Raw genomic sequence first — 57,671 nt, forward strand, 5'->3', positions numbered from 1 at the left:
ACGCCCGCCGGACACAGCGCACCATGCAATGATAAAAAGACGTCTCTTCCAGAGAGACTTGTTCGTTACGGGATTTGGTCATGGTGGCGAATGTTAGTCAATCTGAAAATGAATTTCAAGTTTATGGATGTCCTTTTTTACTTGTTTCAAATTTATGGATGTCCTTTTTTACTTGTTCTTTTTTACCTTGTGAGTTTGGTTGGTGTCGGATATAAAAGAGCCTATCAAAAGGCTCTTTGGAAGGGAACGGGGTTACAAAAATAAATGCGTCCCCCGTTATCCTTGGCTTCGGTCGAATAATGCTTGAGTTAGGCTTCTGCTAAAAATAGATAATGGTCTGTATCATTTTCAGAATTTACCAGTGAGCTAAACATGAACTCAGGGCCTCCACGATAAAATATGAAGAGATATTGATCGCTTGTGCTAATTGCTACCTGTTTTCCGATAAACTTACTAAATACGGCATCCCAACCCCATTTAAATTTCTCACCATTTGGAAAAATAAAAGTATAGTTTTGATCCAGTCGACTAGCCTCCAGGTTAATCGTTTTTTCTACATCCCATTTAATAAGCTTATCGGCAATAGACACTCGTAGTGTAAATTGACTGTCGAAATATAATTTCAAAGTGATTCCATCAAAACCATACTCAATCGCAGTCTTACCATTAATATGATCTAGCTTTTTTTGCAAATTAGAGACTTGTTTTGAACCTACAATTGCTTCTTCAAAAGAGCGATAAATTGTAGGCTCAATAAGACTTTTCACAGGTATGTCTTGGTACATATATTTTTCCTAAAATTACCAGTATTTATCATTCATCGAGCAAAAAAACGAACACTTGTTGCAGATTCGACTATAGTTTCACCTCTCGCTGCAGCTTGGTTATTTATAACATTTGCCGTAGCTGTTGCCTCTGCAACAGTCCTCCTAGAAGGTGGGCCTTCACCATATACAGTTGCTCCAACTGCATGGAAATCTTCAGCGGAAATGTTCAAAGATGTGTTTCTTCCTCCTGATCTGACATACACATTATGATCTTCAGGGTTAGATGCTTCTATGAATACTCTTTCTAAGTACAACCAAGACCGGAATAACAGGAATAATTTAGGCTTATAAAAGTGATCATGCCTACAAGAAAAACTGCCTCAATGATCAATCGAAGAACTAGACTGGTCAATTTAAATTGTTGTTTTCCAGCGTATGAGATATAGATGGACACTATAAGAATCACGCATATAAATATTAGAAGCAAAGTATCATCTATACCATTCTTTAAGACATCCAAACCGGTCCTTCTCGCGATAAAATCAGAGAGTAATAACAATCCAGTCAGGCAAAGGCATACAATCAAACCATAAATGCTACTTTTCATAAATAAGACTCGATTAATTTGATTTAAAGCTTGGCTCAAGGTTTTCATCTGCACACATCAAAGAATCAACGAATTCAACTCTATGTGCAACAGATGCACCTGGTTCAATTTTCCCTCCCGGTACTAAGGAGAAACCCTGATCAGCACGGTTTACAATAGCTCCCGCTGTAGAATTACTATTCACCGAGTCTAATGCTATTAGCAATGGACAGAACATTGGCATCAACAGCATTAATTATGCCTGTATGTAGTTGCACTTGAGTCACTGGATAAAGCAATTTTATGGATGTCCTTTTTATAAATTTTCGTATGGCAGTGTCTCCCAGTTGTTTCAAGACATCTGTGGGGCAATCGCATTTGTCGAGTTCAACAATCGACGAATACCATTTGCCTATATCCCCATGAGCAAGACTACTTGTCCAATTATCATAGTCAGAATATATAAACAGATCATGTATATACTCAGTAATAAGGGCTCCAGCGTCAGCCCTTTCCGTATTCATTAGTCCATTAGCTCCCATTTTCCGGTCCCAACCTTTATTTGAGGTTTCCTCGTCTGTTTGATCATTCCATTGCGTCATTTTACCATTAACACCATCGATCACCACTTTATTACCATCCACATAAACGGTCCCACCAGTCTCTGTGTCTATAAATCTTTCCCCATTGCGTCTCACTTCATCTGGATCATCCACATTTCAAGATGAGTCGGCTTCACGGGTACCTCCATGCCAAGTTGTATAATCTCCGTTTCCATACAACCAATCCTCATCATTTGCAGCCGCAAGATGATAAGGTGAAGGCGGTCAGGATCTGTCGGTATCGGGTTTGGCCGCAACAAAACAGCCCCGTTCGGGGCTATTGGCGGACAGGAGGCTGACCTATGTAAATTGTAAGACCTGACCCCATGATGCTCTACAACAACAAAAGGCAAGATCCCTATGGTTCCGGTTTCATCTTGTATAGTTTAATAGATATATTACCTAACTCTAATCGAAGACACTTTTCAATCAAAAGACCTTTTGACAAAGACGCTAGTTTTTTTTCGTGAGAAACCAAAATACTCGATTTAAAGAACCCGATTTCCTTATCCCATGCTATGAACTTTCCCTCCATTACAACTGAAGGTTTACCTAATTGCTCCTCAATTTGAGAATAATTTAAATTATCTATTTTTTCTGTACTAGGAAAAGCATACCAAGCATTAAAGGCGGAGAATAATGCCCATATACAAAACAGAAGTAATATACTAATGACTGTCAACATAATTTTATTCTGATTTATCTTCATCATTTTCATCACCTATATATGTTCTATAAACAATAGATGAACTATGCTCCGAGAAGGTGTCCAAGATATTGCCAGTATTCACAGTATATTCTCCCGCCCATACCCCTGTACCATCACCGACATATATTCCAACATGTCCAGTTGCATCACTATGATCTTGAGAGTTTATGGATATCCTTTTTATATTAACTGACACAGAATTTTGAACACCCTTAAACTTTAATCAACGACTCTAACCTCTGTGGTTTCGAGTTTATTAACAAGATCATGGGCCAATAACTCAATATTTTCGTAATTATTCAACTTCAAATATGACTTTAACGAAACCAATAGTTCCTTTTTTAAAATACTTAATTCGTCAGTATACGAACCATCATAATCCGTTAAAAGGGTAGTTGGCAGACTTGCCACCCAATCATCAAAAGCTTTTGGGTGCTTATCAAACCATAAAAAAGTAAGATGCGGACAACTTATAAAGGACTGAGCAATCATAGGAGAAATTTCAGTACCTATAGCACCATCCCTAAATTGCCAAATTTCACCCAAAGTATTAACAAAAGGCACAGCCTCAGAACACTTACGATTTAACAACAAATTCTTCACATCCAAGACATTTGATTTATACCAGTCTAAGTTAGCATTTGTAAGAGATTTATACTTTTTAATATTTGCCTGCTCAGCGTATGAAAATAACGCAAAGAAACACAAATAAATAAACAATATTTTTTTCATTTCCACATCCCATTATTGATAGAGGCTATTTGTGATACCAATTGATATCAAACTAGATTTATCCAAAATTTCAAATATTTCGTCCCTTGCTACACGGCGTGTTTTAACTTCAAAATTGCCCGCGCCATCGTGAAGGTCACAGGCAAAAAGAAAGCGGCTAAAGCCGAAGCCTTACCGCTTGCATTCTGATCGTTGTGAAGGGCCTTATGAAGGCATTCACAACTTTTTAATTGGGGTCTGCCCCCGATTGTTTGTTAGTTTTTTTGGAACAAGACAAACATTTTCCTGTACGAAGATCGAAATTCTGAAGAAAAATTCCGTAACCTTCTCCACATTCTTTGCATCTACACTGACTTAATAGCAAAACAAATACGGGAATCGCAAAAACAATAAGAACCATTATGCTCGGCATCTGAGTGGCCAAAACGGACAAAAGAAAAAATGCCCCGATAAAGTCGAGCACTACTTTTTTAACTGTCATAACAATTCCAAAAAATCAAAACGGCCAAGCTTGCAAGTTTATGGATGTCCTTTTTTAAGGATTGATTAAAATCATGAAATCTGATAACCCTATTGATTTATCCAATATCAATTACTTCAATTTTTTTTCTTTCAAAATCAATATGAGATACCTGAACGTTGACCTGATCATTCTTCATATACTGTTTGTTTTTATTTCCACTCTTCATTGTTGCGACTAACTTATTTTCTAATTTAATTAAGTAGCCAAATTCAGCAACCAACACTACATTTCCTGTAGTAATCAGACCTAATTTAAAGCTGCTTTCTTTCCAAGGATCTTTCAGTTCTTTAGCTCTTTTCAATGAAGCATAAAACCTAACATCTGTAACAGACAGAATCTTAACATTAAGAACATCACCAACCTTACAGATCTCGAAAATCCTATCATGTAGCCATCACTATTTTCATAACTGACGCTGATTCCATGTGAAGCAACTTCGGTCACTAGCACTGGATAAACTTTCCCCTCTTCTAAACTATCCATACGTGTTATTAATCCATATTTGATAAGAAATCTTCTTAAAATTTTATAATTATCGGTATCCGCACGAATAGGACTGCTATCTATGAAAGAACAGAATGGTCTACCCTTTGCCTCATCATAATCTCCCAACAAGTGTATGGATGTCCTTTTTTATTCCTCACCAATCTCTTAGGGAACATAAACTGACTGAACTTCAAAGTTGAAGCCATCCTCACTTTCATAGATACGCACGGATAAAACTAGATCACTAATGCCTTCTTCAGTGCATAAATCTATCAGAACATCCCAATACTCTCTCATCCATTGACATGCAGAAGATTGCCAAGTTTTATCCAACAAACTGCTTAAACGACAACCATAGCTAGCAATATTGGTTCTTATGATATCAGCATCTGACTCGGATATGGGTTTAACCCCTTTAACACCGCTTAACTGTTCAAAGGTGTCTGCCTTTATCGCTTCTACAATACTAACTAAGGTTTCGCGCCATATTGAAGGTACTAGTGTTTGGTTTTCTTCGTCTTTTTCTACCAATATTTCTGACATATTATTAATCCGGAGAATGAAGTTCTTTATGGCAATCCACACACACTTCGGCATGGTTCTCTGGCACTGTTTGTCCACCATCCGCGTGTCTCTCAATATGGTGACCTGCAGAATTTGAAGCATCAATTTCAGTACCACAGCCATTTGCGCATTGGCTGTCTTGTTCAGCGCGTTTTTTCTCTCGTGCTGATGGAGTAAAAAACCGCTGTGGATCTCTTTCGTCTTTCGGCACACTCCCTGGTTCGGTAGGTGGTTTAGGTAATTTCCCACCATCGGCTTGATCTGCCCATCTTCAGATAGAGCTTCTTCATCCTCACCCTTTTTTGTCATCCAAACTAAACCAGAAAGGGCGCCAGTTGCTACTGCATATCCTGCCCATTTAGGCCGAGTAAAATCTGTGGGCTCTGGTGCAGCTGTGTCGAATACTATGAATGCTGTCAGGCCTTTTAAGACCGACTCCCCCATTTGACCATCAGGATCCACATACCTATACGGATTATTATTCGCATAAGCATACCGATTAAAACTGAGCGGATTGCTTTCCACGAACCCCACCGGATCCACGGCATAAAACCTTCCTAAACCGGATCATAATAACGGGCCTGCATGTACGTCAAACCTGTATCCGGGTCATGCACATGACCAGTATAGCCAATGCGGTTGTTTGTTTTCAGGTCCTGATTTTCGACCTTACTGCCATAAGACATGTAGTTTTCTTTCCAGATCATCTTGCCCAGCTCATTAGTAGCTGCAACCGGTGACCCCAAGGCGTCAGTATGGTAGTGGGTGGTGGTGATTTCGGCTTGAGAGTTGAGATTCACCAAACCCAAACTTAGCATGACAATAGATGTTAAAAGGTAAGCCACCAACTTCCGAACGATATCATTCATATACTTCATTCCCTGCCCTCCTAATTCAAAATCAAGCCGATAATGGCCACCATGGCCCCAGCGTTATAGAGCGTCAATTCATCCTCAGGATCTGACATACCATCACCATCAGTATCTGCACTGGTTGGTGAGGTATGATATTTGTTTACTTCTTCACCATCTGACCAGCCATCATCATCGTAATCAGCATAGCCAACTTCAACATGCAGGTGTTTTTAGGTGACACACTCTTCATAATCATTCAATTGATCGCCATCGGTATCAAATAACGCCGGATCAGTCCCTTGACACCATAAGTTGTCATATTGGCTCGGGCATCTTTGTCCTGCTACCGAATCACCTTCCTGGCAATCAATCAGGCCATCACCATCTGTATCGATATTTAATGGATTCAGTTTTAAGTCGATTTCCGTACCATCTTCAATCCCGTCGCCGTCGGTATCACGGGATAAGGGGTCGGTATGGTATTTATGAATTTCATCGTAATCATTCACAAAATCGCAATCAGAATCCCCGTCACACACATTGGTATGGTAAAGGCAATATTCGTCACCATCGTAAATACCGTCGTGATCAGTATCTTCATCATCTGACCTGGCTGCATCAAAGTATTTCTTGCCACAGCCTTCGGAAACATAAACAAGTTTATGGATGTCCTTTTTATCACGGTTTTTTTATCAAGTTAATCGGTGGGGTGATTGGGTCCATCGAACAGCAACTGAACCGGGTGTATGGCGAGGTGAAGGCGGTCAGGCTCTGGCGGTAACGGGTTTGGCCCTAAACAGAACGGCCCCAGGCGGGCTGTTGGTGGGCAGGAGGCTAACCTATATAAATTGTAAGGTCTGATTCCATGATCCTTCATGATCCTTTTCAAGGCTTCGTCCCCTTCATCTAAAAATCAAGTAAAGCACAAGATCTTCTATAACAGATTGTTCCACGATTACTGCAATTTTTCCCATAATATTAGTCGAATTTTTATAGGCTTCACTGTACAGATGGTTTTGGATAGAGTTTTGAATTGTATGTAATAGCTTTAACTTAACATCCATTTCCCATACCCACGTTTCCTCTCCTGCACATAAAATGGCATCTGCAATGTAACTAGCTTGATCTAAGAAACCGTTATGAGTGATCTCCAAAAACTCTTCTACAGAGAGCGTTAACATATACTGAGAGCCATCATGATCTTGAGCCCACTTGAGCATCTCAGAATAATCAGGTTGTTCAACACTCAAATCACTGGTAGTAAAAATATAGTATGTCATTTCTGATCAGTATTATTGAAATGGGTTTGTTGCTGCGCAGCATCTTTAGCCTCTTGTCCGTTTAAATATCCGTTCTTTGGCAATTTCCCATCTATATCTACAGACTGATTTTTCTTTAAATCAAAAATACGAAAATAGCCATCTGCTAAATCGTATTTAATCTCATAATTATCGCGTCTGAACCCTAGTTTTACGCTATCAGGCGATAACTTACCTTTCACGCCTGGCGCAAATTTCTCTAATGCTCCAGTTAAACTTCCGCTTGCACATATTCCTCTGAATTTGGCCACTTTGGCACTTGCAGCGGCGGCTTTGCTGCCTCTGTAGCTTTTAATAATGGAGCAGGAATATATGGAATAGCGGCACCGGCAGCTGATACCCCAAAGTCGATTGTTGCCTCACTTGCAGCCGTAAGATGATTATGCTTCTTAGAGAACAGGATCGTAAATAATTGCGCCTCTTTTTATCTTAGGGTCGACTATTTATCCGTACTGGTGTGAGGTTGGGGATTGTTGTTTGTGTCAGGTCCTAAAGTCTTATCAATATAATAAACCACACAGTCAGCCGCTTCTTCTGACGCCTCTCTTCTTAAGGTATATCCATCCTCAAATACCCGGCTTAAATCGAGGCCATGTTTGACCATCACTTTCAGTAAATCTACTGATTCGATCTCGCGATACGCCTACTATACAGGACCTCTTCATCTGGTTTTCTTGTTCTTAATTTACTCAACCAGATAGCTTCAAATATTTCTGGTGGGCAAGAAGAATTAATTGCCAACTCCACTATATCGTAACTCCCGTCTACGGAATCATCTGGTTATTCCCAGTCAATACCGTTGTTCTCTGAAGAGCTTGAATTAATAATTGCATCTGCACAGGCATAATGATCTAACCTAGGCGCCCCCGTTAAAGGGATTCCATCTACTTCGTTTAACATATCAAATCTGGCTCCCTGCTGAAAGCGAGTCAGTAATAATTCAAAGCTAGGCAACTCTACAGCAGTGTCATTTGGCTGCGAACAAGACAGAACTATTAAAATCAGCGCCCCACTGAACAGTCTTTTTTGTCTTTTCAATATATGAAGCAAATTTATCATTCGTCTTCTTCCTGATTACCTGAACCATTATTGTCTCGTGCCTTTTTAAGCATTTCGTCAATATTACTCCCGAACACCATTGCTTCTGCATAATACACCGCATATTTCTGTCAATCGATATCACGGCTAGCTATAAGATGAGCACAACCCCAACGACAAAGCTGATCTCGAAGCCAAATCCGCAAAAACTCTAGCCCGGAAAATAGCTTGCTGACTCTGAGTAAAATCTATCCCAAAAGATCTAAAAGCTATGCATTCAGAGAATTTCAATAGGCCTTTGATATTCGTACGTTTTGTCTCAGAAGAGCAATCATGCTGTTGTTCATCTGACTCAGTTTTGTTCCACTTAGCATGCTTTGGATCATGAATTTATTTCGGTTATGTGATAGGTGTCTCTGTTAAGGAAAAATCCTTTTTTCCACACGTTGTCAGTTCGGGGCTGAACACATCACACCAGCTGTAGGTTTTCGTGGCAATGCTTGGTCATTGATGCCCAGATATAACTGTATTGACTGTACATTCGCATAAAACCACCCCTGTTTACTGTTTTTTAACCTATCATCCTTGGCAGTGATCCCCATCCATTAACAGGCAATCTCCTGCTGGGATATATCCTGTCGATGGTTATTTTTTGGAACATATCTGTACATACCTCTATTTCCCTGAAAAACCTGAAAAATCCTCATAAAGGAGGAGGAAATCAATCCAGTAAATCCACTAACATTTTTTCGCTGAATTTTCTGAAGCAAGACAAATTCGCTACTCAATTTACGAATGTACTTAAATTTTCGTCCTCAGGCTGAAGCCTGGTGTCGTCAGGATAAGTCTGTAAAAACAACAATACTTGGAGCCCACAGCAATGATTAAGACCTTTACCAGCTCAATTGGTATACCCATTTTACTGGCCGCTGTATCCATACCTGCCTTTGCTGAGCTTGGAAACCCCAGAGTCAATCAACTGGGTTATATTCCCAATGGCCCGAAAGTGGCGACCTATGCCAACAACTCCAGTTCGCCGCTGAACTGGCAGTTGTGGAAGGGCAATCAATTAGTTAAATCCGGTACTACCGTCCCTTTCGGCAATGATGAAGCCTCCGGAGAATACGTACACCAGATAGACTTTTCTTCCGTCACCACTACCGGGGATGAGTTTAAATTACGTATAGGCAATGACAGCAGCTATCCATTTGAAATCAATGCAGATACATTCATGGCTGCCACATTTGATTCAATCCGCTATTTTTATCACAACCGTAGCGGTATCGAGATTGAAACCCAATACACCGGTGGTGGACATGGCAGTTATGCCCCTGACAGCAAATGGGCACGCCCGGCCGGACACCTCAACGTCACCCCCAACAAAGGTGACAACAATGTCGCCTGCTGGCCAGGTACTTGTGACTACAGCCTGAATGTCACCAAAGGCTGGTATGATGCTGGCGACCATGGCAAGTACGTTGTTAACGGCGGCATTTCTGCCTGGAAACTGCTCAATGCCTACGAACGTTATAGATATTGGGGAGACAATACCGACTTTCCTGCCCCCGGCAGCGCAAACCGGATAACCCCGTTTGCCGATGACATGCTGAATATTCCGGAAAGTGGCAATAATGTTCCAGATGTTCTTGATGAGGCTCGCTGGCAGTTAGAGTTCTTGCTGGCGATGCAGGTTCCAGATGGCAAGCCGCTGGCAGGAATGGTGCATCATAAAATGCATGATGAGGCCTGGACCGGACTGCCATTGGCACCGCACGAAGATCCCAATACCCGATTCCTGGTTCCTCCTACAACGGCAGCAACGTTGAATGTTGCCGCAGTGGGGGCCCAGTGTGCACGGATTTGGAGCCGCTTTGATCAGGCATTTGCCAATCGCTGCCTGAGCGTTGCCGAAAAAGCCTGGAATGCCGCTAAAGCACACCCCGATATGATTTATGGCAATGACTACAACGATGGCGGTGGCGGATATGATGACCTGAATGTGGCCGACGAGTTCAGCTGGGCTGCCTCTGAGTTATATATTACGACCGGCCAATCCAAATACCTGTCTGACATCAATACGAACCTGGCTGCCAGCGAATGGGGTTGGCAAGGTACTCAGGCAGCCGGCGTCATGTCTCTGGCAACGGTTACCAGTTATTCCAATTCCGGCCTCCGGTCGCAGGCTCAACAGAGCATCATTGCACGTGCTAATGACCTTCTGGAGATCAGCCGGGGAGAGGGTTATCAAATACCCCTCAATTTTGACAGCTTTTATTGGGGTTCCAACAGCGTCATTGGTAATTTCATGATACTGCTGGGTCTGGCTTATGAGTTTACAGATAACCAGGATTACCTGAATGAGGTAGGCCGGGGATTGGATTATCTGTTTGGTCGTAACGCCCTTTCAAAATCTTACGTAACCGGTTACGGGCAAAATGCCACTAAACAACCACACCACCGTTTCTGGGCCGGCGCTCTGAATAATAATTACCCCTGGGCTCCTCCAGGTGCGCTGGCTGGCGGACCGAACTCCGGTCTTGAAGACGACGTCTCAAAAGATGCGGTAGATGGCTGCCAGTCCAGGCCACAAACCTGTTATGTCGATGACATTGGTGCTTGGTCCACGAATGAAATCACCATCAACTGGAACAGTGCATTATTCTGGGTACTGGCGTTCTACGACGAATATGCCCGTCAGGATACTGCTTTGAATCATGTCCCGGTCGCGAATGTAACCGTTACTCCTAAAACAGGCACAGCGCCTTTACGGGTCACCTTCGATGCCAGTGCGTCCACTGATGCCGATGGTGATGAACTGACCGCAACCTGGGATTTTGGAGATGGTACCAGTGGTGAAGGACTGGTCGTTGATCACCTTTATACCCAAACAGGCCGCTTTGGCTCAATTGGCGAAATCAGCGATGGCAATGGCGGCAAAGTTGGGGTTATTACCTTTATCGATATAACAGGTAGCCAGGGTAATACACTGCCTGTTGCTAAGTTTTCAGCGTCCACCAAAACCGGTCCGGCACCTTTGACGGTTCAATTTGACGGCAGCGAATCCTATGATAACGATGGTGATCCACTCACCTATCGCTGGCTGGTTAAAAACCAACAGGTCGGTACCTCGCCACAATTAAGCTATACCTTTACCGATGAGGGGCTATATTTTGTCGAACTGATTGTGAATGACGGCAAAGCTGACTCTGTCACCGCGATGACTACAATCAACGTCACTCCACCCGTGACAAGTGGTGATCTCAGCTGCACCTTAACGGCTAATAGCTGGAATAACGGTTACACTGCATCGGTTAAAGTGACTAACCAGGGAAGCACCACGTTAAACAGCTGGCAGGTTAATCTGCTGCTTCCTGCCGGGCATACCATCAGCAACACTTGGTCTGCCTCATTTGACACGACCCAATCCCCGATCGTCGTCAGCAATAATAACTGGAATGGCACACTGGCCCCAGGGGCTAGTGTAGAGTTTGGTTTTCAGGCCGGATTCACTGGCAGCTATACCGCTCCAAGCTGTCAATAACACGCATACCCAGCGGCAAGGACGCCGCTATTCAATCAGGGCCAAGGCTTTACTCGTTTGATCAACAATACTCTCCGCCCCCACCTCAGCACCACCTGTCTCTCAGTTATAACCACTACAACTCACAGCATAAACACGCAAACACTGGTTATTTGACCATATAGTCATCATCTGATTGAACCAATACACTGACGCGAGGTTTCCAAAAGATTTTCATCATAACGAAATCTGAATGGTGCAAGCTGTAACCTGCATATGGCGAACATTAAAGGATAATCCCATGAGTAGCCCGATAAACAAGACACTACAAAAAACGGCTCTGATGCTGGCAATCAGCATGATTGCAGCCGGATCTCAGGCAGACCTGATCATCAGTGAATACATCGAAGGATCGAGCTATAACAAAGCAATTGAACTGCAGAACACCGGTACCGAGGAGATCAATCTCAGTACATACAACCTGGAACTGTACAGTAACGGCAAAACCAGCCGGACGGCTTCGGTGAACCTGAATGGTTCACTCGCCGCCGGAGGCGTTTATGTACTCGCTAATGGCAGTGCCAGCAATGATATCCTGGCGGTAGCTGATCAAATCAGCAGTTCCGTCATCAATTTTAATGGCGATGACACTTTGATCCTGAAACAAGGTGAGGCCGTCATCGATTCATTTGGCCAATACGGCTATGACCCTGGCAGCCAATGGAACGTCAACGGCGTCTCAACCGCTAACGCCACCCTGCGCCGACACAGCAATATCACCAGTGGCGACACCAATCCTAACGACGAATTCGACCCTTCCCTGCAATGGGATGCTTATCCTCAGGATACCTTTGATGACTTGGGAGGCGGTTCTGATAATGGCGGTGGTAATAGCGGAACGGCAACGGAAGCACTTATCTCCGAAATTCAGGGTAGTGGCGCCAGTTCTCCCATGGTGGACGAACAGGTCATTGTAACTGCGGTGGTTGTGGCCGTTTACCAGGATGAACATTCATTCAATGGTTTCTTTATTCAGGAAGAAGATGCCGATCAGGATGGTGACGCGAGCACCTCAGAAGGTATTTTCGTATATTCCTCACAACCTGTTCAGGTAGGCGATCAAGTAAAAGTCACGGCCAAAGTGACCGAATATTTTGACCTGACTGAACTCACCGATGTCAGTGCTATCGAGGTACTGTCCAGCAATCAACCACTGCCAGCTACAACTATTATCAACCTGCCTCTCAGTTCGACTGATCAGCTGGAAGCGGTCGAAGGTATGCTGGTGGAATTTCCACAAACCCTGACCGTCAACGAAGTCTATCAGCTGGGCCGCTATGGCCAGATGCTGTTGTCACAGGGCCGTCGTTATCAGGGTACCGAAGTTGCCCTGCCGGGCGAGGATGCACTGGATGTGATTGCCAACAATGCACTGAACGTCATCAAACTGGACGATGGTTACTCCAACCAGAATCCGGTACCGGTCATTTATCCGGCTCCAGGCCTGTCAGCATTGAACACGGTCCGAATCGGCGACAGTGTCCCTGGCATTACCGGCGTTATCAATTACAGCTTCGGTGAATACCTGCTTGAACCCGTTGGCGAAGTCACATTTGACCCAACCAATCAAAGAACGTTGTCACCACAAATCGATTCTATGGCGAACCTTAAAATCGCCAGCTTCAACGTACTGAACTTTTTCAACGGTGATGGTCAGGGCGGTGGCTTCCCCACTTCCCGAGGTGCCGATAACGCAGAAGAGTTTCAGCGTCAGCTCGATAAATTGGTGCCCGCTCTGGTGGCCCTTGACAGTGACATCGTCGGCCTGATGGAAATTGAAAACGATGGTTATGACGAATACAGCGCCATCGCCACCCTGGTAGACGCATTGAACGCCGAGCTGCCAACCAATAAAGCCTACGCCTATGTTGACCCTGGTCTCAGCAATCTTGGCTCTGATGAAATAGCCGTCGGCATGATTTATCGCCCATCCAGTGTACAGCTGTTGTCCAGCGCAAAGCTGGATTCCAGCAACTCCGCTCTGGATCCAGATACGGGTGAACCGCTGTTTAACGACGGTAAAAACCGCACAGCATTAGCAGTCAGCTTCAAACATCTGGAAACCGATCAACTGCTTACAGTTTCGGTCAACCACCTGAAGTCCAAAGGTAGCGACTGCGTTAGCCTTGGCGACCCGGACCTGGGCGACGGTCAGGGTAATTGCAACCTGACCCGGACTATGGCCGCCGAAGCCCTGGCACAATGGTTAGAAGACAGCCCGACGGGTACCGACACTCCCATCACGCTCATCATTGGTGACCTCAACTCCTATGCCATGGAAGATCCGATTCGTACTTTGGAAAGTGCTGGCTTTAACAACCTCAAAAAAGCCAAGGGATTGCCGGGAGACTACTCTTATGTATTCAATGGTCAGTCAGGCTCTCTTGATCATGCCCTGGGCAATCAGGCAGCACTTGACGCAACTTTGTTAGTCACTGATTGGCACATCAATACCGATGAACCTGCGGTGCTGGACTACAACACCGATTACAAATATGACGGCCAGGCAGAAACACTCTACAACGCTGACCCCTATCGTTCTTCAGATCACGATCCAGTGATCATCAGCATGTCTTTAACGCCAGCCAATGAGCCGCCCATTGCACTGATCAGCCATTTTCGCATTTGGAACTGGCATATCTTTATCGCGGACAGCTTTGATCCCGATGGCCGGGTGGTGAAAAATCATTGGAACTTTGTGAACTGGGATGAATTTGACAGCTGGTTCGCCTTTGTTCCGGAGTCAGTGCTGAAGCGTAATCACGTCAACCAGATTATATTGACCGCAACTGATAACAACGGTGCCAGCAGCGAAGACACCCTAATGCTCAGCAATACTCACTCCGGGCACTATCACAAAAGAGATCATTCCCACCATTGATGACTGTCATTTGAACGGTATTGGTTAAGGGATTTTATCTTCGGGATGGCAACCAGCCATCCCACTACTCCCCTGGCGCAACAGACACCCAACCATCTTTTAGCAATCACAAATAATAACCAGTGTCATTTTTTTTTAATCAGTCTGACACACTACTTTCATTGCCCTTATCGAGAATGGGAAAAACCCATGACCATAGGGCCTGATCATGTCAAAACAATATTTCCGGACCATCTGGATCTCTGATACTCACCTCGGGAACAAAAATACTCAGGCAGGCTTGCTGGCCGACTTTCTCGATTCAACTGAATCCGAAAAACTATTCCTGCTCGGCGACATTGTCGATCTGTGGAAGATGAGCCAAAAAGGACATTGGCCCCAAGCGCACCAGGAAGTACTGAAAAAAATCTTCGATAAAGCCCGTTCAGGTACCGAAGTCATATATATTCCGGGAAATCATGACCCCTTCTTTCGCGAATTTAACGGCCTGGGAATCGGTCATATTTCCATCCATGAAGAATATATTCATCACACCGCAAATGGTCAGAAACTGCTGTTACTGCATGGTGACCGGTTCGACGAGGAAATCACCTGCGCGCGCTGGTTATTCCATTTTGCTGACTTTCTTTATGAATCTATCATCACGGTTAACCGCCACCTTAATCGCATCAGAGCCAGACTTAACAAGCCTTACTGGTCACTCTCGGGCGCATTGAAAATCCGTAGCAAAAAAGTTCGTTCATACATCACCGAATTTGAAAAGAAAGTCATTGCCTACGGCAAAGAACAAGGCGTTGATGGTGTCGTTTGCGGCCATATCCATCAACCCAAACTGGATCGGATCAATGGGCTGATCTACGCCAACGATGGTGACTGGCTGGAAAGCTGCTCAGCATTAGTGGAAACCACTGATGGAAAACTGCAACTGATGGACTGGAGCATCAATACGGTCCATCAACCACAACCGGCAACCGCATAGCACAGTACTATAGAAACCACATCGGACCTGAGCAATCAGGTCCGCCAACACCCGTTGCCCCCAGCAGCACACTCAGTACCAACGAAAGCCTATACCGCTCCCTACTACTCTCTCAGATAGCAACTCGACTCAGCCTTGAAAACAGGGTGAACAATAGATAGACCGATCACCAGCAAATACAGAAGAACCAGCCAAACATGACCACTAAGGGACAGGAAATAGGTGCTGCGGAGGTTTGCAGAAGCGTCTCAGAACATTGGGATTGGCTTCCAGATCGACCGACCTGGAAGCCAGACAGCAGGTTAAAAATTAATGGTGATACTGCGCTTTTCTTTCTCAGATTCAGGGCGCTCATGGTATTCGCCCGTCACCACCGGCTCCGCCAGAGGTAAAGACTGCTTGCGACTGGAATACTGCTCGATGATGGGTTCAACCAGCGTTGAGGTCAGGCCCGTCCAGCTAGGATCAGTTTTTTCGATACCGTCCTCACGATAACGATGCAATACCAATACTTGGTTGAATATACTGGCTTTTCCTTCCTGCAGAGTCACCTGCATATCAAACACATGCTTACTCTTGGAAAAGTGGAAATATTTCGGTGAGCTGGGAGTTTCACGCATCGCCCAGTCGGTAATGGTATAAGTACCAGCGTTCAGCTGTTTGACTTCTATCCACGGCTTGGAGGCATAAGGGTAAAGATCTACCGTAAACTCCTCTCCCTGACTGTCGCGCATAAATAGCAGGTAATTGATGTTCTGGGCGCCGCCCACTTCGTCATCAATTTGCAGCGGCACCAGCAGCCTGGCATCTCCAGTGGGAGTTTTGCCTGGCAAACCAGCGCATCCGGCCAGCGTTAATACGGCTGTCAGCAACAGACAGATGCGGTTCATATGAGTCATAGCATATCCTTGGTGTTATTGTTCTACGATGTTTTTTCTGTTTTGGTGGAGGATACAGCATCCTCCGACTGATCGGGATTGTCACTACCGGCTATTTCGACAACTTCGAAGTCTTCACCCTTCAACTCGGGTATATCAATTTTTTCAAAGTTTTTATCAAGCTTACCAAGCGTACTGCACATGTTATCCAGACGGGCATCCTGAGCATGCATGTGGTCCAGCATAGCTTTGATCGCGTGAGCAATTGGATCCGGCATTTCAGAGACACCATACGCATCAAACCCAAGGGCCTTGGCAATCTGAGCGCGCTTGGCATCAGCTTGTTCCTGTTCGGGTATTGGCGTTGGTGCTTTGATGATTCTGCCTGGAACACCCACAACCGTAGCGCCAGCCGGAACAGGTTTGGTGACCACCGCATTCGAGCCGACTCTCGCTCCTTCGCCAACGGTGAAAGGTCCAAGAATTTTGGCTCCAGCCCCAACAATCACATTGTTTTCCAGAGTCGGATGGCGTTTTCCAGGCTCCAGACTGGTACCTCCGAGAGTGACACCCTGGTAAATAGTGACATCATCACCAATTTCGGCAGTGCCGCCGATAACCACTCCCATCCCATGATCAATAAAGAAGCGACGACCAATTTTGGCTCCGGGATGAATTTCAATGCCAGTGAGCCAGCGTGCAAAAGTGGAAATCATCCGTGCCAGCCATTTGAAATCCCAACACCATAACTTATGACTCAACCGATGGAACAGAACTGCATGCAGGCCTGGATAGGTGGTCAATACTTCAAAAAAATTCCTGGCTGCTGGATCACGATGAAAGACGCTGCTTACATCTTCTTTGAGTCTGGAAAACATAATAGTTCCTTATTTTGGCTTGAGCTTCCCGGAGGCCGCTTTAATAGTCTGCTTCAAGATTCCACGTAAAATATTGACTTCCGTTGTGTCTGGTTCCGCCCGCAAATACAACCTGCGCAGGCGATTCATCAGAAGCTTGGGATTATTGGGATCAAGGTATTCGATATCAACCAGCGCCTGCTCAAGATGACTGAAGAAACCTTCCATCTGGGCATGGCTGGCAGGAGGCTCTTCCCTGACGGCAGACCACTGATAATCAACCTCTTCGGCCAGATACGCCATCCGCAACTCATAACTCAGTACCTGTACGGCTGACGCCACATTCAATGAACTGTAGTCCGGGTTCGCCGGTATGTGCAGGTGAGCATGACACTGAGCCAATTCATCATTGGTCAACCCGCTACGCTCGCGACCGAAAACCAGAGCGACAGTCTGCTGCTGTGACGCCACCGCCAGCGCCTTCTCAGCGGCCTGACGGGGATTCAGTAACGGCCATGGAAAACTACGGCTACGGGCACTGGCACCCAATACCAGAGTACAGTCACTGACTGCCTCAGCGAGGTTAGGCGCGGTACGGCATTGCTGCAACAGATCATCTGCCCCTGATGCCCGCGCCATAGAGACATCAGAAACCACTTCACATTGCGGATTGGCTAATACCAGATCGTTCAACCCCATGGTTTTCATGGCTCTGCAGGCAGACCCGATATTGGCACTCAGAGAAGTTTCAACCAGAACGATTCGAATATGAGCTAAGGCGTGCAACATGGTTCCCCAAAAACGATAAGTAGGCCTATTGTGCCTGTAGCGCTCAATCGAATACACCCCTACTATTTCAACCCACTTTTATGTAAACTCCGCCGCCACTTCATTAGTAGCTGTTTAACAACCAAAGTACCTTACCATGCAACCGACTTTAAACATCGCGATGCGTGCAGCCCGTGCTGCCGCCGAAAAAATGAAATACACCTATCAGCAGATCCCTGCTCTGTTGGACGAGGGATACAGTCTCGAGAAAATTTTTACTGAAGCAATGGAAGGTGCTGCCGCCAGAGTTGTCAAAAACCTTTGGGCGGCCCATCCCACTCATAACATCATTTTTAAACAGCTTGGCGAGCATCCTGCCAAAAATCCGGAAAAAAGCCATAAGTGGTATGTGAACCTGCTTGACGGCGACCTTAATTTTCAAACCGGCTATCCTGCAGCTACCGTTTGTGTAGCCCATGCTTTTAGAGATAAATTCGAGCAGATTGCCATCATCAATATTTTCAATGACGAAGAGTTTGGTTGCGTACGCGGCCGGGGCATGACCCGTAATGAACAGCGCATGCGCGTCACCAACGTCCGTCGTCTGGATGGCATAAGCTGTGGCGTGCATGGCTTTGATACCGATCCATCCTGGGTCAGCTGCTGCGGTACGCATAACGTCAGCCAACGGATTATTGGTTCTAGTCTGCTAACTCTCAGTTATTTTTGCTGCGGCTTTACCGATGCCTGCATGGTCAATGGTCTGAGTGAACATGATATGTCCATTGCTGCATTGCTACTGCAAGAGTCCGGAGCCATTGCCGGGGACCGTAAAGGCAAACCATTGTTCGCCAATAGCGCAGAAATCATTGCCGCCAACCCCAAACTGTTTAAGGTACTGTTACAGGCTCTGTAACTCGGTCGGTATTTATTTCATTGTCAGGCGTTAAAACTCTATGGCTCGATCACTGCAGATACTCGCCGGTAAACGCGCATTCCAGCACCTGAAGGAACACGGTCTTCGGGCTCAGGATGTCAAAATGATTCTCGGAGCCTCTGGTGGGCCCAAATGGTTTGTTTTATCGCGGCTGGATCAATACCTGAACTCAAAATTCCTGAGCCAGGCCAATCAGCCCATCCAGTTAGTTGGATCATCTATCGGTGCCTGGAGAATGGCCTGCTATGCCGAAAGTGATCCCAAATCCGCAATACTACGACTGGAACAGAGCTATCTGCATCAACGCTACCCGCGAAAGGCCTCCGGCGCAGTGGTTTCTGCGAATGCCCAAACCATGCTGGAGGAGTTTCTGCCTGACAGTGAAATCGATTTTGTGCTGGAAAATTCCAACCGGCATTTGAATATTGTAACCGCACGCTGCCATGGCTGGTTGGAACAGGAATATAAACCCAAACAACTGACCGGATTTATGGGCAGTGCTGTCGCCAATGCTGTTTCCCGGAAAATGCTTAATCGTTTTTTTGAGCGAGTGGTGTTTTCGCAACACATGAGCGACTCGCCCTACAGAACTTTGGATGGCATACCGGGACGCTTAAGCAGCTTAAACCAACAGAACCTTAAGAGCGCACTGCTAGCTTCAGTGTCCATCCCTGTGGTGCTAGAAGGCGTTCAGGATATCAGTGGTGCCCCAAATGGCACTTACCGCGACGGAGGACTGCTTGATTACCACTTTGACCTGCCCTTCCGCGTGGAAAACGGCATTATCCTTTATCCACATTTTGCTCCATTACTGAAGCCAGGTTGGTTTGACAAATCTCTGCGCTGGCGCGGGGTGAATGCCCGAAATTATGAGGATGTCGTACTACTGGCACCTACCGCGGAGTTTATCCAGCATTTGCCATACGGAAAAATTCCAGACAGAGGCGATTTCAAAAAAATACCCGATAACGTGCGGGAACAGTACTGGAAAGATGCCATAAAACAAGGACAGCGGCTGGCTGACGATCTGCACGAATTACTGCATTCAGACAGACTGGTCGTTGAAATGAAAGAGTTAATACCCAGCAGACTGCGATCACTTAAACGCTGAATCAACGTCGCTGCTCTTTACGCTTGGGATCTGTGATCAGCAAATACCAGATACATCCCAGTACAACTGCACAGCACATCAGAATAAAGCTCTCGTACATCCTGCGACCTCCGAACATACCCGTTCAAATTATCTTACAGACCATCACTCTGTCTGATCTCTCATATTAATTATCATGGCAATGTATAAGACTTGAGCAATTATCTGCCAGCGGTTTTTAGTTAAGGATCGTAAGTGGATCGATGAGACTGGTAATAATCGGCAGGCAAAAAAAAACGGCAATTTAAATTGCCGTTTTGGGGTGTTTTACAGGCTAATCCTTAAGCCAGGAAGGAATTTCCTCAACCCCATCCTCTTTTGGTTTTTCCGGTGGCATGAGATCTTCTTTGGTCAACTTCAGCGCCATCTTCACGTTTGCGGCCACATAAATAGATGAATAGGTACCAATGAAAATACCAACCAACAATGCAACGGAGAAGCCAAAATTGAGCTCACCACCCACCAGCAACAATGCCAGCAACACAACCATGGTGGTGAATGAGGTCATTAATGTCCGGTCCAGAGTCTGGGTCAGAGAAACATCAATAATATAATCGACATCATCACTGCGAATTAGACGAAAGTTTTCACGAATCCGGTCAGACACAACAATGGTATCGTTCAACGAGTAACCAATCACAGCCAGCACTGCTGCCAATACCGTCAGATCCACCTCAAACCGGGTAACACTGAAAAAACCGACCGTAATGATCACATCGTGGACCAATGCGGCCACCGCCCCCACTGAGAATTTGATCTGGAAACGAAACGCGATATAGATCATTACAATGATCAGCGCCAGCACCATGGCCAGACCACCTTTTTCACGCAGTTCCTCACCAACCGATGGACCAACAAACTCGCTACGGCTTAATTTGACATCTGAACCATCTTTTTGCAGCACGGCGAGAATATCGTCACCAATCGTGGCGCTCTGAGTATTCTGCAGCCGCATCAGAATATCGCGGTCAGAACCAAAGTTTTGCACCATGACATTATCGTAACCGGCTGCCTGCAATTGCGAGCGTACACTGCCAATGTCCACCGACTTGGCATATTCCACCTGAACTTCACTACCACCCGTAAAGTCCAAGCCAAAATTGAGCCCTTGAATTGCAATGGAGGCAAGGCTGAGCAGGACCAGAGTAATCGAAAATACTGCCGCTATCTTACGATAGCGCATGAAAGGAATACGTTTTACTTCTGCCATTTCCAGACCTCCCAAATGGGTAGAGACTTCAGTTCCTTGCGACCCAAAACCAGGTTAGACAAAGACCGGGTCAACATAATTGCCGTAAACATGGACGTGATAATACCGATCGACAGGGTTACCGCGAACCCTTTCACCGGGCCAGTACCCACTGCATAGAGAATCACCGCCACGATCAAGGTAGTCAGGTTGGCATCCAGAATAGTCACAAAGGCACGGTCATAACCAGCATTGATAGCCGATTGCGGCGGTAAACCGTTTTTCATTTCCTCGCGAATACGACTGAAGATCAACACGTTAGCATCGACCGCCATCCCCACATTCAAGACGATACCGGCGATGCCCGGCAGAGTCAGCGTAGCGCCCAACATCGACAACATTGCAACGATCAACAGCAGGTTCACGAACAAGGCAACATTGGCAAACAGACCAAAAACCCGGTAAACCCCAACCATGATGATCATTACAGCTACAAAACCAACCACAACAGAAACAAAACCAAGACTGATGTTGTCAGCCCCAAGGCTGGCACCAATGGTTCGTTCGTTAATAATCTTCATAGGTGCAGCCAGCGCGCCAGCACGCAGCAACAAAGCCAGTTCTGTGGCTTCGGCGGGACTGTCGAGACCAGTAATGACAAAGCTGTTGGAGAATACTCCACGAATCGTGGCAAGACTGATAATGCTCTTTTCTTCAACAGTATTATAAATAGGCTGCTGCTCGCCATTGACCAGTTTGTAGCTGGTTTCTGTTTTCTGTTCGATAAACAGTACCGCCATTCTGCGGCCAACAGAGTTCTTGGTGGTCTGCCCCATGCGCGAACCGCCTTTGCTATCAAGCTCGACGTTCACCTGCGGCAACCCTTGCTGATCATATGAAACACGAGCGTTGGTGACATTATCACCTGACACGATCACACTGTTTTCCAGACTGGCACTCGATTGACCCGGCTTCTGATCACGGAAATAAAACACCTCCGCTCCCCGATCATTCGTCTGAGCTTCCAGGCGGAATTCCAGATTGGCGGATTTACCGAGTAATTTCTTCGCCCGTGCCGGGTCCTGAATACCTGGTAGCTCGACCACGATCCTCTCGCGCCCCTGACGCAGTACCTGTGGTTCGGCAACACCCAGTTCGTTCACCCGGTTTTTCAGGGTGGTCAGGTTCTGGCTGATGGCGTAGTCCTCAAGCTCTTTGATCTTGGTTTCAGAAAGAGACAGCTTAAGTGCCAGATCAGCATTCATATCCTCACGAGTGAAATCACCAAAATTAGTACGGATAAAACTCTTGCCGGTATCCATTGCATCCTGGTCGCGAAAGATGACTCGCAAAGCCCATTCATTGGGAATTCGATTAACAGAGCGGAATCGAATCTTTTGCTCCCGCAACTGACGCTTCAAATCTGCCTCATTATCAGACATTTTCTTGTTCAGGAATTCATCCATGTCCACCTGCAGCAGGAAGTGAACCCCGCCGCTAAGATCCAGACCAAGAGTCATTGGACTTGCACCAATGGCTGCTAGCCATTTCGGTGTGTTGTCTTCTTTATTTAGCGCAACCACATAGTTGTCACCCAAAGCGACCTGCACAGCTGTTTTGGCCTGAAGCTGTTTATCACCATCCTTTAGACGCACAGTCACATTTTTTTCGGTCAGTTGTTCACCAAAGTGTTCAATGCCGACTTCATCCAATACCGTCAGAATTTGCTGTTCCAGCTCGACACTGGCATTCAACCGGGTGTCGGTGGGGGTGATTTGAATGGCGGGATCGGGTGCATACAGGTTGGGAAGACTGTAAATCACTCCCAATGCGGTAATCACCAGTACCACCAGATATTTCCAGATAGGATAGCGGTTCATTAAATTTATCCGTACTCGATTAACAAAAAAAGCGCCTGCTGGCGCCTTTGGTTAGGATTCTTTTTAAATGGCCTTCAGCGTTCCCTTTGGCAGGGTTGCATGAATTGAGGATTTCTGGAATTTCATCTCAACTTTTTCAGACACTTCCACCACGATGAAATCATCAGTCACTTTTGTGATCTTGCCACATATACCACCAGAGGTAACCACCTCATCGCCCTTGCCCAGGTTGGTAATTAAATCTTTGTGCTCTTTATTGCGTTTTGACTGAGGGCGCCAGACCATCAGGTAAAAAATGACCACAAATACACCCAACATGATCAAAGGCGACCAGGCAGGCGGCTGAGCAGCTGGGTCAGCGGCCAGAGCCAGAGACGGTACCAGGGCCATGATCACAGCAAGTAGCTTTTTCATTAGTGTTTACTCCAGGTTTTTTATCTTCTAAACAATTTTTGGGTTATGCCAACGACGGAGTTTCGGCTCCGCGCTTCTGGTAAAACTGGTCAACAAAGGCCGAGAGGTTACCTTCTTCAATAGCCCCACGCAAACCAGCCATCAGGGTCTGGTAATAGCGTAGGTTATGAATCGTGTTCAATTGCGCACCCAGCATCTCTTTGCACTTGTCGAGGTGGTGTAAATAGGCCCGACTAAAGTTTTTACAAGTGTAACAGTCACATTCCGGATCCAAAGATGACGTATCGTGACGGTGTCTTGAATTTCGGATCTTTACAACACCTTCACTCGTGAATAAATGTCCGTTACGGGCATTACGGGTAGGCATAACACAATCAAACATATCAACGCCACGGCGCACGCCTTCAACAAGGTCCTCAGGTGTTCCAACCCCCATCAGATAGCGAGGCTTATCCGCCGGCATCCGGTCTGGCAGATAATCCAACACCTTGAACATCTCTTCTTTCGGCTCACCCACAGAAAGACCACCGATGGCATAACCGTCAAAATCAATCTCAGTTAATCCATTCATGGATTGCATGCGCAGATTTTCGTACATCCCCCCCTGAATAATGCCAAACAATGCAGCAGGATTGTCCGCATGAGCTTCTTTGGAACGTTTGGCCCATCGCAGCGACATTTCCATCGACTCCCGGGCCTCTTTTTCAGTAGCCGGATACGGCGTGCATTCATCGAAAATCATCACGATGTCAGAACCAAGATCCCGCTGCACCTGCATCGAAATCTCGGGAGACAGCTCCACCCGGGCACCATTGACGGGTGATTGAAAGGTCACCCCCTGCTCGGTAATTTTGCGCATTTCGCCCAGACTGAATACTTGGAAACCACCGGAATCCGTTAGAATGGGCCGCTGCCAGCCGTTAAAATCGTGAAGATCTCCATGCTCCCGTATCACTTCTGTACCGGGGCGCAGCATCAGATGGAACGTATTGCCAAGGATAATATGCGCGCCAATTTCCTCAATATCTTTGGGCAACATGCCTTTGACGGTACCGTAAGTACCCACCGGCATGAACGCGGGTGTTTCAACTTTGCCACGCGGAAAATGTAAGGTCGCCCGACGCGCCTTTCCAACCGTAGCTTTTACTTCAAACTTCATAAAACATTCGCGACTCATCAGTCTTTCTCCGCAACGGACTGGTTTCGAGTAATAAACATGGCATCACCATAACTGAAAAAACGATATTCCTGTGCAATGGCTTCGTGATACGCCTGCATCACAGCCTCCTGCCCCGCAAATGCACTGACCAGCATGATCAGCGTGGATTGAGGCAAATGAAAGTTGGTCACCATAGCGTCGACCACCTGGAACTGATAACCCGGATAAATAAAGATCGAGGTGTCACCACGACGAACCCAACCATCTTCTCCACGGGCAGCAGACTCCAGCGATCGTACCGACGTTGTTCCCACCGCAACGACCCTGCCGCCACGTTCGCGGGTCTGTTGAATCGCGGCTACGGTTTCTTCCGGAATGTCATACCATTCAGAATGCATGACATGATCCTCAACCTTATCAACCTTGACCGGCATAAACGTACCCGCCCCCACATGCAGGGTCACGAAAGCAGTCCGGACACCTTTGTCCGCAATCGCCTGCAACAATGCCTCATCAAAATGCAGCCCCGCCGTAGGAGCGGCAACAGCACCTTTTTTTTCTGCATAAATGGTCTGGTAACGACTTTTATCTGATTCGTCGTCCTCGCGTTCCATATAGGGTGGTAACGGCATGTGACCATTGCCTTCCAAGGCTTCAAACCAATGTTGTGCACCGGCAACAAGTTCCAGCTCAAACAGATTATGCTGCCGGCCCGTCACTTCCACCGCAATCCCACCATCGAAAATCAAACGCTGCCCGGCTTTTGGTGCCCGACTGGAGCGAACATGAGCCAGGCAACGGGTCTCGGTCAGCAGTCGTTCAAACAGCATTTCCACCTTGCCACCGGAACTTTTCTGGCCATAAAGCCGCGCAGGAATAACACGGGTATTGTTAAACACCAGCAGATCATCGGCATTCAGCAACGACACAATATCAGTGAAACGTCGATGAGCTAACGCGCCGGTCTCCCCTTCCAAGGTCAATAACCGGCTGGCGCTGCGCTCAGACAACGGATACCGGGCGATCAAATGGTCGGGCAAATCAAAATCAAAATCCTTAACGGACAGAGGTGAAGCACTCATGAATTTATAAATAACGATGCTAAGCAATCAAAGGGCCGCGGATTTTAGCGCAATGCAGCCTGAGTGCCCATCCGCAAATGTCAGAAACTGATCAATCGATCTTACAGAATCCGCAAAACGCACTGCCACCCACCTGTAAAACCTGAAGGTCCGGAATAAATTTACAGGAAGTCATTGACATAAAAGGATTTTTTCGTAGAATGCGCAGCCTCTGTGCCAGAGTGGCGAAATTGGTAGACGCAGTGGATTCAAAATCCACCGGTGGCGACACTGTGCCGGTTCGAGTCCGGCCTCTGGTACCATGAATTCAGAAAAACCTGCTTTAAGCAGGTTTTTTTGTATCTGTAGTTTGTATCCGGGACCGGATGTGATTAATAGTCTCTGACCGAACGCTTACCTCTGCCTGCCTTAACGACCTACTTGCTCATACCCGACAAATCTGCAACTGCACGTCATGCTCGGCCATTAACTGAGTAATGGTGGTATTGGGGGTTTTATCAGTGAAAAAGGCATTGGCCTGTGTGATCGTACCAAGCTGTACCATCGCTCGACGGCCAAACTTGGAGTGGTCTGCTGCCAACAGCACACTGCGGCTGTGATCGATGATGGCCTGGGCGACTTTCACTTCGCGATAATCGAAATCAAGCAACATGCCATCTTCGTCAATCGCACTGATGCCGATAATGCCAAAGTCCAGACGAAATTGTTTAACGAAATCCATCGTCGCCTCCCCCACGATACCACCATCTTTGGCGCGTACCTCACCTGATGTGACAATCACCCGAAAGTCCTCTTTCTGACTCATCTGACTGGCAACATGCAGGTTATTGGTCACCACCTGCAGCCCTCGATGATTCATCAGGGCTCTGGCAACTGCTTCAGTGGTGGTACCGATATTAATGAACAAGCTACTGTGGTCGGGAATATTGGCTGCAATTTCACGGGCAATCGCTTCCTTCTCTTTCAGGTTGCGAATTTGCCGGTCCTGATATGGCAGGTTAGTGGTGGAATTGGTGGAGCTGGCACCGCCGTGGAATCGCTGAATCATGCGGGCGTCTGCCAGGATATTCAAATCCCGCCGTAAGGTTTGCGGGGTCACATCAAAACTGGCTTCCAGTTCATCTATGGTGGCAGTGCCGTTTTGTTCGATCATCTGCAGAATGGCAGACTGGCGGGCATTTAATGGTTTTTCTAACATGCTGCGAGTTTCAGACCGTTGATTCATATAACCTTAATCATTATGCAGCAACACCGATAAAAGTGGCAGCCATATTACTATTTAGACTTGCCCGAGCCTCCCATAAATGATAATAATTATCATTTTCACAAAAAGAGATCGCAATGGAAAACATGACTCTGGACAAAATCAAAGTCCAACTTGGCTCGGTACAAGAAACTCTGTTAATTCCCTTGTTCGGTCGCGCCGAATCCACGCGCCAGCGCTCCGGCCTGATCAATGACCCCATTGCAGTCGCTATTGTCAATCAGCTCGATTACGATTTTAGTAAATGGAAATCGGCTTTCGGGCTGATGGGTTCAAATATCCGCACCCGGATGATGGATGAGGAGGTTGCTACCTTCTTGAGCCGTTACCCCAATGGCACCGTGATAGAAATCGGCTGTGGCCTGAATACTCGCTACGAACGTCTCGATAATGGCAGAGCCCGGTGGATCGAAATTGACCTGCCAGACAGTATGAAACTGCGTCGGCAGTTCTTTAACAATACTGCCCGTCGAACCATGTTATCCGCCAGTGTTATGGAAACCGACTGGCTGAATGCGGTTGCTACATCCCATCCGCCGTATTGTTTTATTTCCGAGGCGGCAATCATTTACCTTAATAGCCATGAGGTCCAGCAGGCCCTGGAGCAAATTGCTCAACGCTTTCCAGGAGCCTGGTTTATCACTGATACGGCGTCTTCAGAGATGGTTCTCGGCCAGGATCAACACGATATTATGAAGAATATGTCACGAGACAGCTGGTTTCGCTGGCAGTGCGATACGCCGGAGAGCCTACAGGAGTGGGGACTGAGACTGATTCAGTCTCGTCATTTCCTGCAAGCTCCAAAGCAAGTCATAAACGCCCTGCCCTGGCCACACCGTTGGATATTCAAATACCTGCCATGGTTAGTCAGACATCGGATTGAAGGTTATAAAATCAATCGCTTTGTATTCCGATGATCATAATCAATCCTTCTTCAGCTGTTTCAGCAAGGCTGCCGGCAGCGAATTGATGATCAATCGTTCGTTGTCGGGATCAAACTCCACCTGAGAGCCAAGACTTTCATTACTGAAACTGATGGAGACTTCTTTGCTTTTGCCGGTATAACGCATGAAACGCTTCAGGCTTTTGCGATCCGGGATAAATTCCTTCTTGGCCTCCGGCTCGGCCTGTTCGATATACCGAATAAGACTCTCTGCTTCGGTATTACCTACTTCTTCATCAATGACTTCGGATAACTCCTGGCACACAACGGTTTCGCCTTGCTTATCCTGTTCTGCACAATATTGAACGGCCTTGCTGCGATAGCTGGCGCCTTTTTCTGGCGGCAATTGTTCGGTATAGGCCTTGACGATGGCCATAAAGCGTTCGGTATCAGCCGTGGTATCAACGGTATCGGTAAAGTCGGTAAATTCCAGCACGGTACTCTGGAGCGAACGATCACCAAAACCGAAACTGACAGTGAAGAAGTCTGTTTCCTGGTTTTCAAAAGCCGGAATATTAATGCAGGCGCCAAACCCGAGTTTGGTGAAATCCAGCAACATTCCCTGTGCCAGTTCAATATCATGAGTCAGATACATGCCATCTTTGTGCTTCAGATGAAATAGCCAGAAAAGACGTTCCTGCTGCAGTTCTTCTACTGCAAACAACCAGTGTCCGTCACTCTCCTGCTGCGTCTCCTGCAACTTTAACTGCAGCTGTTGCATAACCCGGCTGCTGTAGGCGGTGAAATCAAGGCTCCCCTGCAACCATTCCTGCGTCAGCGCTTTGAAATGTCCGCTCTCCTCATGAAAACGGCCATATTGTTTACTGGCGCGGTTATAGAACGAACTCTTTACCTCATTCACCAGATGTTTAAGAGATTCATCAAGATTCATTTCAGTATCACGCAAGTGCAGCTTCTCAGCGTGAGGAGTTTGAGTCAGATGATGAACAATGGCATTGGTTAAAGGCATAGAGAGATCCAGAATGGCAAAACGGGCGCGGATTATAAAAAACAGCTGCCCCTTGTGACCAGCACTTTGACAATCCTGAAAAACTGAAAAAGCACAGACCCGCTAAACATTGGGTTTCAGTGCAGTTTCTGGCGCTTTAAACGGATATCACAAACAAAACAAGCAAATTCAACAACAATCATTATAATCCTGCAATCGTTTTCAAACCTTACTGGCCCAACTACCTTGCTGTACAAACTCCTGCAACAGCGAAATCTGCTGTTACTGACTACCGCCCTTTCCGGACTCACATTTTCATTCATGATGCCATTGATGAGCCTGTTTCTGGTCGATGAACTGAAAGCCGAACCTTTTGTTATTGGCGTATACATGATTGCGATGACGGCTTCCGGTTTAATCATCAGTCAATGGCTAGGCAATCTGGCTGACCGCGGTTTCAGCACCAAAACATTGTTCCTGCTGGCCATGGCGGCAATCGCCCTGGCGGCAATCATTTATGCCAACACCCACTCTTTCTGGGTAGTACTGGTCACAGGTACTTTACTGGTTGGCCTGGGCAATTCATCTTCGCCGCAGATCCTGACTCTGAGCCGACAATATATTGAACAAACCGGTCAGGATGTCACCCGCTTCAATACCCTGGTCAGAGCATCATTTTCGCTGGCGTGGATTGCCGGTCCGCCGTTTTCATTTTCACTGGTGGCATCACTGGGGTTTGCGGCCGCATTTTATGCCGCTGCACTGGTTGCAGTGATCAACATAATCATCGGCTACAAGGTATTGCCGGATTACCGGAAGCCAAAAGCAGCACAGGTAAAACAGACTCATCCACCACTGTCGCTCACATTCTGGTTGCTTGGACTGGTGATGGGCCTGGGCAGCATTTCCAACAGCATGTACATCTCTGCCATGCCATTGCACGTACTCAATGAACTGGCATTGCCTGAATACTTGCCTGGCGTATTAATGGGCATGGCAGCCGGGCTGGAAATCCCGTTTATGCTGTATTCCGCACGACTGACCGCCTATATCAACAAAAATCATCTGTTGGTGATTTCGTTTATGGCAGCGCTGCTGTTTTATGGCGGAATATATCTGGCCACTGAAAGCTGGCAACTGATCAGCCTGCAGGTTTTGAATGGTCTCTATTTCGGTGTGTTTGCCGGACTGGGATTAACCATGGTTCAGGAACTAATGCCCGAGCGTATTGGCTTTGCGTCGGCTTTTTATACCAACTGTCTCAGAGTCGGCAGTATGACAGGCCACGCCTCAACAGGCCTGATTGCTCAATTCATGGATTTTAAAAGCACGGCCTTATTTGCATTCTCTGCCATACTGGTGGCTATTGTTGCACTTATCGGGTTTATGATCATACAACGCAGCCACCGGGATACGTCTGCCACAAGCTGACTTATTGACTCGCTGCCTGCAGGTATTGCGGGGTTGGCATAACCGCAATCTTTTGCTGTACAGTCATCAGCTCTGCCCAGTTCCAGTTAAAGTGTGCGATGAGTGTTTCAGCGCTGACAAATGGACGATCTGCGGTGGTGTGGGCGTCATCCGGCACAATGACATCATACCCCCGGGCAATTGCCCCTTTGATGGTACAGTCGACACAAAAATCAGTTGCACATCCGGTCACAACCACCCGATCAATACGATGTTGCTGCAACAGATCTGCCAAACGGGTGTGAATAAATGCATCGTTATAAGCTTTTGCCACCACCTCATCGTGCTGCTGATAGTCCATTGCTTTATTGATCTGCCATCCTGACGAGCCGCGACAAAATTCATGGGAATCGTCTTCATGCTGGATAAATACAATCAGCTGGTCACGGCTGCGAAAATGTCCGATCAATGAATTGATCCGCGCAATCACCTGCTCAATCTGGAAACGTTCGACTTCTTCGATGCAGGCATTCTGCATATCCACGACTAACAGTGCATCCACAAATATTTCCCCTTCTCTAAAACGCTAATCCGAGATGTATGATTGTGTTTGTCGAAAACCCGACAATTGTCAACATTCCACAATGATCTGCAATTGCCTGTGCCCGGAAAATCCGCTCATCAAGGAGTTGGTGTATTGCTTGCAGCAAACAGATATCCCGACGATCCGCAAATACGATCATGAAACCATTGTCCGATATCAATCAGGTTCTCCACTACCATGAACAGAGTAAACACCACACTCAACAATACGCACCTGGGCCTGGATTTTTAGATTGGGACAGCCAGCCGGATCCATTTCGCACCTGGCACGGCAGTTCCCGAATCGCTCTGCCACTGATATATGAGTCAGAGTCTCCGGATTACCATGGGATTTACCAACAGCCACCACAGCTCACCCCCTGGAACCTGGGTCATCTCAGCCAGTTTTTGGAACTGGCCATGGGCCTCAGTGCCTGGAAAGTTCATGGACCAGAACGCTGGGCCTTGCGCAACAACCCCTCCAGCGGAAACCTGCACCCTACCGAGTTATACATTTTGCTGTGGCGACCAATCAGTCCGAATCTACCTGCCGGATTATTTCACTACCACCCTTACCATCACGCCCTGGAACAACGGGCAGAGTTATCGCCGGCATCACTGGCCACACTGAATGAACTGTATCCAGACGCTCACGCGGCCCTGGGTTTTTCGAGCATTATCTGGCGGGAGGAATGGAAGTACGGGTCGCGTGCATACCGATACTGCCAACTGGACATTGGACACGCCTTGGGCAGCTGCCGTTACGCGGCGGCCAATTTTGGCTGGCCTTTACAACTGATACCAACACCCAGTGATCAGGACCTGGCGGCTCTGCTGGGGCTGGACAGGGATCAGGATTTCATCGACAGCGAACCGGAACTACCAGAATGCCTTGCCTTGCTGGGTCACCATGAACAAACCTGTTTTGACTGGTCCACGATTACTTATTGCCACTGGCAGGGACAGGCCAGCAAGATCAGCCAGGAACGCATCCACTGGCCGCAAATTAAACAACTGCTACCGGCTATTCAAAAACCCAGGCAATTGGAACATATTGATTATCTGCCACCTGCGCAAATAGAAGGCTCATCCTCTGCCAGTACATATCCTCTGGCACAGCTGATCCGACATCGACGCAGTGCCCAGCGCATGGATCCGGACTCGGAAATTCCCCTCGAGGATTTCTGCAGATTGTTGAGCCACTCCCAGCCCTCCCGTCAGTCCCCCCCGTTTGACGCCTTCACCTTTGAACCGGCTATTGACCTGTTGCTGTTCGTACATGCGGTGACAGGCCTTGCTCCTGGCATGTATGTATTTCCACGCCAGGAACCATCAGCAACTACGTTACTGGACGTATTACGAAACACCGATATTACCGTTGAACCGGTCGCTGGTATCGATCTGCCGCTGTTCCAGATCGGCCCAAGCCGAAATGTTCGCAAAGATATCGGTCGCCTATGTTGCCATCAGGGCATTGCAGTCCATGGGGCGTTTGCAGTTTCCATGCTCGCCAACATCCAAACCGTGCTTACCCATAACGGCGCATGGAGCTGGCGTCGACTGATGTGGGAAGCAGGGCTGATAGGCCAGTTACTGTATCTTGAAGCAGAAGCCAGTCAATTGAGCGGCACCGGTATCGGCTGCTTCCTGGACGATGAAGTATTACAAACGATCGGACTGACCTCCCAACAGAACCATGGCTATCAGCCGCTCTATCATTTCACCGCTGGCAAGGCCAAAATCGATACCAGAATTATCAGCGAACCTGCGTATGCTCATCTTCCAACCACCCCATCCAGTACAGGGGGACCACAGCGATGATTCAGTCAAAACCCGATGTCACCGATTATGTCGCCCTGTTTCAACGCTATGGTAAAGACCTTGGATCGCTTTATCGGGAACCCGATGATGATCGTTACGCACTACTGTTTGAACAAGTGATCCGCCTGCTGACCAGACCCTCACATTTCAATCTATCGTTGCCGGCCCCGTTCCGCACCACTGCACATCGTTATCGGGACGGTCACCAACCCACGCTTGAACACTTTAAAGACCCGGCCAACCGGCATTTTATGCTCTGCGACCTGCATGACATTATCATGCTCAAAGGTGGTCTGGCGGCAAAACGCAAGGAACCCTCATGAAGCCTGATACCGTTTATCAACTACTGCTCGACCACGTTGATCAGGATTTGCTGATCGATCACTGCATCCTCGGCCTGACCTGGACCGTCTGCCACACTCAGAAGAGTATCGGCTTTGCCCAAAGCCCTGGATTAGCCAGTCGGACGCTTGAATTTCCAGGCACTGTCGCCGGGTCGAAAGCACGGGATATTGCCGCATGGATACGCAGCTGGAACCCACACCAGGCAACCATAGGACTGGCAGCGATCAACGCCACCATCAACACTGCCAATAACTGGCTGATACAGGAAGCCACCCGGTTAACAGATCAGGCCATCGGCAACCTGGCGGTATTCGACTACCTCCGGCCACGTTTGCTGCATCAGAAAATTGTCATTATCGGTCGCTATCCAGGATTGGAATCACTGCTGGAGGGGCTTGATGTCACTGTGCTGGAACGCCAGCCAGGCCAGAACGACCTCCCCGATCCTGCAGCAGAATATCTGCTGCCAGAAGCGGACTGGGTATTTATCACCGCCACTTCGCTCATCAACAAAACGTTCCCTCGACTGGCCAGACTGTCACGTCACGCGGTGACCGTACTTATAGGGCCATCCACGCCCTGGCTGGCGGAACTCGCCCGCTTCGACATCGACTTTCTCGCCGGTGTCATTCCTGTGGACGCCCGCCGGGCCACCCAAATAGCCGCAGAAGGAGGCGGCACCCGACTGTTTGGAGAAGGCGTTTGCTACGGCCTGATCGATATTGGTCAAGACAGCCTTACGCAACTGAAACAAAAAATCGCTGATTGCGCGCAGCAACGACAACAATTGCAACTGAAGATGGAAAACTGGTACGCCGCCGGTTATTCCCAACGCTTCCCTGAGCACCACAAACTCGAAACCCTGACCAACAAACTCTCACAACTGGACACCCACTTTAAACGGCAGTGGGATGCCAGGAACTAACGGCTTACTGGTATGGGTGTCTTCGTCTACAGTTTGACCGACTAATTCGAGGGACACCCACTTCAAATCACACCTGTTAGCCTCCGGGGACACCCACTTTAAACGCACTCTAAACGGCAGTGCGATGCCATTGGCTGAACTTAACATAGAGTTGCGAAGTGAATTCGGCGGCCCATTTAAATATGCGTTTTATTTGAGACACTACACTAGACTCCAGGGATACCTACAATCAAAGTCACAATCATGTAACGTTACCTGATCGTAACCGTTCAAAAATCTCTGGTGATCCGAACCCACCTGTTTTTCCTCAGCTTTTTCCTCAGCCACCATCAGCCCCGTGTGGAAATGGCGGTTGATACCTGCCATGATGCGCCACGGCCTGTGCAGTCTTCTCTCAGGCACCTGAAACATATCCATCTTTTTTCTGAGACTCTTTATCTATCACCTGTTCGGTGTAGTTTTTTTAGGATTATTTATGAACCACTCTATTGACCCAATGGCCCGACCGCCCGCGTGGATAATTTGGATGCTGGCAACGGCCGTTGGTCTGATTGTAGCCAATCTCTATTACGCCCAGCCCTTAGTAGGGCCCATCAGCAAGCAATTGCATATGAGCTCAGAAAGCGCCGGTATGATTGTCACATTGACTCAAATTGGTTATGGCATTGGGTTACTGTTTATCGTGCCACTGGCTGATCTGATGGAGAATCGCACGCTGGTGATCCGGGTGCTGATCATTGCATTGCTGGCATTGTTGGTGTGTACCTTTACCCAGACTCAGGCATGGTTTCTGAGTGCCGCCTGGATGATCGGCCTCGGCTCGGTCGCCGTACAGATTCTGGTGCCCTACGCAGCTCACCTGGCACCGCCGCATATGCGCGGTCAAGTGGTTGGTAATGTCATGAGCGGTTTGATGATCGGTATCATGTTTGCCCGGCCAGTGGCGAGCTTTATCACCAGTATCAGTACCTGGCGCTGGACATTCGGTATTTCAGCGATGGTCATGGTGGCAGTCATGCTGTTATTACGCAAAACCATGCCAATACGACAACCGGAAACCAGGATCAGCTATGCTAAGTTGATCAGTTCTTTGCCGGGTCTTGTCCTTCAATACCCGATACTCAGACGCAGAGCTCTCTATCAGGCATGCCTGTTTGGGTCTTTCAGTCTGTTCTGGACCGTTTCACCTTTGTTACTGGCAAGCCCATTATTTGGATTAAGTCAGATGGGTATCGCCCTGTTTGCCCTGGCAGGCGTCGCTGGAGCCATTGCAGCACCGGTTTCCGGACGTGTGGCTGACCGTGGACTCGGAAAACCGTTTTCGTATGTGGCCATGATCATTGCCATTTGTTCGTACCTGATTACCTGGCTCGATCAGAGCGGTTCCTGGCTTTCACTGGCCGCTATGGTGACGGCCGCCATCATGCTGGATTTCAGTGTGACTCTGAATCTGGTGATCGGTCAACGCGCTATTTATGGTCTCAGTGACGAGTTTCGCAGCCGACTGAATGGCATTTATATGGCCACTTTTTTCACCGGTGGTGCCATCGGTTCTGCAGTTGGGGTCTGGGCATATGCTCATGGCGGGTGGCAAACGGCATCATGGATCGGCCTGGGAATGCCAGCATTGGCACTGTTGCTTTTGTTCAGTGATCGAACCGAGACCTGAAGCCTCAGTCCAGCTCCCGGTATTTTCGAATCCCCAGTACGGTGTAATAAATAATGGCCCCGGCGGCTCCGCTGTATAGACAGACTTCATGCAATGCGGAAACGGAGATGATATGCAATAGGCCGTTGTCTGTACTCAATGGAAAAAACGGCACGACATCTTCATGCATGATGCTATCCAGCAACACATGACTGATTGTTCCGATTGCGGCAGACAAAAATGCTACTCTCCAGGATATACGGATATTCCGTTCGGGATCCATGCCCAGTAAGAACAGCCCCAGTTCAGACAGATATTTTCCACTCAGTGCCGAAAATACAGCCAATAACGTCGCACCAATATAAGTATGGGAAAAACCATGCAGGTGTCCTGAACCAGTCAGTAAAACCAGCAGCGGCTGAATGTCCATGACCACTTGTGACCATCCAAACACCATCAGGCTGAATGCGCCATGCAGTAATGACTTGATAAACAGACCAGGACCCATGTGAAAGGGAGTAAACGGCATGATGAACTCCGATATTGTAATAAAAGACGCGGAGCGCCACCTTTCTATCGACCAATGAAACGCCTGACATGAACCAGACCGGCAAGTTTCAGGACTGGCTTGGCCAATAACTGTGCACTGCCGACAATAAACAGCCAGGTGCCGCTTTCCACCAGAGAATCATTTAGAAAGAAAAAACTACCAATCAAAAACCAGACTGCAATCAACAGGTCATTCAAAGCCCCCAGGGCTTCATAACGGTGTTGAATAATCAGGTGTTCATTACCAATCTGCAAATCCAGTTTCCGGGCATTCTGGTCAGTCACAATGTCACTCCTTACAGGTTATCGTGATATCGGTTCATAACAAACCGAGTCATGATTTAACCGTAATCCCCTTAAGAGACAAAGCCCTCTTTTCAAAAATTTCTCTCTGACGTTTCCATATTTCCCGGTTTCAACCTCCGAAATGCCTGACCTTCGGCATTAAACACATGAAATGCCTCTTTCATCGTGGAAACTGTCATTTCGGTACCAATATGAATGGCCCGATTACCATCCCCCCTGAGAGTCAACTCTTTGCCATCGGCCAACGTCAGATAAATAAAGTTAGCCTCCCCCAGGTGCTCGACAATCGTAACTTTGCCATATAACTGCTGATCTAAAGAGCTGTTTTCTGCAATATGTTCTGAGCGAATACCCACTTCGACCATATCTCCAACCTTGGCATCGCGAGCATCGACACAGACTTCCACGACGCTGCCACAATCTAATTTCACGTGACAGCCATGCTCACTGATTGCAACAATTTCTCCGTTTAAGAGATTCATGGTTGGCGAACCAATGAACGTGGCCACGAAGCGATTCGCTGGCTGCTGATAGAGCTCCAAAGGGCTGCCGGCCTGCTGAATACACCCATCACTGAGCACGACAATTTTATTTCCCAGCGTCATTGCTTCCACTTGATCATGGGTCACATACACCATGGTCGCACTCAGCTGGTGATGCAGTCTGGCAATCTCCAGGCGAGTTTGTACCCGCAAGGCAGCATCCAGATTGGAAAGCGGTTCATCGAACAGAAATAACCTTGGCTGACGAACAATGGCCCGGCCAATTGCCACCCTTTGACGCTGTCCACCAGACAACTCCCTGGGTAACCGTTGCAATAAATGATCGATCTTTAGAATTGCGGCCGCTTTACGAATACGATGATCAATTTCTGCCTTCCCCTGTTTGGCCACTTTCAGACCAAAAGCCATATTTCGATATACGGTCATATGGGGATATAACGCATAAGATTGAAATACCATGGCGATTCCACGTTCGGAGGGTGTCCAGTCATTCACCTGCTTACCGGACATTAACAGCTCACCACGGGTAATTTTCTCCAACCCGGCCAGCATTCTCAACAGAGTGGATTTACCACATCCGGAAGGGCCAACCAACACCACAAAATCTCCATCATTGATTTCGATATTGATGTTTTCGAGTACCGCTGTTTTGCCATAATTTTTGGCTATGTTTATCAGTTCTACCGCTGCCATATTTGTTTTATCTGCTGAGATTGACATGAGTGTTACTTCACCGCACCGGATGTAATGCCGCGGATGAGTTGTTTGGAAAATATCAGGTATAGCCCCACAACCGGCAGAACTGCCAGACTGAGCGAAGAGAGCACCGCATTCCAATTGGTGGTGTACTGACCGATAAACTGCTGTACGCCAAGAGTAATGGTCTGTGTGCTTTCACCAGGCGACAAAATCAGTGGGAACCAAAGGTCATTCCAGATCGGAATCATCGAAAAAACAGCGACGGTGGCGATAGCCGGTCGAATAAGTGGCAAAACAATCTGAAAGAAAATCTTAAATTCACTGACAGAATCGCAACGGGCCGCCTCTTTTAAATCCTTTGGAATCTGATTCATAAATTCCGCCAGTATAAATACCGCCAAAGGCAGCCCCTGAGCCACATAGACCAGCACCAGCGCGGTTAAGGTATTAGTCAGATCCAGCGCCACCATGGTATTAAGTATGCTGACCGTTCCCAACCTGATTGGCACCATAATGCCGAAACCCATAAAGAAATACAGCAGCCTGACACCTCTGAAGCGATATTCAGACAAAGCCCATGCCGCCATGGCTCCAAACAGCAGAATCAAAGCCAGCGCACAAAGCGTTACGATCAGACTGTTACCAAAAAATGTCATAACCGCCGATTCGTCCATAACCTTTTGATAACCCACCAATGAAAAGGTTTTGGCATTGGGAAGCGCCAATGGATCTTTAAAAATCCCCCGCTTGGATTTAAAGGAATTCATGATCACGAGTAATACCGGAAATAGCGCAATCAGTGTGTAGGAAAGCAAAATGATGTGTACCATCAACGGTTGCAGAGTCTGTTGCATCTTTTTCATGATGATTTCTCAATACTGAAAACGCAGCAACCTGCGTTGGATGAAAAAGAAATATGCGGCCACTCCAGTCAGAATAATCACGAACATCAACGACGCCACAGTGGCACCCATCGTGGTACTGCCAATCTGACTGGCAAATCCAAAGAACGTGCGATAGAACAATGTGCCCAGTAAATCTACCGACTTTTCCGGTCCACCGCCGGCCCCACTGTACACGGTGTACATAAGGTCGAAAGCGTTAAAGTTACCCACGAACGTTAAGATAGTGACCAACCCCAGAGTCGGATAAATTAATGGCAGTTGTATCTGGAAAAACGTCCGTAAAGGCCGGGAGCCATCAACATAAGCAGCATCCAGCAGTTCATCGGGAACGCCAATTAAAGCGGCATAAATCAATATCATGGGTAAACCGATATACTGCCAGACAGAAATCAATGATACGGTAAGCAAAGCCGTCTCCTGTTGACCGAGCCACGGGCCAAACCATGCTTCCAGTCCAACCCAGGACATCATCGTTTCACCTACACCCCATACAGGGCTGAGGATTAGTTTCCAGATAAAACCGACAATCACTACCGACAACAGCGTAGGCAGAAAAATAGCCGTTCGGTAAATAACCACGCCTTTAATTCTGGCGGTGGCCATCAATGCCGCCAATATCAGGGCAACTGGATTTTGTACCAGCATATTAATGATGAAGAACCGACAGTTAACCCACAGTGCGTTCCAGAACTCCTGTGCCAGGATTGGATCCTGAAACAAAAAACCGTAGTTCTGCAAACCACTGAAACTTTGAACTCCGTGAGTATCCTCAATAAAAAAACTGAGCCGCAAAGTATCGATCAAGGGAAAGGCACTAAACAAACCATAAATACAGAATGCCGGTGCCAGAAACACTGGGATATGCCAGGGAACACGCTTCAGAATCATAGTCACTAAGGGCACGTATGTGCCCTTCCACAGTTTGATTTATTGAGAGTCCAGCACGGCCTGCACATCTGCTGCTGCCTGTTCTGGTGTTCGGGTAGCATTCAATACACCGGCGGAAGCATCGTACAATGCACCCAGAATGCCATCTGCTTTTATCTGTGAATGCAGACGAACCGTTGACTGACAGCTGTCCCGCCAGGATTTGATTTCAGCGGCAACCGGATCTTTGACTGTGATATCGTGGTTGGATAAAGAAAAGAATCCACTGACTTTGTTCGTGTATAAATCTGCAAATTCTGCTGACCCCACCCACTCTAAAAACACTGTCGCATCCGCTGGGTTATTAGCATGTTTATTGATACCCATACCAATATCCACATGATCAGTGATATAACACTGGTCGCCTGCTTTCGGCACCGGGGGATAAAAGGCACTGTATTCAAACTCACCTTCTATTGCTTTATTAAAACCTGAGATTTCCCAGGAACCACCGGGATAAATCGCTGCCCGCCCCAGAGTAAACAAGGTTTGAGAATCGGAGTACGTCTGGGCTTGATAGCCTTTGCCAAGGTAAGGGCGCCATTTGGCCATATATTTCCAGGCATCCACAAATGGCTGATCGGTAAACTTCTGCTGTCCGTTAATGATGTCCTGACGACCGGTTTCACCATGCCAATAATTTGGCCCCACACCAGCGTATGCCACTTCATAGTCTTCCCATTTGTCATTGCTACCTAGTGCCATTGGTAAATAGGAACCCTCTTTTTTAATAGCCTCCAGTACTGCAAAAAACTCGGCTTCGGTTTTCGGAACCGTCAGTGAGAGTTCTGAGAATATCTCCTTGTTGTAGAAAAACCCGTGCAGCACAGATGCAATGGGCATACAGTAAGGCACTCCCTGATCACTCCAGGCGGCTTTGGCAAATACGGGAAAATTATCAAGTCCAGGCTGATCCTGAAGAGATTTCAGATTGCCTTTGTGATACCAGCTCAGAGACACTTCAAACGGGCGACAGGCGATCAGATCTCCGGCAGTTCCACCTTTAAACCTGGAATCCATGGTAGCGTTGTAGTCCGGTGGGTTTGTCGGTCGAAAGGTGACTTTGATATCCGGATGATGCTTGTTGAACGCTGGTATGATGACATCCTCCCATAAGTCCTTATCATCGGTTCTCCAGCTGTCGATAAGAATTTCACCGGCACTCACCTGCATTGCCATGGAAGCCACCATGGACAACAATGCGGCCCGGGCGCAGTTTTGGGTTAGCAGTTTCATGTTACCTCCAACGTATCTACCAGATTGATCCAGGAAGCTCCCGGGCAGTACTTCATCAGTCAAAAAATACTGCCATTTCTCAGAAGCCTCTCCACATGTCCACCACCATATGCCGACCACGACAAAACACCAAATTCCCTCAGAAAAGGCAATTAGCAAGGTAGAAACCGCATAACCAAGCGGCTGGCAGAGAGTTAACCTGGAATGTGAGGACCCGGGAAAGTAAAGAAGTCTTTTTTTTCAGATCAGGCTGCAAGGTTTTGTTACGTTTTATTGGCCTTCCTTGCATTTATCACATGACGTAACGTCGCAAAAAGAGGTTCAATTTCACGATAATTGATCTTATTTTTAAATTCCGGTTTATTCCGTCCATTAACTGTAAGTAGATATGACATCAATCAGAACAGGAATAACTGTCATTACCCTGAGCGTTTACCTTGTCGCGGTGCATATTCATGCGGGGAAGTTTGAAGTACTGCACTGGTGGACCTCGGCCGGCGAAACGCGGGCGCTGGATTTTATTCATGCTCAGTTGTCACAGCAAGGTATCGACTGGCAGAACCTACCCGTCACTGGCGGCGCAGGTGAAGGCGCAATGGCGGTACTAAAAACCAGGGTACTGGCGGGTAAATCACCGGCGGCAGCACAGCTGATCGGCCCTGATGTTCAGGACTGGGCCACACTGGGTTTTCTGACAACTCTTGATGAGATTGCCTTACAACAGCACTGGTCAGCAATTCTCCATCCAACCGTCGATACTTTGATTCAACATCAGGGGCACTATGTCGCAGTACCATTTGGTATTCACCGTATCAATTGGCTATGGATCAATCGGACAAAACTGAAACAGACGGGGCGGAGCGCTCCTCAAAACTGGGATGATTTCTTCAGTCTTGCAGACGAGTTTCGACAGCAAGGCATCATTCCGTTAGCCCATGGTAATGAGCCCTGGCAAAATGCCACATTGTTTGAAACCCTGGTACTGAGCCTGGGTGGTCCCCGGTTTTATCGCTCGGTGTTTGTGGAACTGGATGAGCAGGCGATTCTGTCGGATACTTTCGCCGATGCGTTACGCCTGTTTGCCCGGATGCGAAGCCTTATGGATGATGACATTAACGGCCGTTCCTGGCATCAATCGACGGCCCTGGTCACAGATGGTAAAGCAGGTATGCAAATCATGGGGGATTGGGTCAAAGGCGAGCTGTCTGCCTGGGGCAAGGAAGACAAGCTGATTTGCACGGCAGTTCCAGATACCCGAAACTTTCACCTTTACAGTATTGATACCATGGTACTGTTTCAACAGCCTCAGCCGGACAAAGATCAACAGTTATTTGCGGCCACCATGACCGCCATGAATACCCAACTGGGCTATAGCTTGCGCAAAGGCGCGGTTCCGGTACGAAATGACATTGATGTCACCTTGTTGGATCCCTGTGCCAAAGACTCCTATCTGCGTTTTATGGAGAACGAAATGCATCAGACACTGGCGCCCAGCCTGGCCCACTCAATGGCTTTGAACGCTGAACGTGAAGACATTTTTATTCAGAAGATTCATCGGTTTTTCCAACAGCCGGACACTCCCGTCGAACAGGTTCAGGCAGAAATAGTTCGCAATCTCAAACCATTGAAACAATAACTAAATGGAGCCATCCATAATGGTCAAAAAAATTTTTGTGGTGGATGATGATGATAAGATCAGAGCGCTGTTGCAGGCGTATCTGGAAAAAAATAATTTTCAGGTGGCTAGCGCAGCGGATGGTGAATCGTTTCTGGCACAGTTCAATCGCATCGGCAGCGAAATATCACTCATCATTCTGGATATCATGCTGCCTGGTATGGATGGTTTTTCAGTTTGTCGCAAAATTCGTAATATTTCCGACGTCCCCATTATCATGCTAACGGCCAGTGCGGAGGAAACCGACCTGGTAGTCAGTCTGGAGTTGGGGGCGGATGACTATATTGCCAAACCTTTTTCACCCAGAACACTATTGGCCAGAATCAAAGCTGTACAGCGCCGCTTTGACAGTCATGGACAATCTCCCAGACGTTATCGTTATTATCGTTTCAAGCAATTCACAGTAGACCGCATTGAACGTTTGATCACCACAGATCAAGGTGAATATATCAGTCTGAGTGGAGGAGATTTTCAATTACTGCAATTATTTCTGGAGAATCCTGGAAAAATACTCAGTCGTGATGAAATTTCCGAACAGACCCGGGGTCGTGAAAGTCAGCCACTGGAACGTTACCTGGATGTACAAATCAGCCGCTTGCGACAACGTCTCCAGGATGACGGCAAAAGTCCACAACTCATAAAGACGGTACGAGGATCCGGCTATATTCTGGCAACAGATGTAGCAACAGCTGATCAGCCCGATGAACTCAGAGTACCGCAGGAATGACCGTCGACCAGGCATCGAAAATGACGAACGGCCGAAAATACTGGAGTCGTTTACGGCCGGATTCAGTATTCAACCGCATTGCCTGGGCGTTGGTTGCCGGTATCGTACTAGTGCAGGTAATTGGTAATTCCATATGGGTTGATCAAATTCGCCAGGAGGTTGTGAAAGACACTGAGGAAAATACCCGGAATCTAGCCGATGCACTGAGTACGACGTTGCGATATATCAGCAAAATGCCAGCAAACTACCGCGCAATTATGTTGGAACAGCTCCGGGAAGCCGGAGGCTCCCGTTTTTACATCGCTCAAAACACTCAACAGATCGAGATCCAGTCGTTGCCGGATTCCATACTCAGTGATCTGGTTATAACACTCATCAAAAAACGCCTGAATCAGGAGTGGGCGCCACAAAACAGCAAAGTAATATTGGCTTCTCCAACAGACCTCAAGGTAAAACCGAATAGTTATCTACTTGACCTGCCCGCTTACATCGTCAGCCAGCATATTATTCTGTCTCCCAAACCAGCACCGTTATTAGTGGTGCAAATTGAAGTGCAACACGGAGTGTGGATATATATGGCTGCGTTGATGCCTGACCCGTTTTTCCTGGATAAGTACCAGCCGTTGACTACGGATCATATCTTTCTGCAGATGCTAACCGTGATTACTATTTTGATACTGTTGTTTTTCGTGGTTCGTTGGATCACCCACCCCATGCAACGATTGTCCATTGCGGCCGAAAAATTTGGTCGCGGGGAGCCTCACTCTCCGATCGATACCGCAGGAACCCTTGAGTACACACGCACCGCCCATGCCTTTAATGAAATGGAACAACGCATACAACGTTATATGGAAGACCGGGAACGATTATTCATTTCCATTTCCCATGACTTACGCACCCCAATCACCCGACTGAGACTACGGACAGGCATGCTGGATGATGAACAATTGGCCGAGGAATTTGATGAAGACCTGGAAGAACTGGAACTGATGGTCAACGGCGCACTGCAGACTGTGCGCGACACCAATATCCATGAAAATCATCGCGATGTAGATATTAATAAGCTGCTGTCACGACTGATAGAACCGTTGCAAAAATCCGGCCGCGACATCCATTTCCAGCCACAATCTATTCCCCCGGTTACAGCCAGGCCGCTAGCCCTTAAAAGAGCATTGACCAATCTCCTCGATAATGCGCTGCACTATGGTGACAAGGTGGAAATCGCGACCCGAGTCGATCCTGGTGAGTTAACCATCGAAATCCGGGATCATGGACCGGGCATAAAAGGCAATACGGACCACTTGTTCCAGCCCTATACTCGCCTGCCCCATGGTCAGAGCAAAAACCAACAAGGACTCGGACTGGGTCTCAATATTGCCCAACAACTGATTCACAGTCACGGTGGGGAATTAAGTTTGCGTAATCACCCTCAAGGGGGATTGCTGGTGGAGATCCGATTACCGATTCAATAAACAACCAGACTATCATGACCAAAATTCATATCCGGTCATGATAATCCACCGGTTCACGTTGACAAAACTAAAATTCCGTTACAACAGTGACCCCCGGAACCGTTGAACGATCCAGTGTCATCAGCACATCAATGGACTGCTCCAGACTGATGGTTCGACCCAGAAGTTTTTGTGGTAACAACTTACCTGATTGCAGCATCTCCATCATGGCACCATAGCGATACGCCTGCATACCATGGCTGCCGATCAATTCAAGTTCATCAGCGATGACCTTACCCATTGGAATGGCAGGATAAGCCTGATCCCCTAACATCAACCCAACCTGAATATGTTTACCGCGCTTGCGTAGATTCAAAATGGAATTGATGCAGGTCTGTTGATGTCCGACTGCATCCAGCGACACATGAACCCCACCTTTCGTCATGTCTTTAATAGCCTCGGCTACATTTGAAACCTGGGTAGAGTTAATAGCGGCGACAGCACCAAGGGTACGCGCCATTTCGAGCCGACTTTCTACCACATCAATAGCAATAACATTGGCACCAGCCGCTGCCGCGATCATGATCGCTGAAAGACCAACTCCGCCGCAGCCATGTACAGCAACCCATTGACCAGCCGATACACGTCCTTGATCAACAATGGCCCGAAAAGAGGTGGCAAACCGACACCCCAAACTGGCAGCGGTAACAAAGTCCAATTCCTCGGGCAACCGAACCAGATTGACATCAGAGTGATGAACAGCGACATACTCTGCGAATGATCCCCAGTGGGTAAACCCTGGCTGTGTTTGTTGATGACAGACCTGATGATTACCCGATTGGCATTCAGAACAGAACCCACAGGCATTTATAAACGGAACGGTTACTCTGTCGCCTACTTTAAAGCACTTTACAAGATTGCCCACCGCCTGAACGACACCCGCAAATTCATGACCGGGAACATGAGGTAACCGTATATCCGGATCGTGCCCCATCCAACCATGCCAGTCGCTTCGACAGACACCGGTTGCTTTTACTTTTACCACAACACCATGTGGTGGCGGTACTGGATCAGGTACGGACATTAGCCTTGGGGGTTTGGAAAAACTCTCATAAACGACTGCTTTCATGGTTATATAACCTCACGTTTGTCAAAGTCTGTTCACAGACTAACCATATCATCCAGAAAAATAGTGTTACGTTATTTGTTATTAATCCTGCCATCAAACAGATCACCTTGATCTCTTTGATTGTCACTCCGAAACGTTTTGACAGTATTATGATTTTCCGGACTTCGCATTAGCTTTAGCCGGTGGTGTGATCCGCCACTTTGGTGCATCACACAATCAACCCGGCATAAATGCTCACCAGTTAAATCGTATCAAAGCATACAGGATGCGGGACATTTTGTTCTCTGCTAATTGTCAGGTATCGCCTGAATAAAACAATATCCAGAATAACCAACTGAACCGTTCGACATGTTCTATAAAAACTCCGAAAGCTTACTGCACTATTGTTCAATCATTCATATGATTTCAGAAAACTATAGAGAACAATGAGCATTCTCGTTTCGAAATAGTATCCACCAGTTCTTATATGGCAAAATGCTTTATATCGACCAGAATTTCAATAGCCAAAAAAGAAATTATCGAAAATCACAACGTTCACTTTGACGTCTACAGGCATAACAATTAAAAAGCGATAAAACACATCCACAATGAACATCATGGTACTAATGAAGAATAATGCATTGAGAGCGCACGTAGAACAACCATCTTAAAGGACTATGGCACCTTGCCAAATCGGTGCTCTAACTGGTTGCAAACATCGAATAAAGACAAACGACAGGCATAGCAATAGATATCGATTCGCCGCTAAAACGACTACGCCTCTCTGTTTCACTTATCGACGACATCCTGTTTATTCATACAATTTTTTTGAACAGAAGATTCTTGAGCGCATGGTCGATGGGGTCTATCTGAAGGTACTTTTAGCAGGACTATTTGAACCAACTCAAGAGGCATGAAAATGCCATATTTTTCAATTAGCCTGTTTACCACTCGTGAAGCATTAAGTTTTACCCCATCACTCAAAAAATCGCCGCTGATAAGCAATACAATGACTATCAACCCTTACACAACATTATGAATCGTGATATTTGAGATAGATGCCATAAATAGCAGCAACCACCAGTGCCCTTTTTAGTAAAAGCAGTCAGTATTTTTTAAATTGAGCGTTGGGTGCTTGATTTGAGAAGTGTCTTGCAGGGGGTTCTGATATGCAGCCTGTCGAGCAGCGGCTACTGCTTCATGTTGTTGTCTGAATAAAGTATCGTCAGCATGGTTAAAATAACGGATCCTGAGGTCGTTAAAATAATCAAGCCCTTTTTCCAAAAAACAGAGATTTGTATTCGTCCATTCCGGATAATTGCGCTGCAAATACTACGACTGTTCTAAGGTTAGTAATAGAAAACCATGAGTATCATTCTCAAGAGATTCTGTATGTTGCCATACTTCGTAACTGAGCTTCAGAATCTCTGCCAACGAACTGATCGATGCGAAAACATATGACCCATATACCTACCTTCCCTACTGCTATTAACGCAACCATCAAACAGACCATCCTTATCTCTTGGATGGTTGCTTCGAGAAACCTGACAATATTGTATGAATATTCATCACTATTCACACGACCTATTGCCATTCATAAGGTTACCGAAAGTCCAAAGCACAAGTGGATACGACTCCCCTTGACCCATGAAGATTTGTTTCAGACAAGGGCGAAAGTATGATCACTGCTCATTGCACTTTCACATTCAAAGCACGCTTACATCAATGACATAAAATGATCAGGTACAAATGTATCGTCTTTGTCATTCGTCAGAAAAAGCCGATTCCATAAGTCGAAGTTGTCGGCGATTACAATCTATCTGACACTCAATGCCCAGCGGCATCACCAATTGTGGATCGGTATGACCAAAATCCAGACGACTGACGACCGGCAGGTTTGACTGACCAAATTCACGACTGATGACCGTCGTCAATGTTTCTTCCAGGGCAGCCTTTTCAGCTTCACTATAACCGCTTGGGCGACCAACCAAAACACCGCTTATCCGCTCGAAAACCCCAAGCATACCGTAATTTCGCAGCCAGTATCGTACCTGTCCCACGGCCGGCTTATCTTCAGAAGTTTCCAGAAACAGGACTTTATCATTCCAAAAATCTGCATTAGGCCAGAATCGGGTACCTTTCATCATTTCCAGCACTTCAACACAACCACCGAACAACTGTCCGCTGCAGACGCCACTACCCTGAATAAAACGAGGGCCATGATTGATTTCGGGTTCTTTGACCCTGCCGGTATTGGTTACATCTGACCAGCTGGGATATCCCGTATGATATTCACCAAATACAGGCATCTCATACGCCTCAGGTGCATCAAACAGAAACCCTGTCAGATAGTTTCGATAAGATTCAGAAAAAGCATTCAGCTGCGAAAAACCAGCCATTACTGCTGGCCCGTTAAATGAGACTAACCCCAACTGGTTGAAATAAGTGGTCAGGGTAGTGGCATCGGAATACCCCATGAAAAATTTTGGATTGTTCCGCACAAGCTCTGTATCGATATAGGGCAAAATACGAACAGAATCTTCACCACCGATGGTAGTAATGATGCCGTCGATAGATGCATCAGCGAATGCATCATTGATGTCTTTGGCACGCAACTTTGGATCATGGTACAGCGCTGTCGCATCAGCCGTTGCTGTTGGAAATTCGACAACGTTAAATCCCAGCGCACGGAGATTACTAACACCTTGCTGATAAATATGTGGAAACAGTGAAGGACCTCCCCAAGAAGGGGATAACACTGCGAGGGTATCGCCTTTATACAGCTTCTTTGGTTTCAGCATTCTTATCTCCCGATATTGGTTACCGGAAAACTTATATACGACTCCTTAAGCCATTACAAACCAGTTGACCATTTGTGGACAAAAGAATAACCATCCGAAAACGCCAATGGATACGCTGACAACCGGACATAAATGAAAACGAGCAGAAAGATCTGCCCGTCGCGATGGTGAATCAGAATGGTATAGTCAGAAGCAGTTTTGATATAAACCGGAGCCTAAACGGTCTATTCGTCATTCTCCAATACCAGAATACCGGCGCCCGTATTGGAAACAGGTGCATGGTAATGCTTGTGTATCAGCTTGACGTTATCTGTCAATGCACCACGCATGACCAGCCACATGATCACCTCAATACCTTCGGTACCGGCATGTTCCATAATTTCAGCGTTGGAAAAACGGGTAAGCCACTCGGGATCATTCACAATTTTATCCATGGTTTCGATATCGAAATCAGGATTGATAATACCGGCCCGCTCCCCTTGTAATTGGTGAGATAAACCACCGGTACCAATGAGAACCACTTTGGCATCTTCGGGGTAAGACTCTATCGCTGTTTTCAAAGCTTTCCCAAGTTTGAAGCAGCGCAAAGCGCTGGGTAGCGGATGCTGCACTGTGTTTACCGCCAGAGGAATCCCCTTAACCGGCCAGGTCTCCTTGTCTCCCCACATAAGGTTCATCGGCACCATGAAACCATGATCAACTTTCATTTCCTGACATATGGTCATATCGAATTCGCTTTCGATCAGTTTTTGTACCACATGCCAGGAAAATTCTTCATCTCCCTGTACCGGTGCCAGTGTTGGAATCCCCCAACCCTCATCATCATTGTAATATTCTCTGGCACAGCCCATGGCAAAGGTCGGAACGGTATCGAGAAAGAAGTTCAGGCCGTGATCGTTATAGACGATGATCGCAATATCTGGTTTAACTTCTTCCAGCCACTCTTTGACCGGGCCATAACCATCAAACAGCGGTTTCCAGTAGTCATCCTGTTGTAAATGATTGGCCATGGCATTGCCGATGGAAGGAATGTGGGATGTGGTTATACCACCAACGATCTTAGCCATAAAAACCTCCGGCTTTGTTCTTTTTCTCTGCAATACCAGCGGAATTGTCGAGCAATTTTTGTTTAAACTGGTCCGTGGTCATGTTCTGCATGATGGCACAGGCATCCTGGACACTCTGACCATGAAATATGGCCACTTTGGCAAGATAATAAATATTGCCTCCCAACCGCAGCAGTTGCAGCCAATCGCCCGCCAGTACTGCTTTGGTGGTTTCTTCTGACAGTTCATATTTACGGCAATATGCCTCCATATCATTGGCAAATTGCTCGCGATTTTCTTTGTGATTGAATGACATACACATTTTGTTCAGACGATAGCCCATTGAGGACTTACGGCCGTCAAAAACGTAGGTGCCAGGAATATGATCGTATTCTTGTTTGTTCCACACCATGATCATGACCTCGTAATGGTTTCAGCGAAATTCTTCGGTATCAATTTCGGCCTGAGTTGCATCGTTATAACGGGGACCGGAAACAGCTTCGTACCGGAAGGTATCACTCAACCGTTGCAATTCATCACTGCTGAGAACCAGCTGACTGGCAGCCAGATTATCGAGCATGTGTTGTCGGTTGGTGGTACCCGGAATCACAACTATATTTTCGGATTGTTGCAGTACCCAGGCCAGAGCCACCTGAGCCATCGTCGCATCATGATGAGTGGCAATTTCCCTGACGGGCTCCAATAACTCAAGATTACGTTGGTAGTGTTCAGGCAAAAACCTTGGCATGGCCCGACGAATATCTTTGCTATCCAAAGTGCTGACATCCGTTAAAATGCCGCCGAGAAATCCTCGCGCCACCGGACTGAACGCTACAAATGTCACACCCAATTGCTCACAGGTATTCAAGACACTGATTTCAGGATTCCGCGTCCACAAGGAATATTCAGTCTGCAATGCGGTAATAGGATGAACAGCATGGGCTTTTGTGAGAGTAGCTGACGAAACTTCAGACAAACCAATCGCTTTGATTTTGCCTTCTTTAACCAAGTCTGCGAGAGCACCAACACTCTCTTCAATGGGAACAGTTTTGTCCCAGCGGTGAAGGTAATAAAGGTCAATCACATCCGTCTGTAAACGCTGAAGAGCATCCTCACAGGTCTTTTTCAACACTGCTGGCCGTCCGTCTATTTTGCGTTTACCGGATTCGTCTTTAAACATTCCACATTTGCTGGCCAGAAAATACTCGTGACGCCGGTGGGCGATTGCATTACCTAATAGAGTTTCGTTATTACCAAAACCATATAATGCAGCGGTATCCAGATGGGTATATCCGGCATCCAGCGCTGCATTCAAGAGCTGTACGGCCGCTGTTTCATCCACAGGTGCACCGTAAGCATGGGACAGGTTCATGCACCCCAGGCCAACCGAAGAAACACTGGCATTACCAAGCATACGTTTTTTCATCACTTTAACTTTCCCGTGTCTTACAGCAGTTGTTCGAGCTGATCGAGGGTTTCCATGGCCGGCAGACATTGAGCGACACTGGAATTAGGTTCCCTGCCCTCCTGAATAGCGGCAAAGAATTCACGGTCCTGTAATTCGATACCGTTGTTAGAGACGGCTACACCGCTAAGGTCCACCGGTTTCTCGTAGCCATCCACCAAATCATCATAACGGGCAATGTAAGTACCATTGTCACAGATATAACGGAAAAATGTCCCCAATGGACCATTATTATTGAACGACAATGACAACGTACATAATGCACCTGACGGCACTTTCATACCGATACTCATATCCATCGCGATGCCGAGATCCGGGTGCATCGGTCCCTGTAAAGCCTGAACCTGAGTGGCTTGTTCACCAGTCTGGTACTGAAATAAATCCACGGTGTGACAGGCATGATGCCACAACAGATGATCGGTCCAGGAGCGTGGCTGTCCTTTAGCATTGGTATTGGTACGACGAAAGAAATAAGTCTGAACGTCCATTTGCTGTACTTTTAGTTCACCAGCAACAATCTTGTTGTGAATCCACTGATGGCTTGGGTTAAAACGGCGGGTGTGTCCGGCCATGGCAACCAGACCGGTTTTTTGCTGAGTCTCAACCAGTTTTCGGGCATCAGCAATATTGTCCGCCATGGGAATTTCCACCATGACGTGCTTACCGGCTTCGAGACATTGGATCGCCTGACTTGCGTGCATCTGAGTCGGGGTGCATAACAACACTGCATCCACATCACTGATGGCCAGTGACTCTTCCAGATTATCTGTCGAGTGCGCAATGCCCTGCTCTTTAGCAAATGCGGCCATTTTTGCCGCATCACTGCCAACCACAGAAACCACTTCCACGCCATCGATCTGGCGACAGGCATCCAGGTGTTTCATTCCAAAAGCGCCCGCTGCTCCCGCAATACATACTTTCATTCGTCGCTCTCCTTTATCTTTAATTGAATAACTTTGCCAGAATCAGATCAGCCATTTTACGATAATCAGTTTCAGTATTTTGCAGTCGCAATTGACCAATCTTCTGTTGTAACTTTGCCGTATTCGCCGACATGGATTCATTAAAGCCCAGCTCTGATAAAAACAACTCCACTTCCTGCATTTCTGCCGCGCGGCGAATACCATGCAACGTCATACGCTCCAGGTTATAAGCGGCTTTGTTTTTCCAGTCGAATCCGGGATAAGACAGATCCAGAGATTCCAGCACCGGCTCATCTACACCTGCCAGCCGACCTGCCAAAACACACTCAGCCGTTAACGCCTCCATCCCTTTAACCATGATACTGCGGATCATTTTTATGGAAGATGATGCACCAATATCCCCTGCCACCACTTTGGGGTTTAATGCCAACGCAGTGAGAATGTCTGCACCTTCCTCAGCATGAGGACCACTGAGCAACATTGGCGTTTTATTGCGCAGCGGATAAACCGGAGCCATGACAGCTACGTCCACATAGCAGGCATCCTGCTCAGCAATCATTCCAGCCGACTTTTTCTTGGTATTCGGTGAGCAGGAATTACAGTCAAAGAAAAACGCCCCAGGCCGAAGATATGACACAGCACTTCTGGCAGCAGCCTGCGCCTGATCGGCAGTGACAACTGAAATGACCCAGTCGGCATCCGTCAACGCTTCTTCCAACGACCGGCATGACTGTATCCCGTATTCTTGAAAGTCCTGTTGTTTGCTAGTTCGTGTTTGTTCATCATCACTGATGGACTTGATATCGAAACCGGACATGCTTGCCAGTTCCGCAATATTCATACTCCTGGAGAATGCACCAGCAGCCTCGCCTACCCCCAGGAATACCAGTTTTTTTCCCGTTAATAGTGACATTGTTTATTCCTGCCAGTACAAACGCATAGGATTGTTAACTAACAACGCCTGTTGCAAGGCTTCGGTTGTGGCAATTCTGGGAATGAAGTTAACCAGCATACCATCGTCCGGCATATGAGAAGTCATGTTCGGGTGCGGCCAGTCAGTTCCCCACAAAACCCGATCAGGAAATGTCTCAACCAGTCGTTTTGAAAAAGGCACTACGTCATCGTAACCATTCGGACCACTAAGGCTTAAACGTTCAGGGCAACTGACCTTGCTCCAGATCTGTTCGTTGTCGGCCATAAAATTCACAAAACTCTGAAACTGCGGATGATCTACTCCAAGGGCAATATCCGGCCGCCCCATATGATCGACCACGATGGTAGTCCCCAACTCCAGCAAAAATGGTTTTAAATCTTCAAAATCAGGCGCTTCAAAGTACACAACAATATGCCACCCCAAAGGTTTGATCTTCTCAGCAATGTTGAAGAAGACTTCTCTAGGGGTGTTATCCACCAGGCGTTTTACAAAATTGAAACGAACCCCTCTGACACCAGCATCGTGCATGATCTGTAATTCTTCGGTACTGATGTCTGCACCAACAGATGCCACTCCACGGGCTTTACCGTTGGAGGCATTTAATGCATCCACCAACGCATCATTATTTTTACCATGGCAGGTGGCCTGAACGATCACATTGCGTTCAAAGCCCAGAAAATCCCGCAATGCAAACAGCTGATGTTTGGAAGCGTCGCACGGGGTATATTTACGCTCCGGTGCGAAGGGAAATTCTGCTGCTGGACCAAATACATGACAATGTGCATCCACCGCGCCAGCAGGAACCTTGAATTCCGGTTGGCTGGGGTTAGCATGAAACGGCAAATAATCTGAGCTCATAATCGTGACCTTAACATTAAATAAAGACCGTACCGTCAAACAATTTTCGGGCAGTGGAAACAACTGCCGCACTGGCAACGTCACCGGATTCGTCGAGTTTTAACAAAATGGCGTTATGACCAATGGGATGTTCAACCCGTAATGATTTTTCCTGACCACCCGGCATGTTTGCCAGTGGTTCTGCAACGGAGCCGGGAATGGCGCAGGCTGTTGCCACAGACACGGCCCCCAGTACGCCAATAGAAGCATGGCAGCGATGAGGTATAAAGGTTCTTGTCGAGATGGTTCCTCCTGCCTTGGCAGGGCTGACCAGGGTCATCTTGGGAACGCTTTTTTCGGCGACATCACCTAAGTTCATTTTCGGACCGATTTGCAGACGGATGCTTTCCAGTTTTGCTTTCAGCGTGTCATTACCATCCAGTTCCTGACGACTTTCCTGGCCCGAAATCCCTAAATCTTCTGCTCGAAGAATCACCACCGGCATACCATTGTCGATACAGGTAATTTCGACACCATCAACGACATCCTTCACATTGCCAGTCGGCAATAATGCACCACAGGTTGAACCGGCAGTGTCCTTAAATTCAATGGCAATTGGACTCGCCGAACCGGGCACACCGTCAAGATGGGTATCCCCGTGATATATCACCCGGCCGTTATCCGTCTTGATAGTTTGCACAGCAATTTGACTGGTATTTTCCATGAATACGGTGACTCTGGTTTCACCAGGCTGTGTAAACACCAATCCCCGCTCAATGGCGAATGCCCCAACCCCGGCCAGAATGTTTCCACAGTTTTGTGCGTCGGCCACAATGGCCTGATCCACAAATACCTGGAGAAAGAGATAGTCGACATCCACGCCATCTCGCTGGGATTTTTTCACCACTGCAACTTTAGAAGTCAGCGGATCGGCTCCCCCCATACCATCGATCTGCCTGGAATCAGGCGATCCCATGACACGAAGTAGAAACTGGTCTCTGGCTGCGGTATCAGTCGGTAGATCATCGGCCAGAAAATAGCCGCCCTTCGAAGTGCCTCCCCGCATCCACATGCATTGTGCTGAATCAGACATATTTAAGCCCTTTTTCTTTCAGCCGTTCACGCATCTTGTAAATATCCAAACCAAGTTCTCCCGCTGCAAGGCGCTTGCGTTTCTCCTCCTCCAGTGCCACCCGTGCACGGGATTTTTCCAGCACTTCGGCAGCTTCCTCACGACGGACAACACAGACGCCATCATCATCAGCCACAATAATATCACCCGGGTTGATCAGCTCACCGGCACACACAACCGGAATGTTGACCGATCCTAACGTCTCTTTGACAGTCCCCTGGGCAAACACCGCTTTGGACCAGACCGGAAATTTCATGGCCGTTAAGTCGCGAATATCCCGCACACCAGCATCAATGATCAGACCAACACCACCACGCGCCTGCATGGAGGTCGCCAACAGGTCACCAAAATATCCGGCATTGGACGGCGATGTTGGCGCCAGAACCAGTATGTCGCCCTGCTTCACCTGTTCGATGGCAACGTGCACCATCCAGTTATCACACGGTGGCGCAGATATGGTCACCGCCGACGCAGCTACACTGGCTCCCGTATAAATCGGGCGCATGTAAGATGCCAGCAGTCCCTTACGACCCTGGGCCTCGTGCACGGTTGCAACACCGCACTCCGCGAGCCCATCAACTACCGACTGCTCTGCCCTTTCAATATTTTGTACGACAACAGCCATAAACCATTACTCCTTCTCGCTTGAATGGATTACCTGACAGTATTCGCCCGGAACGCCATCATGACTATTTAGATTTGCTTTTCTGGGTATTAATTTTTGTTATTACCCAATCAAATTTTCAAGCAAATCCGGGCTACGTTTTATGTTTCTCTAAGCTGCCGACTGAACTAATAAAGAGCTCTGACAAGCACCAGACTGACAGCAGGAAACAGCACCAGCAGCAATACCCGAACCAAATCTGCGGTGATAAAAGGCAATATCCCAATATAAGTTTGTCGAATAGGTGTCCCGCTGGACATGGCATTGATGATAAATAGATTGAGACCCACCGGGGGCGTAATCAGACCGATTTCGGCCACCATCAGCACCAAAATGCCAAACCATAGCGCAAACTCCTCATACTGCAGGCCAAAATCCATAGCACTGACGATCGGGAAAAAAATCGGCACCGTCAGCAGAATCATCGACATGGAATCCATAAAACAACCAAAGATCACATACAGGATGAGAATGATGGATAACACCGTCCAGGGTGAAAAACCCTGTTCCACCACCCACGACGCGCTGTTCTGTGGCAATTGCGAAAACGCCAGAAACGAGTTGTAGATTCCAGCTCCAAGAATGATGAAGAAAATCATCGCGCTGGATATAGCCGTCTTCTTCAGACAATCCTGCAACGCCGGCCAGTCCAGCCCACCACGCAACCAGGCAACCAACCCGGTTCCGGCAGCGCCAATCGCAGCTGCTTCTGTCGGGGTAAACCAGCCTAAATAGATACCCCCTACCACCAAAAAGAAAATCAATGAAACCGGCCAGACATCTGCCACAATTTTAAGCCGTTGATGCCATGGAGTTCGTTCTTTAACCCCGGCAGAACCGGGCACAACACGGGCATATACGGCGATCACAATCATATAAAACAATGCAGCCATTAATCCCGGAAGAAACGCTGCCACAAACAGTTTTGCAATGTTCTGTTCTGCCAGAATCGCGTAGATAACCAAAACCACAGACGGCGGAATCAGAATGCCCAACGTACCACCGGCCGCCAATGTGGCTGTCGCGAGACCAGGGGAATAACCGTAACGGCGTAACTCCGGCAAGGCCACCTGCGCCATCGTGCCGGCAGTTGCCAGAGATGATCCACAAATAGCCCCAAAGCCCGCACAAGCACCTACAGCGGCCATTGCCACACCGCCCTTTCGATGACCCAAAAAGGCTTCTGCAGCTTTAAACAAAGCAGTCGACATTCCGCCTCGGGAAGCAAACTGCCCCATCAATAAAAACAGCGGAATAATTGAAAATGAATAGTTGGAAAAATCGGTCCAACTAACTGTTTTCATTTGCGATAGAACCGGAGACCAGCGACCCGTAACCAGATAAGTACCGACGATTCCCACCAATAACATGGCCGCACCAATGGGAATACGAATAAACACCAATAACATCAAGATAGGAAAAGACCAGAGTCCGATCTCAATACTGCTCATGAATAATCCTCTTCTTCAGTATCCGCTTGATCACCTCGGATAATGTCGACAATGTCCCGCCACAACGTAAACAGTCCTGTCACCACAATCGGACAAAAAAGAACCATTGCTCCAGCGAACGCCCACCAGACCGGAATCTGTAAAATAAAGGTTGTTTCCTGATAATCAAACTTATCAACCGTTCCATCAAAATGACGCCAGGCCAACAGACAAAACAACCCGGTTACCACCATGTCACCCAAGAGCTGAGTCCAGACTTTGGCTTTGGCACCAAAAGGTGAAATAAACAAATCCACGCTGACATGGCCACGTCTCAACTGACAGTAAGGCATAAACGAAAAAACAGCCAAGCCGCAGAAAATCTGTACCAGTTCATAATCTCCGGGTATCGCAGACAGGCCCAATGACGTCATCAGTCGTCCGACGATACTGACAGTGGTTAACAGGATTGCGATAATCAATAGAATGCCGCTGAGAATGGCCAGCATACCGGCCATACCTTCAACCAAAC

56 protein-coding genes, 1 tRNA gene and 1 pseudogene (1 of these 58 running past the window's edge) are annotated in these 57,671 nt (G+C 47.3%); 16 read left to right on the forward strand and 42 right to left on the reverse strand.

Translation table 11 applies throughout. The features are described 5' to 3' along the window. Nucleotides 1-264: hypothetical protein (locus ACQY6I_RS11100; protein WP_428241559.1), on the forward strand; the 264-nt coding region annotated here is incomplete at its 5' end. A gap of 44 nt (nucleotides 265-308) precedes the next feature. On the opposite strand, the gene ACQY6I_RS11105 is transcribed toward ACQY6I_RS11100, so the two are convergent. From ACQY6I_RS11105 to ACQY6I_RS11165, 13 genes and pseudogenes are all read right to left on the reverse strand, one after another. After that, the gene (locus ACQY6I_RS11105; RefSeq protein WP_428241560.1) at nucleotides 309-785 is read right to left on the reverse strand and encodes a hypothetical protein; all 477 of its coding nucleotides are present in this window, start codon (nucleotides 783-785) and stop codon (nucleotides 309-311) included. Nucleotides 786-1,550: 765 nt separating this feature from the next. After that, the gene (locus ACQY6I_RS11110) at nucleotides 1,551-1,997 is read right to left on the reverse strand and encodes a hypothetical protein (RefSeq protein ID WP_428241561.1); all 447 of its coding nucleotides are present in this window, start codon (nucleotides 1,995-1,997) and stop codon (nucleotides 1,551-1,553) included. 316 nt (nucleotides 1,998-2,313) lie between these two features. Continuing rightward, nucleotides 2,314-2,667, reverse strand: a complete 354-nt coding sequence (locus ACQY6I_RS11115) for a hypothetical protein (RefSeq protein WP_428241562.1) — start codon at nucleotides 2,665-2,667, stop codon at nucleotides 2,314-2,316. Between the two features lie 216 nt (nucleotides 2,668-2,883). Continuing rightward, nucleotides 2,884-3,396 (reverse strand): hypothetical protein, encoded by a 513-nt coding sequence (locus ACQY6I_RS11120; protein ID WP_428241563.1) that lies wholly within the window; start codon nucleotides 3,394-3,396, stop codon nucleotides 2,884-2,886. A gap of 578 nt (nucleotides 3,397-3,974) precedes the next feature. Then, entirely contained in the window at nucleotides 3,975-4,220 is a 246-nt protein-coding gene (locus ACQY6I_RS11125) for a hypothetical protein (RefSeq protein ID WP_428241564.1), read from the reverse strand. Next, entirely contained in the window at nucleotides 4,217-4,534 is a 318-nt protein-coding gene (locus ACQY6I_RS11130; protein WP_428241565.1) for a hypothetical protein, read from the reverse strand. The genes ACQY6I_RS11125 and ACQY6I_RS11130 overlap by 4 nt, the downstream gene beginning before the upstream one ends. Before the next feature lie 36 nt (nucleotides 4,535-4,570). Beyond that, entirely contained in the window at nucleotides 4,571-5,413 is an 843-nt protein-coding gene (locus ACQY6I_RS11135) for a DUF7668 domain-containing protein (RefSeq protein ID WP_428241673.1), read from the reverse strand. 66 nt (nucleotides 5,414-5,479) lie between these two features. Continuing rightward, nucleotides 5,480-5,847: pseudogene (locus tag ACQY6I_RS11140) on the reverse strand (RHS repeat domain-containing protein); the annotation flags it as partial. A gap of 11 nt (nucleotides 5,848-5,858) precedes the next feature. Then, the gene (locus ACQY6I_RS11145) at nucleotides 5,859-6,047 is read right to left on the reverse strand and encodes a hypothetical protein (RefSeq protein ID WP_428241674.1); all 189 of its coding nucleotides are present in this window, start codon (nucleotides 6,045-6,047) and stop codon (nucleotides 5,859-5,861) included. A 6-nt stretch (nucleotides 6,048-6,053) separates the two neighbouring features. Continuing rightward, nucleotides 6,054-6,332: a hypothetical protein gene (locus tag ACQY6I_RS11150; protein ID WP_428241566.1), complete on the reverse strand. Its 279-nt coding sequence runs from the start codon at nucleotides 6,330-6,332 to the stop codon at nucleotides 6,054-6,056. Nucleotides 6,333-6,725: 393 nt separating this feature from the next. Then, nucleotides 6,726-7,103, reverse strand: a complete 378-nt coding sequence (locus tag ACQY6I_RS11155; RefSeq protein ID WP_428241567.1) for a hypothetical protein — start codon at nucleotides 7,101-7,103, stop codon at nucleotides 6,726-6,728. Next, nucleotides 7,100-7,393: a hypothetical protein gene (locus ACQY6I_RS11160; protein WP_428241568.1), complete on the reverse strand. Its 294-nt coding sequence runs from the start codon at nucleotides 7,391-7,393 to the stop codon at nucleotides 7,100-7,102. The genes ACQY6I_RS11155 and ACQY6I_RS11160 overlap by 4 nt, the downstream gene beginning before the upstream one ends. Nucleotides 7,394-7,922: 529 nt before the next feature. Continuing rightward, a complete protein-coding gene (locus ACQY6I_RS11165; RefSeq protein WP_428241569.1) occupies nucleotides 7,923-8,201 on the reverse strand; it encodes a hypothetical protein in 279 nt (92 codons plus the stop codon). Nucleotides 8,202-9,060: 859 nt separating this feature from the next. On the opposite strand from ACQY6I_RS11165, the gene ACQY6I_RS11170 reads away from it, so the two are divergent. The 3 genes from ACQY6I_RS11170 (at nucleotide 9,061) to ACQY6I_RS11180 (ending at nucleotide 15,620) form a co-directional block, all read left to right on the forward strand. After that, nucleotides 9,061-11,721: a glycoside hydrolase family 9 protein gene (locus ACQY6I_RS11170; RefSeq protein ID WP_428241570.1), complete on the forward strand. Its 2,661-nt coding sequence runs from the start codon at nucleotides 9,061-9,063 to the stop codon at nucleotides 11,719-11,721. A 280-nt stretch (nucleotides 11,722-12,001) separates the two neighbouring features. Beyond that, complete coding sequence (locus ACQY6I_RS11175; RefSeq protein ID WP_428241571.1) at nucleotides 12,002-14,641, forward strand: ExeM/NucH family extracellular endonuclease; 2,640 nt, start codon at nucleotides 12,002-12,004, stop codon at nucleotides 14,639-14,641. Between the two features lie 208 nt (nucleotides 14,642-14,849). Continuing rightward, nucleotides 14,850-15,620: a UDP-2,3-diacylglucosamine diphosphatase gene (locus tag ACQY6I_RS11180; RefSeq protein ID WP_428241572.1), complete on the forward strand. Its 771-nt coding sequence runs from the start codon at nucleotides 14,850-14,852 to the stop codon at nucleotides 15,618-15,620. A gap of 302 nt (nucleotides 15,621-15,922) precedes the next feature. Here the strand turns inward: ACQY6I_RS11180 and ACQY6I_RS11185 are convergent, their stop codons facing one another. The 3 genes from ACQY6I_RS11185 to ACQY6I_RS11195 are packed head-to-tail and all read right to left on the reverse strand — an operon-like array spanning nucleotide 15,923 to nucleotide 18,144. Next, the gene (locus ACQY6I_RS11185) at nucleotides 15,923-16,519 is read right to left on the reverse strand and encodes a hypothetical protein (RefSeq protein WP_428241573.1); all 597 of its coding nucleotides are present in this window, start codon (nucleotides 16,517-16,519) and stop codon (nucleotides 15,923-15,925) included. A gap of 23 nt (nucleotides 16,520-16,542) precedes the next feature. After that, the gene (cysE, locus tag ACQY6I_RS11190; protein WP_428241574.1) at nucleotides 16,543-17,376 is read right to left on the reverse strand and encodes a serine O-acetyltransferase; all 834 of its coding nucleotides are present in this window, start codon (nucleotides 17,374-17,376) and stop codon (nucleotides 16,543-16,545) included. A 9-nt stretch (nucleotides 17,377-17,385) separates the two neighbouring features. Further along, nucleotides 17,386-18,144, reverse strand: a complete 759-nt coding sequence (locus tag ACQY6I_RS11195; RefSeq protein WP_428241575.1) for an RNA methyltransferase — start codon at nucleotides 18,142-18,144, stop codon at nucleotides 17,386-17,388. Nucleotides 18,145-18,280: 136 nt separating this feature from the next. Here ACQY6I_RS11195 and ACQY6I_RS11200 point away from each other — a divergent pair, with 136 nt between their 5' ends. Both ACQY6I_RS11200 and ACQY6I_RS11205 read left to right on the forward strand, forming a co-directional pair. After that, entirely contained in the window at nucleotides 18,281-19,039 is a 759-nt protein-coding gene (locus tag ACQY6I_RS11200; protein WP_428241576.1) for an inositol monophosphatase family protein, read from the forward strand. 40 nt (nucleotides 19,040-19,079) lie between these two features. Further along, the gene (locus ACQY6I_RS11205) at nucleotides 19,080-20,171 is read left to right on the forward strand and encodes a patatin-like phospholipase family protein (protein ID WP_428241577.1); all 1,092 of its coding nucleotides are present in this window, start codon (nucleotides 19,080-19,082) and stop codon (nucleotides 20,169-20,171) included. 313 nt (nucleotides 20,172-20,484) lie between these two features. Here ACQY6I_RS11205 and secF read toward each other — a convergent pair whose 3' ends face one another. From secF to queA, 5 genes are all read right to left on the reverse strand, one after another. Continuing rightward, nucleotides 20,485-21,420 carry a protein translocase subunit SecF gene (gene secF, locus ACQY6I_RS11210; RefSeq protein ID WP_428241578.1) on the reverse strand — a complete coding sequence of 312 codons (936 nt, stop codon included), beginning with the start codon at nucleotides 21,418-21,420 and terminating at the stop codon, nucleotides 20,485-20,487. After that, nucleotides 21,408-23,279, reverse strand: a complete 1,872-nt coding sequence (gene secD, locus ACQY6I_RS11215; protein WP_428241579.1) for a protein translocase subunit SecD — start codon at nucleotides 23,277-23,279, stop codon at nucleotides 21,408-21,410. The genes secF and secD overlap by 13 nt, the downstream gene beginning before the upstream one ends. Before the next feature lie 63 nt (nucleotides 23,280-23,342). Next, complete coding sequence (gene yajC, locus ACQY6I_RS11220; protein ID WP_428241580.1) at nucleotides 23,343-23,693, reverse strand: preprotein translocase subunit YajC; 351 nt, start codon at nucleotides 23,691-23,693, stop codon at nucleotides 23,343-23,345. A 43-nt stretch (nucleotides 23,694-23,736) separates the two neighbouring features. Continuing rightward, nucleotides 23,737-24,852 (reverse strand): tRNA guanosine(34) transglycosylase Tgt, encoded by a 1,116-nt coding sequence (tgt, locus tag ACQY6I_RS11225; protein ID WP_428241675.1) that lies wholly within the window; start codon nucleotides 24,850-24,852, stop codon nucleotides 23,737-23,739. 17 nt (nucleotides 24,853-24,869) lie between these two features. Then, entirely contained in the window at nucleotides 24,870-25,919 is a 1,050-nt protein-coding gene (gene queA, locus ACQY6I_RS11230; RefSeq protein ID WP_428241676.1) for a tRNA preQ1(34) S-adenosylmethionine ribosyltransferase-isomerase QueA, read from the reverse strand. Nucleotides 25,920-26,149: 230 nt separating this feature from the next. On the opposite strand from queA, the gene ACQY6I_RS11235 reads away from it, so the two are divergent. Further along, nucleotides 26,150-26,236, forward strand: a tRNA-Leu gene (locus ACQY6I_RS11235). A gap of 122 nt (nucleotides 26,237-26,358) precedes the next feature. On the opposite strand, the gene ACQY6I_RS11240 is transcribed toward ACQY6I_RS11235, so the two are convergent. Further along, nucleotides 26,359-27,159 (reverse strand): DeoR/GlpR family transcriptional regulator, encoded by an 801-nt coding sequence (locus ACQY6I_RS11240; protein WP_428241581.1) that lies wholly within the window; start codon nucleotides 27,157-27,159, stop codon nucleotides 26,359-26,361. Between the two features lie 116 nt (nucleotides 27,160-27,275). Here ACQY6I_RS11240 and ACQY6I_RS11245 point away from each other — a divergent pair, with 116 nt between their 5' ends. After that, the gene (locus ACQY6I_RS11245; protein ID WP_428241582.1) at nucleotides 27,276-28,115 is read left to right on the forward strand and encodes a class I SAM-dependent methyltransferase; all 840 of its coding nucleotides are present in this window, start codon (nucleotides 27,276-27,278) and stop codon (nucleotides 28,113-28,115) included. A gap of 6 nt (nucleotides 28,116-28,121) precedes the next feature. Here the strand turns inward: ACQY6I_RS11245 and ACQY6I_RS11250 are convergent, their stop codons facing one another. Continuing rightward, nucleotides 28,122-29,111, reverse strand: a complete 990-nt coding sequence (locus ACQY6I_RS11250) for a nucleoid-associated protein (RefSeq protein ID WP_428241583.1) — start codon at nucleotides 29,109-29,111, stop codon at nucleotides 28,122-28,124. A gap of 225 nt (nucleotides 29,112-29,336) precedes the next feature. On the opposite strand from ACQY6I_RS11250, the gene ACQY6I_RS11255 reads away from it, so the two are divergent. After that, on the forward strand, nucleotides 29,337-30,521 hold the full coding sequence (locus tag ACQY6I_RS11255; RefSeq protein ID WP_428241584.1) for a sugar efflux transporter: 1,185 nt from the start codon (nucleotides 29,337-29,339) through the stop codon (nucleotides 30,519-30,521). 1 nt (nucleotide 30,522) lies between these two features. Here ACQY6I_RS11255 and ACQY6I_RS11260 read toward each other — a convergent pair whose 3' ends face one another. Next, nucleotides 30,523-31,062, reverse strand: coding sequence for an isochorismatase family protein (locus tag ACQY6I_RS11260; protein ID WP_428241585.1), 540 nt, complete (start codon nucleotides 31,060-31,062; stop codon nucleotides 30,523-30,525). 179 nt (nucleotides 31,063-31,241) lie between these two features. On the opposite strand from ACQY6I_RS11260, the gene ACQY6I_RS11265 reads away from it, so the two are divergent. The 4 genes from ACQY6I_RS11265 (at nucleotide 31,242) to ACQY6I_RS11280 (ending at nucleotide 35,842) form a co-directional block, all read left to right on the forward strand. Continuing rightward, a complete protein-coding gene (locus ACQY6I_RS11265) occupies nucleotides 31,242-32,903 on the forward strand; it encodes a SagB family peptide dehydrogenase (protein WP_428241586.1) in 1,662 nt (553 codons plus the stop codon). Then, complete coding sequence (locus ACQY6I_RS11270; RefSeq protein ID WP_428241587.1) at nucleotides 32,900-33,226, forward strand: hypothetical protein; 327 nt, start codon at nucleotides 32,900-32,902, stop codon at nucleotides 33,224-33,226. Before ACQY6I_RS11265 ends, ACQY6I_RS11270 begins: the two co-directional genes overlap by 4 nt. After that, nucleotides 33,223-34,173, forward strand: a complete 951-nt coding sequence (locus tag ACQY6I_RS11275) for a Rossmann-like domain-containing protein (RefSeq protein WP_428241588.1) — start codon at nucleotides 33,223-33,225, stop codon at nucleotides 34,171-34,173. The genes ACQY6I_RS11270 and ACQY6I_RS11275 overlap by 4 nt, the downstream gene beginning before the upstream one ends. Nucleotides 34,174-34,648: 475 nt before the next feature. After that, entirely contained in the window at nucleotides 34,649-35,842 is a 1,194-nt protein-coding gene (locus ACQY6I_RS11280; protein WP_428241589.1) for an MFS transporter, read from the forward strand. 4 nt (nucleotides 35,843-35,846) lie between these two features. Here the strand turns inward: ACQY6I_RS11280 and ACQY6I_RS11285 are convergent, their stop codons facing one another. The 6 genes from ACQY6I_RS11285 to ACQY6I_RS11310 form a co-directional block, all read right to left on the reverse strand. Then, a complete protein-coding gene (locus ACQY6I_RS11285) occupies nucleotides 35,847-36,350 on the reverse strand; it encodes a hypothetical protein (protein ID WP_428241590.1) in 504 nt (167 codons plus the stop codon). A 44-nt stretch (nucleotides 36,351-36,394) separates the two neighbouring features. Continuing rightward, nucleotides 36,395-36,655 carry a YrhK family protein gene (locus ACQY6I_RS11290; protein ID WP_428241591.1) on the reverse strand — a complete coding sequence of 87 codons (261 nt, stop codon included), beginning with the start codon at nucleotides 36,653-36,655 and terminating at the stop codon, nucleotides 36,395-36,397. A 92-nt stretch (nucleotides 36,656-36,747) separates the two neighbouring features. Then, entirely contained in the window at nucleotides 36,748-37,899 is a 1,152-nt protein-coding gene (locus ACQY6I_RS11295) for an ABC transporter ATP-binding protein (protein WP_428241592.1), read from the reverse strand. A gap of 5 nt (nucleotides 37,900-37,904) precedes the next feature. Further along, a complete protein-coding gene (locus ACQY6I_RS11300; protein ID WP_428241593.1) occupies nucleotides 37,905-38,741 on the reverse strand; it encodes a carbohydrate ABC transporter permease in 837 nt (278 codons plus the stop codon). Between the two features lie 9 nt (nucleotides 38,742-38,750). Next, the gene (locus tag ACQY6I_RS11305; RefSeq protein ID WP_428241594.1) at nucleotides 38,751-39,686 is read right to left on the reverse strand and encodes a carbohydrate ABC transporter permease; all 936 of its coding nucleotides are present in this window, start codon (nucleotides 39,684-39,686) and stop codon (nucleotides 38,751-38,753) included. A gap of 24 nt (nucleotides 39,687-39,710) precedes the next feature. Next, nucleotides 39,711-40,946 (reverse strand): ABC transporter substrate-binding protein, encoded by a 1,236-nt coding sequence (locus ACQY6I_RS11310; RefSeq protein WP_428241595.1) that lies wholly within the window; start codon nucleotides 40,944-40,946, stop codon nucleotides 39,711-39,713. A gap of 388 nt (nucleotides 40,947-41,334) precedes the next feature. Here ACQY6I_RS11310 and ACQY6I_RS11315 point away from each other — a divergent pair, with 388 nt between their 5' ends. From ACQY6I_RS11315 to ACQY6I_RS11325, 3 genes are read left to right on the forward strand one after another with little or no spacing between them, the layout of a single operon-like run. Next, nucleotides 41,335-42,582: an ABC transporter substrate-binding protein gene (locus tag ACQY6I_RS11315; RefSeq protein ID WP_428241596.1), complete on the forward strand. Its 1,248-nt coding sequence runs from the start codon at nucleotides 41,335-41,337 to the stop codon at nucleotides 42,580-42,582. Nucleotides 42,583-42,601: 19 nt separating this feature from the next. Continuing rightward, nucleotides 42,602-43,348 (forward strand): response regulator, encoded by a 747-nt coding sequence (locus ACQY6I_RS11320; protein WP_428241597.1) that lies wholly within the window; start codon nucleotides 42,602-42,604, stop codon nucleotides 43,346-43,348. Between the two features lie 20 nt (nucleotides 43,349-43,368). Then, a complete protein-coding gene (locus tag ACQY6I_RS11325; protein ID WP_428241598.1) occupies nucleotides 43,369-44,820 on the forward strand; it encodes an ATP-binding protein in 1,452 nt (483 codons plus the stop codon). Between the two features lie 67 nt (nucleotides 44,821-44,887). Here the strand turns inward: ACQY6I_RS11325 and ACQY6I_RS11330 are convergent, their stop codons facing one another. The 12 genes from ACQY6I_RS11330 to ACQY6I_RS11385 form a co-directional block, all read right to left on the reverse strand. After that, nucleotides 44,888-45,928: a zinc-dependent alcohol dehydrogenase family protein gene (locus ACQY6I_RS11330; RefSeq protein ID WP_428241599.1), complete on the reverse strand. Its 1,041-nt coding sequence runs from the start codon at nucleotides 45,926-45,928 to the stop codon at nucleotides 44,888-44,890. 1,742 nt (nucleotides 45,929-47,670) lie between these two features. Next, nucleotides 47,671-48,708, reverse strand: a complete 1,038-nt coding sequence (locus ACQY6I_RS11335; RefSeq protein WP_428241600.1) for a S66 family peptidase — start codon at nucleotides 48,706-48,708, stop codon at nucleotides 47,671-47,673. A gap of 224 nt (nucleotides 48,709-48,932) precedes the next feature. Further along, on the reverse strand, nucleotides 48,933-49,775 hold the full coding sequence (locus ACQY6I_RS11340) for a class III extradiol dioxygenase family protein (protein WP_428241601.1): 843 nt from the start codon (nucleotides 49,773-49,775) through the stop codon (nucleotides 48,933-48,935). Continuing rightward, nucleotides 49,768-50,166, reverse strand: a complete 399-nt coding sequence (locus ACQY6I_RS11345) for a protocatechuate 3,4-dioxygenase (RefSeq protein WP_428241602.1) — start codon at nucleotides 50,164-50,166, stop codon at nucleotides 49,768-49,770. The genes ACQY6I_RS11340 and ACQY6I_RS11345 overlap by 8 nt, the downstream gene beginning before the upstream one ends. A gap of 21 nt (nucleotides 50,167-50,187) precedes the next feature. Then, nucleotides 50,188-51,180 (reverse strand): aldo/keto reductase, encoded by a 993-nt coding sequence (locus ACQY6I_RS11350; RefSeq protein WP_428241603.1) that lies wholly within the window; start codon nucleotides 51,178-51,180, stop codon nucleotides 50,188-50,190. 20 nt (nucleotides 51,181-51,200) lie between these two features. Continuing rightward, complete coding sequence (locus ACQY6I_RS11355; protein ID WP_428241604.1) at nucleotides 51,201-52,142, reverse strand: Gfo/Idh/MocA family oxidoreductase; 942 nt, start codon at nucleotides 52,140-52,142, stop codon at nucleotides 51,201-51,203. A 19-nt stretch (nucleotides 52,143-52,161) separates the two neighbouring features. Then, on the reverse strand, nucleotides 52,162-53,055 hold the full coding sequence (locus ACQY6I_RS11360) for a DUF1932 domain-containing protein (protein ID WP_428241605.1): 894 nt from the start codon (nucleotides 53,053-53,055) through the stop codon (nucleotides 52,162-52,164). Nucleotides 53,056-53,058: 3 nt separating this feature from the next. Continuing rightward, complete coding sequence (locus ACQY6I_RS11365) at nucleotides 53,059-53,934, reverse strand: amidohydrolase family protein (protein ID WP_428241606.1); 876 nt, start codon at nucleotides 53,932-53,934, stop codon at nucleotides 53,059-53,061. A gap of 16 nt (nucleotides 53,935-53,950) precedes the next feature. Continuing rightward, nucleotides 53,951-55,006, reverse strand: coding sequence for a 4-oxalomesaconate tautomerase (locus ACQY6I_RS11370; RefSeq protein WP_428241607.1), 1,056 nt, complete (start codon nucleotides 55,004-55,006; stop codon nucleotides 53,951-53,953). After that, the gene (locus tag ACQY6I_RS11375) at nucleotides 54,999-55,670 is read right to left on the reverse strand and encodes a 4-carboxy-4-hydroxy-2-oxoadipate aldolase/oxaloacetate decarboxylase (protein ID WP_428241608.1); all 672 of its coding nucleotides are present in this window, start codon (nucleotides 55,668-55,670) and stop codon (nucleotides 54,999-55,001) included. Before ACQY6I_RS11375 ends, ACQY6I_RS11370 begins: the two co-directional genes overlap by 8 nt. A gap of 167 nt (nucleotides 55,671-55,837) precedes the next feature. Then, entirely contained in the window at nucleotides 55,838-57,160 is a 1,323-nt protein-coding gene (locus ACQY6I_RS11380; protein ID WP_428241609.1) for a TRAP transporter large permease, read from the reverse strand. Beyond that, on the reverse strand, nucleotides 57,157-57,671 hold the 3' portion of the coding sequence (locus ACQY6I_RS11385) for a TRAP transporter small permease (RefSeq protein ID WP_428241610.1). 43 nt of this gene lie beyond the right edge of the window; 515 of the gene's 558 nt are visible here — the last part of the coding sequence; its start codon lies off the right edge, out of view; the stop codon is at nucleotides 57,157-57,159. Before ACQY6I_RS11385 ends, ACQY6I_RS11380 begins: the two co-directional genes overlap by 4 nt.

The sequence above is a fragment of the Gynuella sp. genome (genome assembly GCF_050297175.1).
GTDB lineage: Bacteria > Pseudomonadota > Gammaproteobacteria > Pseudomonadales > Natronospirillaceae > Gynuella.

Coding starts and splice junctions, on each gene's coding strand:
- ACQY6I_RS11105 (WP_428241560.1), bottom strand. CDS start 785: ATGTACCAAGACATACCTGTGAAAAGTCTTATTGAGCCTACAATTTAT.
- ACQY6I_RS11115 (WP_428241562.1), bottom strand. CDS start 2,667: ATGATGAAGATAAATCAGAATAAAATTATGTTGACAGTCATTAGTATA.
- ACQY6I_RS11120 (WP_428241563.1), bottom strand. CDS start 3,396: ATGAAAAAAATATTGTTTATTTATTTGTGTTTCTTTGCGTTATTTTCA.
- ACQY6I_RS11135 (WP_428241673.1), bottom strand. CDS start 5,413: ATGGGGGAGTCGGTCTTAAAAGGCCTGACAGCATTCATAGTATTCGAC.
- ACQY6I_RS11155 (WP_428241567.1), bottom strand. CDS start 7,103: ATGACATACTATATTTTTACTACCAGTGATTTGAGTGTTGAACAACCT.
- ACQY6I_RS11165 (WP_428241569.1), bottom strand. CDS start 8,201: ATGATAAATTTGCTTCATATATTGAAAAGACAAAAAAGACTGTTCAGT.
- ACQY6I_RS11170 (WP_428241570.1), top strand. CDS start 9,061: ATGATTAAGACCTTTACCAGCTCAATTGGTATACCCATTTTACTGGCC.
- ACQY6I_RS11175 (WP_428241571.1), top strand. CDS start 12,002: ATGAGTAGCCCGATAAACAAGACACTACAAAAAACGGCTCTGATGCTG.
- ACQY6I_RS11180 (WP_428241572.1), top strand. CDS start 14,850: ATGTCAAAACAATATTTCCGGACCATCTGGATCTCTGATACTCACCTC.
- ACQY6I_RS11185 (WP_428241573.1), bottom strand. CDS start 16,519: ATGACTCATATGAACCGCATCTGTCTGTTGCTGACAGCCGTATTAACG.
- cysE (WP_428241574.1), bottom strand. CDS start 17,376: ATGTTTTCCAGACTCAAAGAAGATGTAAGCAGCGTCTTTCATCGTGAT.
- ACQY6I_RS11195 (WP_428241575.1), bottom strand. CDS start 18,144: ATGTTGCACGCCTTAGCTCATATTCGAATCGTTCTGGTTGAAACTTCT.
- ACQY6I_RS11200 (WP_428241576.1), top strand. CDS start 18,281: ATGCAACCGACTTTAAACATCGCGATGCGTGCAGCCCGTGCTGCCGCC.
- ACQY6I_RS11205 (WP_428241577.1), top strand. CDS start 19,080: ATGGCTCGATCACTGCAGATACTCGCCGGTAAACGCGCATTCCAGCAC.
- secF (WP_428241578.1), bottom strand. CDS start 21,420: ATGGCAGAAGTAAAACGTATTCCTTTCATGCGCTATCGTAAGATAGCG.
- secD (WP_428241579.1), bottom strand. CDS start 23,279: ATGAACCGCTATCCTATCTGGAAATATCTGGTGGTACTGGTGATTACC.
- yajC (WP_428241580.1), bottom strand. CDS start 23,693: ATGAAAAAGCTACTTGCTGTGATCATGGCCCTGGTACCGTCTCTGGCT.
- tgt (WP_428241675.1), bottom strand. CDS start 24,852: ATGAAGTTTGAAGTAAAAGCTACGGTTGGAAAGGCGCGTCGGGCGACC.
- ACQY6I_RS11240 (WP_428241581.1), bottom strand. CDS start 27,159: ATGAATCAACGGTCTGAAACTCGCAGCATGTTAGAAAAACCATTAAAT.
- ACQY6I_RS11245 (WP_428241582.1), top strand. CDS start 27,276: ATGGAAAACATGACTCTGGACAAAATCAAAGTCCAACTTGGCTCGGTA.
- ACQY6I_RS11250 (WP_428241583.1), bottom strand. CDS start 29,111: ATGCCTTTAACCAATGCCATTGTTCATCATCTGACTCAAACTCCTCAC.
- ACQY6I_RS11265 (WP_428241586.1), top strand. CDS start 31,242: ATGAAACCATTGTCCGATATCAATCAGGTTCTCCACTACCATGAACAG.
- ACQY6I_RS11270 (WP_428241587.1), top strand. CDS start 32,900: ATGATTCAGTCAAAACCCGATGTCACCGATTATGTCGCCCTGTTTCAA.
- ACQY6I_RS11275 (WP_428241588.1), top strand. CDS start 33,223: ATGAAGCCTGATACCGTTTATCAACTACTGCTCGACCACGTTGATCAG.
- ACQY6I_RS11280 (WP_428241589.1), top strand. CDS start 34,649: ATGAACCACTCTATTGACCCAATGGCCCGACCGCCCGCGTGGATAATT.
- ACQY6I_RS11285 (WP_428241590.1), bottom strand. CDS start 36,350: ATGCCGTTTACTCCCTTTCACATGGGTCCTGGTCTGTTTATCAAGTCA.
- ACQY6I_RS11295 (WP_428241592.1), bottom strand. CDS start 37,899: ATGTCAATCTCAGCAGATAAAACAAATATGGCAGCGGTAGAACTGATA.
- ACQY6I_RS11300 (WP_428241593.1), bottom strand. CDS start 38,741: ATGAAAAAGATGCAACAGACTCTGCAACCGTTGATGGTACACATCATT.
- ACQY6I_RS11310 (WP_428241595.1), bottom strand. CDS start 40,946: ATGAAACTGCTAACCCAAAACTGCGCCCGGGCCGCATTGTTGTCCATG.
- ACQY6I_RS11315 (WP_428241596.1), top strand. CDS start 41,335: ATGACATCAATCAGAACAGGAATAACTGTCATTACCCTGAGCGTTTAC.
- ACQY6I_RS11320 (WP_428241597.1), top strand. CDS start 42,602: ATGGTCAAAAAAATTTTTGTGGTGGATGATGATGATAAGATCAGAGCG.
- ACQY6I_RS11325 (WP_428241598.1), top strand. CDS start 43,369: ATGACGAACGGCCGAAAATACTGGAGTCGTTTACGGCCGGATTCAGTA.
- ACQY6I_RS11330 (WP_428241599.1), bottom strand. CDS start 45,928: ATGAAAGCAGTCGTTTATGAGAGTTTTTCCAAACCCCCAAGGCTAATG.
- ACQY6I_RS11335 (WP_428241600.1), bottom strand. CDS start 48,708: ATGCTGAAACCAAAGAAGCTGTATAAAGGCGATACCCTCGCAGTGTTA.
- ACQY6I_RS11340 (WP_428241601.1), bottom strand. CDS start 49,775: ATGGCTAAGATCGTTGGTGGTATAACCACATCCCACATTCCTTCCATC.
- ACQY6I_RS11345 (WP_428241602.1), bottom strand. CDS start 50,166: ATGGTGTGGAACAAACAAGAATACGATCATATTCCTGGCACCTACGTT.
- ACQY6I_RS11350 (WP_428241603.1), bottom strand. CDS start 51,180: ATGAAAAAACGTATGCTTGGTAATGCCAGTGTTTCTTCGGTTGGCCTG.
- ACQY6I_RS11355 (WP_428241604.1), bottom strand. CDS start 52,142: ATGAAAGTATGTATTGCGGGAGCAGCGGGCGCTTTTGGAATGAAACAC.
- ACQY6I_RS11360 (WP_428241605.1), bottom strand. CDS start 53,055: ATGTCACTATTAACGGGAAAAAAACTGGTATTCCTGGGGGTAGGCGAG.
- ACQY6I_RS11365 (WP_428241606.1), bottom strand. CDS start 53,934: ATGAGCTCAGATTATTTGCCGTTTCATGCTAACCCCAGCCAACCGGAA.
- ACQY6I_RS11370 (WP_428241607.1), bottom strand. CDS start 55,006: ATGTCTGATTCAGCACAATGCATGTGGATGCGGGGAGGCACTTCGAAG.
- ACQY6I_RS11375 (WP_428241608.1), bottom strand. CDS start 55,670: ATGGCTGTTGTCGTACAAAATATTGAAAGGGCAGAGCAGTCGGTAGTT.
- ACQY6I_RS11380 (WP_428241609.1), bottom strand. CDS start 57,160: ATGAGCAGTATTGAGATCGGACTCTGGTCTTTTCCTATCTTGATGTTA.